This window comes from Specibacter sp. NPDC078692, assembly GCF_040686835.1.
Lineage (GTDB): Bacteria > Actinomycetota > Actinomycetes > Actinomycetales > Micrococcaceae > Specibacter.
Window position 1 is genome coordinate 57,672 of sequence record NZ_JBFBLV010000001.1, and the last position, 57,671, is coordinate 115,342.

The following is a 57,671-nucleotide window of genomic DNA, read 5'->3' on the forward strand; positions in this document are numbered from 1 at the left end:
ACAGAACCCGCAGTTCCAGCAGCATCAGCAGAACCAGCAGAGCAATCCCTTTGCACCTCCTGCCTCGGTGCCTGCCTCGGATTTTCCGGTGGCCACAGGTCCCATCACCAATGTCCCAGGAATCACCCGACCGCCGGTTGCCTCGCAGAACAACCAGCAGTTCCAGCAAGATCCGGGATCGCAGCAACAGAACTTTGTGCAGGCCCAGCAGGCCCCACACGCCCAGCAGGCCCCACACGCCCAGCAGGCGTCGGCCGATGACGAGGCGGGGGAGACCCGCGCCCGCCCGCAGGCTCTCAGGACCGCACTCCGTCTGAGCTTTGATGACGGACGCACAGAGGACCTGGCTACCACAGCACTCGTTGGCCGTAATCCTGCCGGTTACGATGGTGAGATGATTTCGCGTCTGATCTCCGTCCAGGACTCCACCCGATCAGTGTCCAAGACCCACCTCCACCTCCGTGTTGCGGCCGAAGGCCTCTGGGTCACCGACCGCAATTCCACCAATGGCAGCGCCATCGCTGCCCCCAACGGAGCCAAGATCCCGCTGCTGGGTGGCTCACCAGCCTTGGTCGAACCCGGATCACGGGTGCATTTCGGCGACAGGTCATTTTTGGTGGAGAAGGCATGAGTTCCTCGGATGGACACGACAACGAGGCTAAGTCCGGGGTCCGCTTGGGCTTCGGGTTTGGCACGGACCGCGGACTGCGCCGGGAACTCAATGAGGACTCCTTTCTAGCTGCCGATCCGCTTTTTACCGTCGCAGATGGCATGGGCGGGCATGAAGCTGGCGAGGTCGCCAGTCGTGAGTGCATCGAGGTGCTCAGCAACCAGCGGCTGCTGAGCGCAGGCTCCCGGGAGGCAACGGCGTCGGACTTGCAACAGGCGCTACGCCAAGCCGATGCCCGGATTCGCGAGCTGACCAACGCTCGGGCGGGCACCACTGTCAGTGGAGTGGTTCTGGTTGAGGAACGCACTGTGCCCTATTGGCTGGTGTTCAATGTGGGCGACTCGCGGACCTACCGCCTGAGCCAAGGCGTCTTTACACAGATCAGTGTGGATCATTCCGAAGTTCAGGAAATGGTCGATCGTGGCTTGATTACGGCCGAAGAGGCTCTGGTTCACCCGCGCCGGCATGTGGTGACCCGCGCCCTTGGCACCGGATCGGACACCGAAGCTGACTTCTGGCTGGTCCCGGTGGAAGAAGGCGACCGGATTTTGGTTTGCTCCGATGGTCTCTCAGGCGAGCTGGGCGATGAGCAGATTCACCGCGTGCTGAGCACTCTGCGTCATCCCCAGGATGCAGTGGACTCGCTCATTCAGGCGGCACTGCGGTCCGGCGGGCGGGATAACGTCACTGTCATCGTGGTGGATGCCAGCAATGTCATGGGCAGCACAGGCGAGGAAACCCTGAACAACCCCAAGACTGCAGACACCGTTCCCGAGGACACACTCCCGCGCATGCCGGTGGTGGAGGAAGTTCTCGAATCCATTCCGGTGTCAGTTCTCGATCCGGGGCAAGAATCCGCTCCTAAAACTGAGACCCGGGAACCGGATTCGCAAGCACCACGGGCTGAGTTTGTGGAAACACGGACCAGACAGCCTGAAAACCAGAGCACCCCAATCATCACGGCAGCCATAGGGCTGCAACCACCGTCGCACGCACCCGCAGTACCGGCTATGGCAGCACATGCCCATGCCGCAGCACTTTCAACCGAGGAGAATCATGGTTAGCAGCACGTACCGCACAGGCTCATGGCTTGGAATTGTGCGATCCGGCTCTGTCATCGTGCTGGAGAGCAACACCAACCCGGAGATCGTGACCCGGTTGTGGGAATTCCTCGGTGAGGATCCCACCATCCACGGTGTCTTGAATGAGGTCACCGAGTCCTTCGGCACCGGTCTCACCGGGTTGCCCAGCTTCGCGATCCTGGTCCAGCGCGATAAGTTGCACGCGATCCTGCGCGGGGACATCACGCTCCTCGCCCAGAAGAATGGCGCCGTCGAGCTCGTCTCCGGCCGTGATGTCACCACCTGGAGCGAGCGCTCCCTGACGCTTCCGGACGCGCTGGAACTGACCTTGGCCGAATCCGATTCCGGGGCCACCGAGTTGAAGCTTCCCATGGGTGAAGCTGTGGTGCGGTTGCAGTCACTGCGGTTGGTTCTTTCAGGTACGTTCACTGCTGCGGTGCCTTTGGCTGGTGCGTCCTCCACTGAAATGGACGACGTCGATTCCCCCGCCACTGCTTGGGCTGCTGACCACAACGCCACCATGACCAGTAACACCAGGGCAGCGTCCTTTGCCCCCGCTGCCCTGCCGGAGGTGGAGGATGCGGCACCCGAGGCCGTACCCGCCGTCGAGCCCGAGCTGGATAACGAGCCTGAGGATTCAGCTCCTACCGCTGCCCACGAGTCTGCAGATCTGGCTGAACAGCCAGTAGCGCAGGAACAGGCCATATCACTGGCCGAGGAAGATTCCTTTGTGTCCGCGGAACAGCCCGCCGAGCCGGAAGTGGATGCCTATGCCAGCTTCGCCATGGCAGCCGAGGCCGCCGACGCCGAGTGGAGCGCACAGCTAGAGCCTGTGCAGGCAAACGGCGAGGACGATATCAACGACCTCAATCTGACCATTCGCCCCGATCTGCATGAGGAAGAATCTGCTGCCGGTAGTAGCGAATCCTCGGCATCAGATGTCGCCAGGGAGCCAGGCCAGGAGTACTCGGTTGAGAGCGAGTCTGCGTTGCCCGATGCCGGCATGGAAGAGGCCAGCGAAGCCGAGGCTGGACAGGAACAGAGCGCTCAGGGCAACCCTGCCTCAGACGGGCAGGATGCGCCGGCCGGTTCTTCCGCCGATGACGCGGCCTTCACCACTTCCTACGACCACTTGTGGGGTCCCACCGTGGCCCGGAGCGTGGAAGATGCGGCCATTCGACTGGATGAAAATGGCCAGCCCATCGCAGCGGTGCATGCCGATCCAGTGGTTCCCCCGCTGCCTTCACTGCCGCCGATGACAGGCACTGACTCAGCGGGCGGTAACTCAGCGGACGGTGACGCAAGCGATCCTGCCGAGGAAACGCCAGCCGATGCGGGATCTGAAAACCTTTGGCAGGGTTCTGCCTCAGAGGGGGCTCAGGGCAACGCCCCTCACGCCTTCGGCGGCACGGAATCTCTCATGATTGACTCGGTGCCGTGGGGTGCTCCCGCAGCCCAGAGCCAGAGTGCCCCGGCAGCAGCAGAGGAGCCCTTTGACCCTGACCATGACGGCCAAACCGTCATGAGCGGCGATGTTCAGCGAGACCTGGCCCCAGCCGCCGCGGCTCCGTTGGAATCACGCCCGCCCACCGGCCCCATGGTTTTAGCGCGCCTGTGCTTACACGGTCACGCCAACCCGCCGAGCCGTTCACAGTGCTCGGCTTGCGGTGCCCTGCTCAACTCCGAACCCCGTGAAGTGGGCCGTCCGCGACTGGGCATTATGCACATTTCCAGCGGTGAGTCGGTGGAGCTGGACCATTCACTCATCATTGGCCGCCAGCCTTCGGTGTCCCGTGTCATGGGCGGCGCCATGCCCCGATTGGTGCAGGTCAAGAGTGGCAACGACGATATTTCACGCTCCCATGTGGAAGTGCGCCTTGACGGCTGGGATGTGCTCTTGGTGGATCTGAAAGCCACCAACGGAACTGTCTTGGTGCGCGAAGGCCAGGCTCCGCGTCGTCTGAGCCAGGGCGAGCAAGCCATCTTGCTCAATGGGGATATCGCCGAACTGGGAGACGGTATCTCCCTCCTCTTTGACGGCCTGCTGTGAGCAATAGGCGAGCAGCCGCGGCGCCCCCGCAGCTCCCGGGCTACACCTTTATCTCCGGTCTGGGCTCCGGCGGCTTTTCCGAGGTGTACCTGTACGAACAGGAACGTCCTCGGCGCAAGGTCGCCGTGAAGGTCCTCACCGCCGACCTGAAGACAGCTGGTGCCAGGACCCGCTTCGAGTCCGAGGCGAACCTCATGGCGGAGCTGTCCGCGCACCCGTACATCGTCACGATCTACGAGGCCCAGATCACTGATTCCGGTCACTCCTACCTGGCCATGGAGTACTGCTCACGCCCCAGCCTGGACATACAGTTCAAGCAGGGCCGATTCAGTGCTGACAAGGCCATGGAAATTGGCATCCAGGTGGCCTCCGCCGTGGAAACCGCCCACCGTGCGGGCATTGCGCACAGGGATATCAAGCCGGCCAACATTCTGGTCACCGACTACAATCGGCCGGCCCTGACCGACTTCGGCATCTCCGGAACTACCGATCCCCAGCAGGACGACGGCGGCGGCATGTCTGTGCCGTGGTCGCCACCTGAGTCATTTGGCTCGGCCGCAACGGACGGCGTGAAGGTCGATATCTGGGCTCTGGGCGCCACTATTTATACATTGTTGGCCGGACACTCTCCGTTTGTCATTCCGGGTGCGGAGAATTCCTACCGCATCATCGGCGACCGGATCGCCTCCATGCCATTGCCCAAATTGGGCCGGGCGGACATTCCCGAAGCCTTGGAAATGGTCTTGGCAACGGCCATGGCCAAGCACCCGAGTTCGCGCTACAGCAGTGCCAAGGATTTTGCCCGGGCACTCATGCGCGTGCAGGCCGATTTGAACTATTCCGTGACGCCCTTTGAGGTGCAGGAAGACGTGGTTGTCCATGACGGTCGGCCCAGCAATTCTGATGACTATTCAGAGGCCACCCGGGTGCGCTCCATCGTCTCCATCGATCCAGATGCGAGTACCAGCAACCCGACGTTTCCGTCCCGGAACACCTCCGGGGGTCAGCACTCCACAGGTCCCGGAACTCCGGCCGGAGGGAACTCATTCACGGCGCCGCCGCACATTAACACTGTCCCCGGCGTAACGGGGTCCAGCACTGGCCTGACCCGCAATGGCCAGACCGTCCCATCACAGGACACCACCGGTGGTCCCACCGTCCGCAAAAGCTACTCGAACATCGCCTCGGCTACGTCCTGGAATGATACGGCCGTGCGCAGCCCGGCCCAGAGCCAGAACCAGAATCAGAGCCAGAGCCAGGGGCAAAACCAAGCTGCCCAGAGCCAGCTCGCCCAGCGGCACATGCTGGAACAGACGGTGGGGCGCAGCGAAGTGCTGGCCCCTGCCGCAGACGCTCACGTTCCCACGCTGGAACCGGCGAAGAAAAAAGGCAAGTGGCTGGGGCTGATCTCCGGGCTGGTACTGGTGGCCGGCGTCGTCATTGGAATTTTGGTGTTCCTCAATGTCGGGGCACCGGAAAAGAACGGCACGGTGACGGAACCCTCCACCTCGCCGCCCACGGCGTTGGTGGTGGGATCTGACGTCCCGCAGGTGACAGACTTGAGCGCTAAACCCATCAATGGCGGGGCCGAATGGACGTGGCAGAATCCGGAACCGCAGGAGGGTGACCAGTACATGTGGGCCGCCGTCAGCGTGGTGGATGCAGGCGAATTCAAGAGAATTACTGACAATAAGGTTTTTGTGGTCAACGACGTCAACGGCGCATCATGCGTTGCCGTAAAGCTGCTGCGCAAGAACGGGCAGGTCTCAGAAGAGATCCGGAAATGCTTTAGCAGTGATCACTGAGAAATTTGAACCAACTAGGGGGCTGCCGTCATGGCTGAACTAACCATCGATTTTTGTGGCGAATGGTATGAACCGTCGCCCGAGGACGTCTTTAGCATTGGCCGTGAAGGCGATATTGAGGTTGACGACAACCCGTATCTGCACCGGAAGTTCTTAGAAGTCAGCAAGTATGACGGCATCTGGTGGCTCACCAATGCAGGCACCATGCTCAGCGCCACGATCGCCGATGCTGCCGGTGGCATGCAGGCGTGGATGGCCCCCGGGGCGCGCATCCCACTGGTGTTCGCGCAGACGAACGTGATTTTTACGGCCGGACCTACCACGTACGAGTTCTCGGTCCATTTGGCGTCTCCGTCGTTCATGACGCAGAGCAGGGAAGACGATTCCGCCGGGTCCACCACCATTGGTCCGGTGGTCTTCACACCCTCGCAGAAGGCCCTCATTGTGGCGTTGGCTGAGCCCATGCTGCGCCGCGGCGGAACCGGTTTTAGTTCCATCCCGTCATCGGCTCAGGCTGCCAAACGGTTGGGCTGGGCACTGACCCGCTTCAACCGCAAGTTGGATAACGTGTGCGACAAACTGGACCGCGTGGGAGTGGTGGGGCTGCGCGGTGGTGGCGGGAAGCTTGCCACCAACCGGCGCGCCCGGCTTGTCGAACACGCTGTTACCTCCCACCTGGTCACCCCCGATGATCTCCCCTTGCTGGAAAGCCAACGCGGAATGGATGATGAATGAGGCTGCGACTGACACTCCGGCGTGAACCGCAAGCCGACACCAACCTGGCCGTGACGGTGGATGGTTTGGCCTCAGTGGGGGACATTGCCACGGAGCTGTTCCTGTCGGATCCTTCACGCAAGGGGGCCCAGGCGCCGCCGAATCTCTCCCTCTTAGTGGAGGAGTCCATGGTGGGCGGGGTCCAAGGGCGCACCTTGCCACCGGAGAGCAACCTGCTGGAATCCGGGCTCCGTCCGGGTGCCACGGTCTCGCTCACCCAGGTCAGTGATTCCTTTGCCCTGCCGAACCAAGACAGGGGACCGGCAGCGGCCACACTGCGCGTCATGGCTGGCCCGGATGTGGGCAAGGAATTCGCGCTGCCACAAGGCACCAGCTATGTGGGGCGTGACTTCGACGCCGACGTACGCCTCAGCGACCCCATGACCTCCAAACGCCATGCCCGCATCACGGTCGGTGAAACGATCGAGATTGTGGACACCGGCTCAGCCAACGGGCTGATGATGGAAGGAATCCAGATCTCCCGGGCCATGCTGGGTTCCTCCGATGAGGTGACGCTGGGGGAGACCACCATCTCAGTGGTCAGCTTGGGTCGCGGCTCACAGGCTGGCCCCACCAGCCCGCTGGTGGAATTCAACCGCTCACCGCGGGTGGTGCCACAGTTCAAGGTGGAGAAACAAACCGTTCCTGCTGGCCCCAAACGGCCCCGCAAGGAACGCTTCCCCGTGGTCATGCTGATCGCCCCCGTACTCATGGGTGGTGTCATGTTCGCGGTCACCCAGAACCTGTTTAGCATCATCTTCATAGTGATGATGCCGATGATGATCGTTGGTAGCTACCTGGACCAGAAATTCAACGCCAAACGTGAACTCCGGGAATCCATTGAGCAGTTCCGTGGGGCCGTCCAAGAGTTCCGCCGCCAAATGACCGCGCGGCAACAAAGAGAACGCGCCATCCGCCTCGCCGAAAGCCCGTCGACGGCGGAAACCGTTGACGCGATTTACAAACTTGGCCCCATGATGTGGACGCACCGTCCCGAGCACAAAGCGTTTCTGTCCCTGCGTCTGGGCATTGGCCGGCAGCCTTCCCGCACGCCCATCGAGGTGGGCGACAGCAACGACACACTCCCTGAATACATGGAAGAAGTTCAGGAGCTCAAGACTGAATTCTCCGATATTGACGCAGTCCCCGTCGTGGCACAGCTGCGCAATAGCGGCGCTGTGGGCGTGGCAGGTCCGCGCGGTGTCGTGGACGATGTGGCCCGCGCCTTGGTGCTGCAGGCCGTGGGACTGCACTCTCCGGCTGAACTGGCCGTGGCCGCCATGACCTCAGGGGATTCCAAGCAACGCTGGGAATGGTTGCAGTGGCTGCCTCATGTGGACTCCGTCCATTCACCTCTTGGTTCAGATCATTTGGCCTCCGGCAGCGGGGCGGCAAGTGTATTGCTGGCCGCGCTGGAAGATCTCATGGTCAACCGCGGCATCAACCTTGCCGCGCACGCCGCCGCTCACCGCGGCATCATGGACCCGAGTAAGGCCGAAACCCCTCCGCCGGCCACCCCCGTCATGCTGGTCATCATTGAAGATGACGTCAAGGTGGACCGGGCTCGGCTGACCCGTCTGACCGAATACGGCGCCGATGCCGGCATTCACATTCTGTGGGTTGCCGGTTCTGTGGAAGCACTGCCGGCTCCATGCCGCGACTTTGTCCATGTGGCCGAAACTGCCACCACCGGCCAGGTCCGGCTGGGACAGCTGACCTACCCCGTGAGCTGCGAGAGCGTCAGCGTGGAGCTCGCCTCCCAGCTGGCTCGCATGATGGCCCCCGTGGTTGACTCCGGCAAACCGGTCGACGACGACTCCGATCTTCCCCGCAGCGTGTCCTATGTGGCACTCGCCGGCCACGACATCGTGGAGAGCACAGCCGGAATCGCCGATCGCTGGTTGGAAAACAACTCTGTTGCCTCCCGCGCCGTGAAGAACCGCAAGTACCAGGGCTCCTTGCGTGCCCTGGTCGGTTCCAAGGGTGTGGAACCGATGTACCTGGACTTGAAGACCGAAGGCCCGCACGCCTTGGTGGGTGGCACCACCGGTGCCGGAAAATCCGAGTTCTTGCAGGCCTGGGTGCTGGGCATGGCGGCCGCCTACAGCCCTGATCGGCTCTCCTTCCTCTTTGTTGATTACAAGGGTGGGGCGGCTTTTGCTGACTGTGTGCAACTGCCACACACCGTGGGTTTGGTGACAGACCTATCCCCGCACTTGGTGCGCCGGGCCCTGACCTCGCTGCGTGCCGAACTGCATTACCGCGAGCATCTGCTCAACCGCAAGAAAGCCAAGGACCTGCTCGCCATGGAGCGTGAAGCGGATCCCGAGGCGCCGCCGTCGTTGATCATTGTGGTGGATGAGTTCGCCGCACTGGCCAAGGAAGTGCCGGAGTTCGTTGACGGCGTGGTGGATGTGGCTGCCCGTGGCCGCTCCCTAGGCTTGCACCTGATCCTGGCCACGCAGCGCCCCTCCGGTGTCATCAAGGACAGCCTGCGCGCCAACACGAATATGCGCATCGCCTTGCGCATGGCCGATGTGGACGACTCTCAGGACATTTTGGGCGAGCCCACCGCCGCCTACTTCAGCCCATCCATTCCCGGGCGCGGCGCTGCCAAGACCGGCCCTGGCCGGATTCAGGGTTTCCAAACCGGTTATGCCGGGGGCTGGACCACACGTACGCCGCAACGTCCCCGGATCGACATTGTGGAGATGGACTTTGGTGCCGGTGCCGCGTGGGAGCAGGAGCTTGCCGCGGCTCCCGTGGAAGAGTCGGCCGGTCCCAACGACATCGCCAAAGTGGTGGCCAATATTTCCTTGGCCGCCGTGGAACTGGGTGTCAAACCGCCCCGTAAGCCGTGGCTGAGTGAACTGCCGGAAATTTACGACTTCTCCAAACTGCCCAACCCGCGTACGGATGAGCAACTGGTGTTGGGTGTCATGGATGATCCCGAGCATCAGGCGCAGCCCACGGTGTTCTTTGAGCCCGATCGTGACGGCAATATGGCCATCCTGGGGGCCAGTGGCTCCGGTAAATCGGCGGCACTGCGCACCATTGCCATTGCCGCGGCCATCACCCCGCGCGGTGGTCCCGTGCAGGTCTACGGCATCGATGCGGCCTCCAACGGGTTGGCGATGCTCGAATCGCTCCCGCACGTAGGTGGCATTATCAATGCCGAGGACGCTGAGCGTGTGGGCCGGTTGCTGCGTTATGTGCGCGGCCTCATCGAGGAGCGGGCCGAGACATTTGCCGCCGTGAAAGCTGGCAGCATCGCCGAATACCGCCGCCTGGCCAATAAGCCCAACGAGCCGCGCATCATTGTCATGGTGGACGGGCTGGCCACCTTCCGCGAACTGTACGAGTTCCGGGTCGGCATGAACCAGTTCGAAACCTTGCAGCAGATCGCCACCGACGGCCGTCCCATGGGCGTGCACATTGTCATTGCCGGTGACAGCCCGAAGTCGCTGCCGGCGTCGTTGGCGTCCTCGGTGCAGCGCCTGCTGGTGTTCCGCCTGGCCACGGTGGACGACTATTCCAACCTGGGCCTGCCGCGCGACGTCCTCGACCCCGCCTCGCCTCCTGGCCGTGGCATGATCGACGGCGGCGAAATTCAGATGGCGATCTTCGGCGGGACCCCCAACCTGGCCCTGCAGGCGCGTCAGGTGGCCAGCCTGGGCGAGACCATGCGCCGTCAGGGTGTGCCACAGGCGCCGCGGATCGAATCATTGCCGGAAAACCTGGACCTCAACGTCCTCCCGGCGGCCACCTCCGGGAACGTCATCATCGGTGTGGACGATTACAACCTGGAGCCGGCCGGGCTGCAAGCCAGTGGCGCGCTCATGCTGACCGGGCCGCCGTCATCCGGGCGCACCACCGCCCTCGTCACCTTGGCTGAGGCTCTCAAACGGTCGACGCCGGGGACGCGCCGCGTGTACTTCGGCTCACGTCGTTCGGCGATCGCCAACCTGCCGGTATGGGATGAGGCGATTGTGACAGCGGCAGGGTTGGAACCGGAGCTACAGCGTTTCATCGACCTAGTGGAAAGCGAAACCACACCGGTGGCGTTCTTCATTGAAGGCGTCACCGAGTTTTCCGATTCCGAGGCCGAAATGGATCTGGTCACTCTGATCAAGTCGGCCATCAAGGCGAACTACTTTGTGGTGGGCGAGGCCGAAACCTCCACATGGGCGGCCGCCTGGAATCTGGCCGGACTGTTCAAATCCGGCCGCCGTGGGCTACTGCTGAACCCCAGCGACATTGAGGGCGACACCTTGATGAACACGTCCCTGGGCCGGTTGTACAACAATAAGTTCATCCCGGGCCGCGGCTTCGTCGTGGGCCGGGGCAAGGCGTTCCAATTGCAGGTGGCCACCACCATGGACCACGAACGGTAACTTTTGGGCGGGCACCAGAGTGCTTTGGTGGGCTTGGGTAGTTGTCCCCATCGCACTCTAGAAATGTAGTTGTTAGATTATTCATAGTCGCCCAGTTGGACAAGCCAACACCGGGTCTCTTCTTTTCGTAAAGGATGAACATCATGGCAATGCTAGGTAGCGATCCCCAGGACATGGCAGAACTGGTTTCGAAGTTGGCTTCAGCCATCGACCAGATCACCTCTGCAATGAGCACCCTTGACGGCAAGGCACAGTCCGTCCGGTGGGAAGGCCCCGACGCCAACCGCTTCAAGGGCACCACGTGGCCCACGTCCAAGAAGCAGCTCAACAGCGTCATCAACGATCTGACCCAGGTCAAGACCTTGGTGAACAAGCAGAAGATGGAACAGATCGCAGCTTCACGCTAGTCCCCACTCGCCGGCCACAGAAATCGCTGACGCGATTTATGTGGAACCTGGCGAGCGTGGGCCCAGACCGGCTCCCAATTGCGGGGGTCGGTCTGGTATTTAAGGGCCGCTTGAGCTGATTGGTGCGCTGGGGCGGCTTCGTGGGGCAAGATAGAAGCGTGAGCAGCGAGAACGTAGAAAATCAGCCCATTCCCACCGACGCAGACCGTGAGCGCTACGGCGTCTTGGTGGATGAGATTCAGAAATATCGGGCGGCGTATTACAACGATGACGCACCGCTGGTTTCTGACGCGGAGTTCGATCTTTTGTATAGCGAGCTGGAAAAGCTTGAGGCGTTGCACCCGGAATTGGTGACCAACGATTCCCCAACCCAGCTGGTAGGTGGGGATGTCTCGGTGGCGTTTGCCGCCGTCGACCATTTAGCCAGGATGTACTCGCTGGAAGATGTCTTCTCCCTTGCGGAGCTCGAGGCGTGGCTGGTGCGTGCCGCCGCTTCGGTTCAGAAGCAGGGCGGGCAGGCGCCGAAGTGGCTGACCGAGCTGAAGATTGACGGGTTGGCCGTGAATTTGTTGTACCGCGACGGTGTACTGGTGCGGGCGGCAACGCGCGGCGATGGCACCACGGGTGAGGACATCACGCACAATGTGGCCACCATCAAGGACATTCCGCAGAAGTTGCATGGCAATAACTTTCCTTCTGAGGTGGAGATTCGCGGCGAGGTTTTCATTGCCTCGAAGGATTTCGCGATTCTGAACGAACAGATGGTCGCAGCTGGGAAGGCTCCGTTTGCGAATCCGCGGAACTCGGCTGCTGGATCGCTGCGCCAGAAGGACCCGGCGGAGACGGCCAAACGCCCGCTGAGCATGTTTGTGCACGGGATCGGTGCGCGTGAGGGGCTATCCACCGCTACCCAGTCCGACACCTATGAGCTGCTGAAATCGTGGGGCATGCCCATCAGCCCCTACTACAAGGTGCTCGATACGCTGGATGCGGTCATGGACTTCATCGCCTACTACGGCGAGCACCGGCACGATCTGATCCACGAAATTGACGGCATTGTGGTTAAAGTGGATGACCTGGCCACACAGCGCGAGCTAGGCCATACTTCGCGTGTGCCGCGGTGGTCGGTTGCTTACAAGTACCCGCCGGAGGAAGTTCACACGAAACTTCTCGACATCCGGGTCCAGGTGGGGCGGACCGGGCGTGTGACTCCGTTCGGCATCATGGAACCGGTGTTGGTTGCGGGATCCACGGTAGAGCGGGCCACTTTGCACAACCAGGATGTGGTCAAGGCCAAGGGCGTCATGATTGGCGATATCGTGGTGCTGCGCAAAGCCGGGGACGTGATTCCGGAGATCGTTGGGCCTGTGATGGCGCTGCGCGAGGCACAAGATCCGCCCGTGCGCGAGTTCGTGATGCCCACACACTGCCCGTCTTGCGGCACCGAACTTGCTCCGGCTAAGGACGGCGACATCGACATCCGCTGCCCTAACACGCAGTCCTGTCCTATCCAGTTGACCGAGCGCGTGGCGCACCTTTCCGGGCGCGGTGGCTTTGACATTGAGGCGCTGGGCTATGAGGCCGCCATGGCGCTGACTTCCGGCCCCGGGCCAGACCCGGCGGAGAACGGCGGGGTTATTGCACCGGCCGGTCCCGGCCCCTTGACGAGTGAAGCGTACGTCTTCGATATAGCGGAACTGGACCTGTCCGGCGTCGTAGTCTGGCGTGAAATTCGCTCCAAGGGGGAGGGGACCGGGCGTTTTGCCCAGGTGCCGTACTTCTACACGAAGGCCACCGCAAAGAAGCCCTCGGTGCCCACCAAGACCACCGAAAAGCTATTCGAGGAGCTGGAAAAAGCCAAAAAGGCGCCGTTGTGGCGTGTGCTGGTGGCGCTGTCGATCAGGCATGTTGGGCCTACGGCGTCGCGCGCGCTGGCTACCCGGTATGGCTCCATGGAAGCGATCCGGGAAGCGTTGGCGGCTCCGGATGCGCGCGAGCAGTTGGCCAATGTTGACGGTGTGGGTGCCATTATTGCCGAGGCGCTGATCGAGTGGTTCGCTGTGGATTGGCACCAGGAAATCGTTGACGCCTGGGCTGCCTCCGGTGTCCTGATGGCCGACGCCGTGGATGAGTCTGTGCCGCGCACATTGGAAGGCTTGACCATTGTTGTGACCGGAACGCTGCCAACGCTTAGCCGGGATGAGGCTAAGGAAGCCATCATCACTCGAGGCGGTAAGGCGGCCGGATCGGTCTCTAAAAACACCTCCTACGTGGTGGCTGGCGAGGCCGCCGGTACCAAGCTGGATAAGGCCGAGGCGCTGGGAGTCCCCGTGTTGGACGAGGAAGCGTTCCTGCTGTTGCTGGCATCGGGGCCGCTTCCGGCTGATGGTGCCGCTGAGGCTGCAGCCGATCCTGCCGGTGAGATGACCGCTGACCTCCCAACCGAGACCAACTAACAAAGGAACCTCATGACCCCCTCCGCCGTGACCGTTGACGAACTTCTCGAAGTGGCCCTGCGCGCGGCTGCCGCCGGTGCCGCTGTCCTTGCCGCGCGGGATCCGGCGGGCTTTGGAGCTCAGGAGAAATCCTCCGACGCCGACTGGGTAACGGCTTTTGACGTGGCAGCCGAAAACGCGGTCCGGGCCGTCATTCAGGAAGCCCGCCCGCACGACGTCATCACGGGTGAGGAGCTGGCACCGGAGCTCCCGGCCGAGCCGTCCGGGTACAGGTGGAGCATCGACCCGCTCGATGGCACCATGAACTTCATCCGGAACATTGCTTACTACGGCACCTCGGTTGCCGTCATGGGGCCCGACGGCGCATGGCTGGCCGGGGTGGTTAACGCTCCGGCGTTGCGTCGGATCTACTTCGCCTCACAGGGCGGTGGCGCGTGGCTGGATGAAACACGGGCAGACGGTGCACAGCTTCTGCGCGAACTTCACGGTCCCGTGGAGCCCCGCGGCGGCACCCTGCTGTCGACGTCATTGACTTACGACGCCGATGTGCGGCGTCGGCTAGTCTCAGAACTCGACGGGCGGATGGACCACTTTGGCGATTTCCGTCGGCTAGGATCAGCTGCTCTGGAGTTGTGCGCTGTGGCCGAAGGGTCGGTAGATGCGTACTTGGAGTACGGCCTGTTCGAGCACGACTTCGCTGCCGGTGGACTCATTGCCGAAGAAGCCGGAGCATGGGTGCACCGGGCCGAGCTCAGCCCTGCGGTGAACGGTTTGCCTTCCCGCGAAGAGGTCCTCTCAGTCTGGACCGGTGCCTGCGTCCCGGGACTGAAAAGCGGCTTCGCCCCGGTGGAGTAAGTCTTTGCGGTTTTGGTAATTCGAAACAGCAGCTGATGCGATTATTTTCGGCTCTCCGGGTTGAGACTGCAGATCAGGCGATGATCCGGGCATTTTTATCGCATCAGCTGCAATTTGGAATCGCTGGTGTCGGGGTTGACCGCATGAGCTGCTGTTTCGATGCCGCGGCCGGGTTTCTGTGTATGGACGGAAGGGTTTCATCATGAAGATCCCGGGGGCGGTTACGGGTACGGGGGCGCTTCGTGCGGCGTTTGATGTCACCGGCTTTGCCGTCGCCGCAATGGCCCAGGCTGGACAGGCCGTGGCTGATCTGGCCCAGCGTTATGGTGCTGCGCCTCCGGAAGTATCCGTGGACCAGGACCTGGCCTCGCTGTGGTTCGGCATGTCGTTCACGCCCGCTGGTTGGGAACTGCCACCCGTTTGGGACTCCATTGCTGGTGATTATCGCTGCGCTGACGGCTGGATTCGGCTCCACACCAACGCCCCACACCACAAAGCCGCCGCCCTCAACGTGCTGGGGCTGGGCCCTGGTGCTGACCGTGCAACGGTGAGTGCCGCCGTCGAACTTTGGCAAGGGGAGGCGCTGGAGAATGCAGTAGTTACGGCGAACGGTTGCGCGGCTGTCATGCGATCGCCCACGGCGTGGATGGCGCATCCGCAGGGCCAGGCTGTTGCTAGTGAACCGCTGATCGTGTGGGGAGAGGCACGTCAGGGGGAACGGGGCTCGGCGCGCGGAAACGTCCGAGCCGCGGATGCGCAGCGACCGTTGGCAGGCGTTCGGGTGCTGGATCTGACCCGGATCATTGCCGGACCTGTTGCCACGCGTTTTCTGGCGTCGTACGGTGCGCAGGTGTTGCGGATTGACCCGCCGGAGTGGGAGGAACCAGTACTTGAGCCGGAGCTGACCGTGGGAAAACGCTGCGCCAGGCTGGATCTGAAAACGCCGGGTGGGCTGGCTGCGCTTCATGAGTTGCTGGCTGGGGCCGATATTATCATTCACGGTTACCGGGGCGATGCGCTGGATAAATTGGGTTTGTCGGCGGATGAGCTGGCCAGACGATACCCGCATCTGATTGATGTGGGGCTGAACGCTTATGGGTGGAGTGGACCGTGGGTGCATCGGCGCGGTTTTGATTCGCTCGTGCAAATGAGCTGTGGCATTGCTGACGCCGGAATGGGGCACTTTGGCTCGCAGACGCCGCATCCTTTGCCAGTCCAGGCGCTGGATCATGCCACAGGATATTTGTGTGCGGCGGCCGCTATCAATGCTTGGCGGGATAGCCTCGACGGGACGGTGCGCAGTGCGCGTCTCTCGCTGGCTCGGACGGCGGTGGAACTGATGCGCACAGCACCCTCGGACCCGGACGCACCTGTACCGGAACTGGATGCTTCCGTGTTGATCCCGGAAGACACCGCCTGGGGGCCAGGGCTAAGGCTGCCTCCGGCGATCCGAATCTCAGGCGTGGAACCGGCCTTTGAGGTCCCGGCCCGGGGCTTGGGTTGGGCCGAACCGCGCTGGATTGACGCAGATGAGGCTTGATACTGCAGCTGATGCGACAGAATTGGAGAATTTGTCGCGTCAGCTGCAGTTTGGAATCAGGTGGGGTGGGAAGTTCGCAGTAGCTGCAGTTTGGAATCGCAGCTGGCTCGAGATCCCCGGTCCAGGTGCCGCTTTGCCGCGGCAACCACCGCCGAATTTCTCTCGAGGCACCTAGGTACGAAAGACTAAGGGAGGCAAGTTCCGGAGTCGGACTTGCGCCAAGTATCCACCGGAAAGCCCTACGCATGAGCACCACAGTTCGTCCCATCATCGAAGCAGACTACGACGCCGTCGCACGCATCACCGCTGACGCCTACCTCGGCGCCGGGTACTTCGACAGCGCCGAGTATCCGTACATGCAAAAGATCATGCGGGTGGGGGAACGGGCTGCCGCAGCTCCGATGATCGTGGCGGAGCGGGACGGTGTGGTGATTGGCTCAGCGACGTTGGCCGTTTATGGCGATGAGTGGGCGGACATTGCGCTGCCGGATGAGCTTGAATTCAGGCTCCTTGTGGTGGACCCCGCCGTGCAGCGAAGCGGTGCCGGACGGGCAATGGTGGAGCACATCCTGGACCGCGCCCGCCACACCGAGGGTATCCGCGCCGTGAGCCTGACCACGGGCGATGATTGGCATACTGCCCACGCGCTGTACCAAAAGTTGGGCTTTACTCGCGCTCCGGAGCGGGACTGGCCCATTCCCGAAAACGGCAAGATGCTCAGGGTGTATCGGATGGCACTTTAGAGCCAGCAGTATGATGACCATATGTGTCATGTTGTGTACAAAGCTGCCTTGACGGGGTTCCGGCAGTGACCGCCACCTCGAAGCCCAAAGAGGCCGGTACTTCATGGCGGTCCCGGCGTCGATCCCTGAACTCGATGGTGGACTACGCGGCGTTCATTTTTGGCGCATTCGCAGCACTCTGGCTGGCCTACTTGGTGTTATCCGAAGGCCTCTTCAGTGGCTGGTACATGATCCCGTTCTTGTTCCTGTTCTGGATGGTGCTGGCGTATTTGGTGTTGCCGCGGCTCCACCGTATTTTGACCAAAATATATGTGCCCGACTACTTCATTGGCCGGGCACGGACCAGCGATGGCCTCCTGGGTGATCCGATCAACCTGGCCGTCGTAGGCAGCGAGGCACAACTGCATGAGGCGATGACTCGGGCCGGCTGGATCAGGGCGGATCCGGTTACCCTGCGTTCGAGCTGGCGCATCATCACCTCCACTCTCCTGAAGCAAAGTTACGACGAGGCTCCCGTCAGCCCGTTATTGCTCTTCGGCCACCCGCAGGATTTGGCCTATCAGCAGGAAGTGGCTGGCAATCCCGCCAAACGTCACCATGTCCGGTTCTGGCGTTGCCCCGACGGTTGGATGCTCCCCGGCGGGCACCGTGCCGATTGGATGGCGGCCGGCACCTTTGACCGGGCCGTAGGTTTCTCTATCTTCACCTTGCAGATCACGCACAAAATTGCCCCTGATACCGACCGGGAACGTGACCACATTGTGCGCTCGATCCAAGAGGGCGGCCCCGATATCGAGGTGCGCGTCATCAAGGATTTCTCCAGCGGCTATCACTCTCGTAACGGGGGAGGGGACACCATTGTCACCGATGGGGACCTGCCCATGGTCGACGTCGGACACCTCACCGTCCCGCCCGACGGCAACCCGCTGGGGCCTGACACCGATGCCCGGCGTGCGGCACAGGCGAACAGGCGCCCCATTCCCACAACGCTTGGTGTGCTGCTGATGGCCCTTCGTTTGGTGGTGGGGATCGTGACTATTGGCTTGATGGTCAAGGACTGGAACACGGCTGTGGCCAGCACCGCCTCCAGCTTGAACACAGCGGATCAGCAAACCATCAGTGCAGTACTGATGGTGGTCATTGGAATCTCCGCCATTGCCTTCCTTATCTACGGACTGCTGGCAGTGTTGATTCTCCGTGGCAGCAATTGGGCGAGAATTGCCACTTTGGCTTTTAGCGTTGGTTTCGTTATTCAGGCTGGCTTCACGCTTTTGCACGGCGAAAATATCTCTCTGTCCGAAGATCCACTGGGTCTGCCGCTGGACATTCTGGTACTGCTGGCACTTTCCGCCCGCAGCTCCCGCCTCTGGGCCCGGCGCCCCAAGGATGGCAGCCCCAAGACCGAACCCTCCCAAAAGCGCCAACCCTGAACCCGTAGCAGAGACAGGCATCTCATAGCAGGCGGGATTTGCGCTGCGCCATGCGAGATAAGCTAGTCTGGACAACTTTTTCTTTTTTGTAGGGGAGATCCATGGCTGCGATCAACCGTGACGATGTAGCGCATTTGGCGCAACTGGCTCACATCGAGATGAGCGACGAAGAACTGGACCGCATGGCCACTGAGCTGGCAGTAATTGTGGATTCAGTCAAGAGCGTCAGCGAGGCTGCAGGGCCCGATGTGCCCGCCACCTCGCACCCGATTCCGCTGACCAACGTCATGCGCGAAGACGTTGTGGGCCACGTGCTCACCGTTGAAGAAGCACTCTCGGGTGCCCCGGACGCATCTGACGGCCGTTTCAAGGTTCCCGCAATCCTGGAGGAGAGCTAATCCATGAGTGCTTCTGCATTGATCCGTTCCAGCGCCGCCGTCATGGCCGCCAAGCTGGCCACCGGCGAAATTACCTCCGTTGAGCTGGTCCAGGCTCACCTTGACCGCATTGCCGAGATCGACGGCGGTGAGCGCGGCATCCACGCGTTCCTGCACGTCAACGGTGAAGAGGCGCTCGCCGTCGCTGCCGATGTTGATGCGCGCCGCGCCGCTGGCGAGGAGCTCCACGAGCTCGCCGGTGTGCCGATCGCCATCAAGGACTTGATCGTGACCAAGGGCCAGCCCACCACGGCCGCCTCCAAGATCCTCGAGGGCTGGATGAGCCCCTACGACGCCACGGTGATCAAGAAGATCCGGGCCGCTCGCATGCCGATGCTGGGTAAGACCAACCTCGATGAGTTCGCCATGGGTTCCTCCACGGAGCACTCCGCCTACGGCCTGACCCGCAACCCCTGGGACCTGGACCGGATCCCCGGCGGTTCCGGCGGCGGTTCGGCAGCTGCTGTGGCCTCCTTCGAAGCTCCTCTGGCTCTGGGTACCGACACCGGTGGCTCCATCCGCCAGCCCGGCTCGGTCACCGGAACCGTTGGCGTGAAGCCCACCTATGGTGCGGTTTCGCGTTACGGTGCCATCGCCATGGCCTCCTCGCTGGATCAGATTGGCCCGGTTTCCCGGACCGTTTTGGACTCGGCGCTGCTGCAGGAAGTCATTGGCGGCTACGACCCCCAGGACTCCACCTCCCTGACCGATCCCTCCACCGGCCTCGCCGACGCCGCCCGCTTGGGCAACGTTGCGGGCATGAAGATTGGTGTCATCAAGGAACTGCACGGCGAAGGCTTCCAGGCCGGCGTCGAGAACCGTTTCAACGAATCCTTGGAGCTGCTGCGCGAAGCCGGTGCTGAAATCGTTGAGGTTTCCTGCCCCAACTTCGGCTACGCATTGGGTGCCTACTACCTGATCATGCCCAGTGAGGCATCTTCCAACCTCGCCAAGTTCGACGGCGTCCGCTTCGGCACGCGCACTTTGCCCACCGAAGGTCCGCTCACCATTGAGCGCGTCATGGGTGCCACTCGCGCCGCCGGTTTCGGTGCCGAGGTCAAGCGCCGCATCATCTTGGGTACCTACGCTTTGAGCGCCGGTTACTACGATGCTTACTACGGCTCGGCCCAGCGTGTGCGCACCTTGGTGCAGCGCGACTTCGAGGCAGCCTTCGAGCAGGTTGACGTGTTGATCTCCCCGACCACGCCCACCACGGCGTTCAAGTTGGGCGAGAAGCTTGATGACCCGCTGTCCATGTACCTGCAGGACGTTGCCACCATCCCGGCAAACCTGGCCGGTATCCCCGGGTTGACCTTGCCCGGTGGCTTGGCCGACGAAGACGGTCTGCCCGTAGGTATCCAGCTGCTGGCTCCGGCCCGCGAGGACGCCCGCGTCTACCGTGTTGGTGCTGTTCTGGAATCCCTGCTCGAGGCCAAGTGGGGCGGCCCCATGCTGAACCAGGCCCCGGACCTCGCATCTACAGCTGTTGCAGCCGAGGAGGCTAACTAATGAACACTGAAACCATTTTGAGCTTCGAAGAAGCCATGGAAAAGTACGAACCCGTTCTCGGGTTCGAGGTGCACGTTGAGCTGAACACCAAGACCAAGATGTTCTCCTCCGCCCCCAACGTGTTTGGCGACGAGCCCAACACCAACGTCAACGAAGTCTGCCTGGGCCTGCCCGGCGTACTGCCGGTGGTGAACAAGAGGGCTGTCGAGTCCTCGATTCTGATCGGCTTGGCCTTGAACTGCAAGATTGCCCCGCACAGCACCTTCGCGCGCAAGCAGTACTTCTACCCGGACACTCCGAAGAACTTCCAGACCTCGCAGTACGATGACCCCATCTGCTACGACGGCTGGATCGACATCGAGCTCGAGGACGGCACAGTCTTCCATGTCGAGATCGAACGCGCCCACATGGAAGAAGACGCCGGCAAGCTGACCCACATGGGTGGTTCCACGGGCCGCATCCAGGGTGCCGACTTCTCCTTGGTGGACTACAACCGTTCAGGTGTACCGCTAGTTGAAATCGTCACCAAGACCATTGAAGGCGCCGGTTCGCGTGCCCCCGAGCTGGCCAAGGCGTACGTTGCGGCCATCCGTGAAATCGTGAAAAACCTGGGCGTTTCCGAGGCCAAGATGGAGCACGGCAACGTCCGTTGCGACGCCAACGTCTCCCTGCGCCCGCACGGCCAGGAAAAGCTCGGCACCCGTACCGAGACGAAGAACGTGAACTCCCTGCGCGCCGTCGAAAATGCCGTGAAGTTCGAGATCCAGCGTCACGCTGCCGTCTTGGATTCCGGTGTGCCGATCACGCAGGAAACCCGTCACTGGCACGAAGACACCAAGTCCACCACCTCGGGCCGTCCCAAGTCCGACGCTGATGACTACCGCTACTTCCCGGAACCGGATCTGGTGCCCATCGTCACCAGCGCCGAATGGGTTGAAGAACTCCGCGCCACTTTGCCCGAGCCGCCGGCCGAGCGCCGCAAGCGCCTGCAGGCTGACTGGGGTTACAGCGATCTGGAGTTCCGCGACGTGGTCAACGCCGGCCTCATGGACGAAATCGAAGAAACCATTGCCGCCGGTGCCACCGCCGCAGCAGCGCGCAAGTGGTGGATGGGCGAGATCGCACGCCGTGCCAAGCTGGCCGACGTCGACCCCGCAGCGCTGGGTGTCACACCCGCCGTCGTGGTTGAGATCGAGAAGCTCATCGCCTCAGGCGCCATCAATGACAAGTTGGCCCGCAAGGTGCTCGACGGCGTCCTTGAGGGTGAGGGTACGCCCACCGAGGTTGTGGCCAAGCGTGGACTGGCTGTGGTTTCTGACGATGGCGCTCTGCAGACCGCGATCGATGAAGCACTGGCAGCCCAGCCTGACGTTGCGGATAAGATCCGTGGCGGCAAGGTCCAGGCCGTTGGTGCCATTGTTGGTGGCGTTATGAAGGTGACTCGCGGGCAGGCCGATGCCGGCCGCGTTCGCGAGCTGATCCTTAAGACTCTCGGCGTAGAGGGCTAAACACCCCACCCGAAACAGCGTTACCCCGAAACAGCATTACCAAGAGCCGTGACTTCTCTCAGGAAGTTGCGGCTCTTGGCGTCTGGGCTGCAGAAGCCTCGTGCACGCCAACTAGGGCTGGAGTTAGCCGCGAGATCGGTGGTTACACTGCGGTTCTGGTGGCTAACCCCAGCTCAAGTTGATATTCCAGTCCTCACGGAGCCCCCCTATGCAGCGGAGGCTACGAGCTCCGCCATGACTTCTTGCATCGCGTGGGCAGCCAGCTGGACCGAGGCCCGCCGCAGATTCTCCGGCCGAGCCAGCAGGTCAATTCGGCGCCGCGTATTGATGCCCGTCAACGGCCGCAGCACCACAGTAGGGTTGGTCCCGCCGCCAGGATTTAGCACCGGACCGGAGGTGTACCGCGGCAGCAATCCGATGACCTCACCCGTGGATACCAGCGCAGCGGCTGCCGAGTAGTCGTTGATCCGATGCAGCACCTCAACGGGATGGCTGGCCATGGCGCCCACGGCCACCAGCACGTCCGCGGGGGAGTAGCCGCTGCGGCTGCTCACCCATGGATAGCGCACGACGTCGGCCGCGGACACCGCCGCTTTGGCGGCCAGTGGGTGGTCAATCGCCACGGCAACGTCGAGTGGTTCGCGGGCCAGCGGGATGACGCGGAGTCCCGGCTGTGGCCACGGCGGGCTGTGATCCATACGGTGTGCCAACACCAGATCGTAACGGGCCGTCAAGGCCGCAAAGTCCTGCTGCGCCACGTCCTCATCAGAAAAGCGCAGCTGCGGCACAGTGGCAGTACCGCCCACCCCACCCGCGGCGCGGCGTGCCGCCAGCTTCCGGACCAGCGGCGCGAAGAGAGCCTGCCCGGCGCTGTGAAAACCACTGATGGTGACGGTTCCACTGGTGTCGTCCTGATAGGCGCCGATGGCGGCCTGCGCCGCGGCCATGGCGTCCATGACCTGCGCCCCGGCACTGGCGAGCACCTTGCCCGCCTCGGTCAGCACCAGATTCCGGCCATCGCGGCGAGTCAACGGAGTGTCTATATGGCGCTGTAGCAACGCAATTTGCTGAGACACAGCCGACGGCGTCACGGACAGGGTATCGGCCACGGCCTTGACGCTACCCAGCTCGCCCAGCTCACGCAGCATATGCAGTTGATGGAGTTCCATGCCACCAGCCTACAGTTTAGGTTTTACTTAATCGACGATGGAGAAATTATCGATTGTCCTAAACGGTTTTGCGGGTTCTAATGGACACTAAGCCTCCTGAAAATGACGCAATGAAGCACGTAATCCACCCAGCATCGGACATTGACGTCCGCACCACCGCACCACGAAAGAGCTGCCCATGAAAGCACTGTACAAATCCGGTCCACACGCTGGGTTCGAACTCGTTGAACGCCCAGAGCCGGAAGCCGGCGAGGGCGAAGTGAAGATCCGAGTGCACACCACGGGCCTGTGCGGCACCGACCTGCACATTCAGGCGTGGGACGCCTGGGCCGCAGAAACCATCAATGCCCCACTCATTGCCGGCCACGAATTCTACGGCGAAGTGGTAGCCGTGGGCGGCGGCGTGCACAGCACCAAAGTGGGGGACAAGGTCTCCGGCGAAGGTCACGTGGTGTGCGGTTTGTGCCGCAACTGCCGCGCCGGCCGCCGCCACATGTGCATCAATACGGTCTCCGTAGGCGTGCAGCGTGATGGCGCCTTCGCCGAATATGTGGTCATCCCCGAATCCAATGTTTGGGTGCACAAAGACCCCTCCATCACCCCTGAACTCGGCGCCATCTTCGATCCGCTGGGCAACGCCGTCCACACCGCCCTGAGCTTCGGCCTGGTCGGCGAAGACGTCCTCGTCACCGGCGCTGGACCGATTGGACTGATGGCTGTGGCCGTGGCTCGCCACGCCGGCGCCCGCAAGATTGCCATCACCGATGTCTCCGAACCGCGCCTGGCCATGGCCGCCGCGATGGGTGCCGACCTCGCCATCAACGTCGCCACCACCCGCGTGAAAGATGCGCAGCTGCAGTTAGACATGTGCGAGGGCTTTGACATCGGCCTGGAAATGTCCGGCCACCCCACGGCCCTGCAGGAAATGATCGACAACATGAACCACGGCGGCCGCATCGCCATGCTGGGCCTGCCCAGCTCAGCGATCGACATTAACTGGGGCAAAGTGGTCACCCACATGCTCACCCTCAAGGGCATCTACGGGCGCGAAATGTTTGAAACCTGGTACGCCATGTCCGCTATGCTCTCCTCCAACCCCGTGCTGCGCGCGGCCGTGGCTAGTGTTGTTACCGATGTCCTGCCCGCCACCGAATGGGAGCAAGCCTTCGAGATCGCCCGCTCCGGCCGCGGCGGCAAAGTGGTCCTCGACTGGACCGTTTTCGCCTAAAGTAGCTCCGTTTTCTTAAGCACGACGGCGTCAGGCGCCTCCCGCCGTCGTCCATCCCGCCACTGTACTCGCCACCACAGACCACTCGCACCAGACTAAGGAATCCCATGTACACCTCCATGAAAGATGAGCTCACCGCCGAACTGGCGCAGATCCGCACCGCCGGACTGTTCAAGACCGAGCGCAAGATCAGCTCCGCGCAGTCCAGCCACATCACAGCCGGAGCGCTGGACGGCGAGGGTGCGCCCGTGCTGAACTTCTGCGCCAACAACTACCTTGGCCTGGCCGATCATCCGGAGATCATCGGCGCCGCTAAGAACGCCATGGACAGCCACGGCTTCGGCATGGCCAGTGTCCGCTTCATCTGCGGCACTCAGGATCTGCACCTGGAGCTGGAAGCGGCCGTCTCGACGTTCTTGGGCACCGAGGACACCATCCTCTTCTCGTCCTGCTTTGACGCCAACGGTGGCGTTTTTGAATCGCTGTTCGGCGCAGAGGACGCCATCATCTCCGACTCCCTGAACCACGCTTCCATCATTGACGGCATCCGCCTGTCCAAGGCTGCGCGTTTCCGTTACGCCAACCAGGACATGGCAGATCTGGAAACCCAGCTGCAGGCCGCCGCAGCACTCCGTGATGGTGCAGGGGCCCGGCGCACCATCATCGTCACCGACGGCGTATTCTCCATGGACGGTTTCCTGGCCCCACTTGAAGCCATCTGCGACCTCGCCGAGCAGTACGGCGCCCTGGTCATGGTGGATGATTCCCACGCCGTGGGCTTCATGGGCGCCACCGGTGCCGGCACACCCGAGCACGCCGGCGTCTCCGACCGCGTGGACATTTACACGGGCACCTTCGGCAAGGCCCTGGGCGGCGCGTCGGGCGGCTACGTCGCCGGCCGCGGCGAAATTGTCGCGATGTTGCGTCAAAAGGCGCGCCCTTACCTGTTCTCCAACTCCTTGGCCCCCGCCATTGTGGCTGCCACGCTCAAGGCGCTGGAACTCGTGGCCGGCTCGGCCGAGCTGCGCACGAAGCTGTTTGAGAACGCCGCCCTGTTCCGACGCCGCATGAGCGAGGAGGGCTTTGAACTGCTCCCCGGCGAGCACGCCATTGTCCCGGTCATGTTCGGCGACGCCGTGGAAGCCGCTCGCGTGGCCGATGCCATGTTGGCGCACGGCGTGTTCGTCACGGCCTTCAGTTTCCCCGTGGTCCCGCGCGGTGCCGCCCGCATCCGGGTGCAGCTTTCGGCCGCGCATAGTGCGGACGACGTCGAAACGTGCGTACGCGCCTTTGTCGCCGCCCGCGGGGTGGTGGCTTAACCTGTATACGCACCATTCATTGTTACTGGTGCGTATGAGTGTTCATACGCACCAGTAACAATGAATGGTGCGTATGAGTGAGCCATTTTTGCGCACCAGGTCAGGCCCTGGCCGTCTGCGCCCCGGTGGCGTGGCAGGATGAAACCATGACCTTTATTTGGGATATCCGGGCCCGCGTCCAGTTTGAGGGCGATGCCCATGTCCTGGAAGACAGTTGCGGCTTCAACGGTCCCAATGCCTGGATCATTGACGGCGCCACGAGCCTGCTGGATCCCTTGAACCTGCCCGCAGCCTCCGATCCTCAGTGGTTGGCCCAGCAATTGTCCATGATTCTGGCGCAGGTTTCCAGCGATCCCAGCGTTTCCAGCGATCCCCGCAGTGCAACAACAAGTAGACACGGCGTGCGGGCTCTGCTGGCGGACTCTCTGGCCGCGATCGACTCCGCCGGAACAGTCTTAGTCGGCCCGGAAATGGTCCGCTTCCCCAGCGCCGCCATCTCCGTCGCCCAGCTCACGAGCCGTGGCGTCGAGATTGCTAGCTTGGCAGATTGCTCCGTGGTGGTGCGCACACAGGACGGCGCCACTCACCTCGTCCGCGCCGAGCTCGCCGACGCTCGCATTCCGGAGGGCACCCCGGAACAGCGGCTGGCCAAGCTGCGGCAGGACCGCGAACTCCGCAACACCCCCGACCGGCTGTGGGTGGCGCGGCGGGAACCCGAAGCGGCAGACCACGCCCACGTGGTGCAACTAAGCCGGCCCGAGATCATGGTGATGGCCAGCGACGGAGCCTGGCGCGCCGTCGACCTCGGCTTGGTCAGCGGCCCCGAAGAATTCCTGGCCCGCACCTCCACCACCGTGGACGCACTCGGCCTCATGCACGAGCTCCGCGTCCACCAGGGCCGGATCGGCGAAGTAGCCGACGACGCCACCGTGCTCACGCTCGCCCCGCACCCATGAATCAGCGCATCACGTGGTCCCAGCTGCCACAGACGGTTCGCGACGGTGTGGAGAACATCTTGGGTGAAGCGGTCACCGAAGCCGAGTCCCAGCCGGGTGGATTCTCGCCCGGCTCGGCGGACAGGGTGCAGCTGGCCTCGGGCCGGCGGGCGTTTGTGAAGGCCGCCAGTGCGCTGCACAACGCCACCACACCGGGGCTGCACCGCCGCGAGGCCGCCGTCACCGCGGCGCTCCCGCCTGGTGTGCTGGTGCCGGATTTCCTCGGGATGTACGACGACGGCACCTGGGTTGCGCTGGTCCTCGCCGATGTTGCGGGCCGGCACCCGCAGGAACCATGGGTGGCACACGAGGTGGTGCAGGTACTGGATGCTTTGGTCAGCGTGGGGCAGCTTGATCTGCCCGCTGAGCTGGAATTGCCACGGTACCAAGAATCCCTGCAAGGCGCTTTTCTGGGATGGGAAAGACTACGGTCGCGGCCTTTGGAAACAATGGGTTCGTGGGCTGCCAGTCATCTGGATCAGCTGGTGGAAGTGGCGCAACGGGGCACCTTGGAGCTGGCCGGGGATACGCTGGTTCATGGGGATCTGCGCGCGGACAATATCCTCTTGACCGGTCAGGATCCTGGCGCCGGTTCGTGGCACAGCCGGGGGCAGGATGCTGGCCGTTTTGGTAATGGTACTGGCCGTGGCGTGGTGTTTTTGGACTGGCCGTGGGCTGCCCGAGGAGCCGCCTGGGTGGATGGGCTCAGCGTGCTGATCAACGTGAAGACGCTCAATCCTTCAGCGCAGGTGGATCAGTTCTTTGAAACCCATCCTGTCTTTGCCGGAACCAACGCTCACGCCATCACCGCCGTCATGGCCGGATGGGCCGGCTATTTCCTGGACATGTCCCGGCGCCCGGCGCCCGCGGGCATTCCCACCCTGCGGCCGTTTCAGCGTCAGCAGGCCGATGCCTTGATCGACTGGATTCAAAGCCGCGGACTGTGAAGCCGGAGACTGTGAAGCAGCTGACAGTGAACTAGTGAACTGGTTTAGAGTGCGACGGTCCTGAAGCCAAGATTTCCACTCGCGGACTCGGGGGAGTTGGAGCTGCGTGCTGCCAAGCGGTAGCGGTTGCAGTAGGAGTCGTGGCAGAGGTAGGAGCCGCCGCGCATGACACGGCCGCGGCCAATCGTGGGGCCGGGAGGATTTTCCACGGTGCCTTTAGCTAGACAGCTCTTGTAGTACTTGGGCAGAAACCAGTCCGCGCACCATTCCCAGACATTGCCGCTGGTTTGGAACAGACCGTAGGCATTGGGCTTGAAACTGTCCACGGGGGCGGTGGTGAGGTATCCGTCGTCGCACGTGTTTTCGGTGGGGAAGGTGCCCTGCCAGATATTGCAGTGGTGCACGGCAACACCATCGGAATCCGCGCCGTGAAGTTCATTCCCCCACGGGTAACGCGAGGCAGCCAGCCCGCCGCGGGCAGCGTACTCCCACTGGGCCTCGGTGGGGAGGGTGCGGCCAGCCCAGGCACAATAGGCCAGTGCATCGGTGTGTGAAACCTGGGTGACAGGATGATTGGCGATCTCCTCCCAGTGGGAGCGCGGACCGGCCGGGTGTGCCCAATCGGCGCCGCGGACATTGAGCCACCAAGGAGTCCCGGCGGCTGTGCCCAGGATGTCGGCTTTGTCTGCCTGGACGGCCAGATGAAAAACGGCGGAGGTGCCGTAGGTCTCGGACTCGGTGCGGTATCCGGTGGCGTCGACAAAGGCGGCGAACTCGGTGTTGCTCACGGCCGTGGTGGAAACGCTGAAGGCGGAGATGGCAACCTCGTGGACGGGGGTTTCGCCGTCGGCCGGGTAGCCCTCGTCAAAGGGATCGCCCATGGAAAAGGTGCCGGCCGGAATGTGGGCGTCGCCGTGTAGGGGCTGTGCAAGCTGGGGCGGTGCATGCTCAGACAGTTCGCGAGCAGGAATTTGCGCAGACGGGACGCTCAGGGAAAAGATTTGAGGGGCGGCTGCGATGCCAGGGGTGTGGTTATCTCGGCCTCGAGGACTGCAACAGCTGGACATGGGCTCACCTTGACGCGGGAAATTGCGGACACTTCCACCATTCTATGCAGAGGTGAGCTATCGGCTTGCAGGGGTGGGTTGCTCCTGGCGCGGATTAGGATTGAGCCTTGGCTTTGGAATGAATAGGTGAATCATGAGCAGTTCAACGATCTATCCCTCCGGACCCCGACTGGGCTTGCGCGACTTTGATGTGAACGACATTGCCGACGTTCATGAGTACACCGCCGATCCGTTGGTGTCCCAGTTCTCTACGTGGGAGCCTAATGCTCTGAAGCAGACAACGGCCTTTGTTGAAGCCGCCGCGCAGGAGCACCTAGACCCGGACCGAACTGCTTTTTCCCTGGCGGCTGTTTTGGATGGCAAGGCCATTGGATCGGTAGCTATCTGGATCACCGATCCGCATGATCGCAACGGCGAGCTTGGCTACACGTTCCACCGAGACTACTGGGGCAAGGGGTACTCGAGTGAGGCCGTGTCCATGCTCCTGAGTTTCGGCTTCAACAGCCTTGAACTTGAACGCATCACAGCCACCTGCCATCCGGAAAACCAGGGGTCAGTTCGAGTCCTGGAAAAGAGTGGATTCGCCTTGGAGGGGCGGCTGCGTTCGCATCGACGGATCCGGGGGCAGCGGCGGGATTCCATGCTCTATTCCATCCTGCGAGGAGAATGGTCACTAGCGTAGGATGTGGATCCCTACGCTTTTACTCTAGTCTCAGGAGTTGGCAGCCATGCAGGAAACTCGAAACATACCCCGCTGGGCAATGATTTTTTCCTCGTGCGTGGCAGTCATAGCCGTGACGTTTGCGGTCATCGGAATCGTTGATCTACTGACAAGTGCCAGTGCAGACAAGCTCGCCCTCGAGATCCTAGCCGTGGCTGCATTCGCGTTTGCTGCGTGGGCCATCGCCGTCAAGGGGAACCCCGCCCTTTCGCGACGTCGAGATGAAGCGCCCAACCGTCGTAGTCCTCTGGAGTGGTGAATGCAGCACCGCCAGCCGACAGCCGGTACCCATGAGTGATGTTGCCAAGGCTGAACTGTGCCGATATTTGCAAGAGGGCCGCGATGCCATGGTGTGGAAGCTTGCCGGCCTCTCTGACTATGATCTGCGACGTCCGCTAACATCCACTGCTACAAACCTGCTCGGTCTGGTGAAGCATCTGGCAGGGATCGAAGCGGCGTATTTTGGTGCGGTCTTCGAGAGGCCCTTCCCAGAGAATCATTCATGGATGGCAACAGATGCTTCGGCGAATGCGGACATGTGGGCCACTCCCGAAGAGTCGAGTGTGGAGATCGTGGCACTCTACAAGCGCGTGTGGGCGCATGCAGACGCGACGATTTCCGAGCTCCCTATGGGTGCCGCCGGTCAGGTGCCTTGGTGGCGCGAGGCGAGTAATCCGGTGAGTCTGACCCGCATCTTGGTGCATGTCACAGCCGAAACAATGCGGCATGTTGGCCACGCGGACATCGTGCGTGAGTTAATTGACGGCAGCGTGGGACATCGGGACGACAACGACAACATGGCTGAGGGGAACCCGGCCTGGTGGCGCAGCTATCGCGAGACCTTGGAGACGGTTGCCCGCAGCTTCCGGGACTAAGTTAGCGTCGAATCCCAGCTGAGTTTCGGCAGCTGGGCCACTCGGTGGGGAGCTCTGCCTAGAGGAATAGTTTGAAGCCCACATGAGAGGCTGTGAAACCCAGCCGCTCGTAGAAGCGATGCGCATCCTCACGGGCCTTGTCACTGGTCAATTGGACCAAGGCGGCGCCACGCCGTCGTCCTTCTTTGACAGCCCACCCCATCATGGCCGATCCCAGCCCATTGCCACGCAATTTCTCATCAACTCGCACAGCTTCCACAAGCAACCGTGTGGCGCCCAGGCGGGCAAGGCCCGGAATAACTGTCAACTGCATCGTGGCAACCACCTTTTCCGCGTCATCAGCAACCACAATCAGCAACTGCGCCGGGTCGCGGTCAATCGCGCTGAACGCCGCCATATAGGGCGCGCGGTCTTGGGAAGCAGCAGAGTTCTCCGCTGCTCGAAGTGGATCGTTGTTCATGAGCTCAATGATGGGCACGACGTCGGACTCGACTGCCCTGCGTAGGCTGAAGTTTTTACCGGACAGGGTGAAGTGTTCCAGGACCATGGTTTTATCCTTTCATGGCCGGCAGCGAGACCAGGCCTACCAGGCCTACCAGGGCGAGAGAGATGTTGCCGCATCGAGCGGCCCTCGGCCTGCAAGCCAGGCCATGAAAGAACGGCGATCAGCCAGCGACCCCAGCCGTTGCGGGACAGTAGCGAGCAACTCTGAAAGGTCCCATGCCACGTAGTCTTCTGGCCAATCCGAGGGTGTGTAGCCCAGCCCGAGATCCACGTGGTGTATTTCCACTTCACGTAGCCTGTGCGCCGGGCATGCGGACGCACCATACTGCCCACCGCCCAGCAATTGGCCGTTGGGCCATCCGGCCGCCGAGCACAGACTGAAAATCTCTTCCAGATGAATCATGCTGGCATTGAGGTCCGCGAGGATTTCTGCGGCCGGACGCGTGGCACCAGCCTCGATTTCTTGCCGACGCTGCTCCTCACCACCGGCATATTTTGGAACGTCTACACCTTCCAAGGCGCCTGACAGACGGCGTGCATGGCCGTCGGCATTGCGTGCCAAATGGGTCAAGACGTGGCCAACACTCCAGCCGGGAAGGAGGCTGGGTGAGGCGATGTCTTGCTCGCTTAGCTGCGCAACGCGGCCAGCTAATCGCAGCTGCGCTTCGCGGCACAGTTGGGATGCGTGATCGGGATCTTTCTCAAGGTTCACAGGAGCATCAGCCTTTCTTGCCTAGTTCTATCGTGGGGAAGCGCTCATTGCTTAGCGTTCCATGATCTGCGTACGGACGGCAATTTCATGATTCGAGGAGGACCGGTGGGGGAGAAGCTCCAGAGAGGGGAATGCACTTACGTTCCGTGCAGGGATTTGTGAGGGGCTCTGGGTACAGCTCTATGCAAGACTCTGTTGATGACTGAGATTTCTATGGGCACGTTGCACCATATTGAACTGTGGGTTCCTGATTTCGCTCGGGCCACTGAGGAATGGGGATGGCTGCTGGCCAACCTTGGCTACGAGGCCTTTCAAAGCTGGCCCAAGGGAAGTAGCTGGAAGCAGGGCGCCACTTACATTGTTCTCGAATAGGCCCCGGCCCTGAGCGCTCGCAGCCCTCAGCGCACGGCACCGGGATTAAACCATCTGGCTTTCCATGCCGGCTCACCCGAGCATGTCGACGCGCTCTCCGCTGCCGGGGTGGGCCATGGCTGGAAAACACTGTTTGCGGACAAATATCCCTATGCTGGTGGCTCCGGGCACTACGCCGCGTACCTGGAAAATTCTGATGGGTTCGAAGTGGAACTCATTGCCAGCACGTGAAGCATTGCGGCCATGGCGCCAGCCGCCCGCCCTGGTTGGCGCAGGCGCCCCAGGGTGTGTAACCATAACGCCATGGATACGCATGTACTGATCATTGGCGGGGGAATTGCCGGGTTGTCTCTGGCTTGGCGTTTGGCCGCGGCCGTCCCCGTTGTCCTGGTGGAGGCCGAGCAATCACTGGCCTATCACACCTCCTCGCGCTCGGCGCGGCAGATGCAGCCCAGCTACGGGCCTGCTCCTATCCAGGAATTGACCCACCGGAGCATTGCCCGCGTGGAACAGATTTCTGCCAGCCTGCCCTCGCCCATTCTCATGCCCCGCCCCATGATGACCCTTGGCACGGTGGCGCAAGTTCAAGCTCTTGTGGACACTCACACGTCCTTGACCGCGCTCGATCATGCCCAGACGATGCGCCGCAGTCCTGATCTACGCCCGGCGGGTTTTGAGGCCGCAGCGCTCGATGAGACAGCCCGCGAAGTGGACGTCCCCGCCCTTCTGGACTTTTACCGCCGCGAGGCTGTGGCGGCAGGTGCTGTGGTCCTGACCGGGCACCCCGTCAGTGCGGCAGAAGCCACGGGTGCTGGCTTCAGCGTGACGGCCGGCGGCCAGATGATTACGGCCCGCATCGTGGTCAACGCGGCCGGCGCTTGGGCCGATGACGTGGCGGAGATAGTGGGTGCCCGGCGACGTGGCCTGACCCCGTACCGGCGCAGCGTGGCCATCGTTGCCACAGCGGCACCGGTGGATCCGGCCGGTCCCATGGTGGAGCCGGCGGACGAATCCTTCTATTACAGGCCCGACGCCGGACACCTCCTGATCTCCCCGTGCGAGAGTGTCCGTGCCGAGCCAGGCGACGCACAAGTAGTGGAGGCAGAGATCGCCGAGCTGATCCACCGCATTGAGGCCGTGACCGCTTTGGGGATCACCGGCGTCGTACGTGCGTGGACGGGGCTGCGCACCCAGCCGGCCGACGGTCTGCCCGTGGTGGGGTTCGATGCCGAGGTGCCGAACTTTTTCTGGCTGGCAGGGCAGGGCGGCTACGGTATTCAAACATCGGCGGCACTGGCAACTCTGGCCGCACAGCTGGTCACCGGGAATCTGCCTGAGCAGGACGAACCATTGGCCGCTGCGCTGAGTCCGCAGCGTGCGGGACTGAACTAGCGGGAGGCTCTAGCTGGCGGCGCCAGCTGCAAGAACTAGCTGGCGGCGCCGGAGGCCACGACGCCCACGCCCAACACGGCCAAGACGCCGCTGCTGATGCGTTCAATGAGGGTGTTGACCTTGGGCTTGCGCAGCCACTTCATGGCCCGGTAGGCGAGTACGGCAATCGTGGCCAAGTACAGAAAACCGATCACGGCAAGAGTAAGTCCCAAGATCATGGCCACGGCCAGAGTGTTGGCGCCGTGGGGGATGAACTGGGGTACTACAGCCAGGTAGAACAGGCCCACTTTGGGGTTGAGCAGGGTGGATACGACGCCGGCGGCATAGCCCGCGCGTTTGCTGTAGACCAACGGTTGATGACCGTCGCCACCGGCGGCAATCCCGGCCTTGGCAGCTTTGCGTGCCTTCAAAAATGAGGAGATGCCCAGGTAGAGCAGGTACAAACCACCGGCAATCTTGATCCAGCGGAAGACCTCTGCGGACTGTTCCAAAATGGCGGCCAAGCCAAAGCCCACCAAGGCAGCCCAGACCAAGGCGCCCGTGCCGGAGCCGGCTGCCGCGGAAATGCCCGCGCCTACCCGGCTCAGGGAAATGCGCAGCACCATGAAGGTGTCGGGCCCGGGGATGAGGGCCAGCATGAGGCACAGGCCAGCGAAGGCCAAGAGGGAAACAAAGGTCATGAAGTCCATTGTCCGGCCAACATTCCCACCCCCGCAAGCTGAGGAGGATCTCGGTGTCCGCTATCCCAGACTCAAGCTGCCGGTGAGGCGCCCAAACCAGCCCAACGACGTCGTACGCTAAGGGCATGAGCGAACTGATCAGCAACATTGGCGAACTGATGACTCAAGACGGCGAGCTAGGCACCATGAGCGATGCGGCCATGGTCCTTGAGGGCGAGCGGATTGCTTGGATTGGCCGCAGTAGTGACGCGCCGGCCGCCGATAAGCACACGGACGCGCAGGGTCGGGCGATCCTGCCGGGATGGGTGGATTCGCATTCGCACCTGATTTTTGCCGGGGACCGCACGGCCGAATTTGAGGCGCGCATGGCCGGGGAAAGCTATAGCGCGGGCGGAATTGCCGTCACTATGGAAGCCACGCGCGCCGCCACCGACTATGATCTCACCCGCTTAGGCTTGGGCCGCGTGGCAGAGGCGGTGGCGCAGGGAACCACTTATCTCGAGACAAAAACCGGCTACGGCCTAGACGTCGAGCACGAAGCCCGCAGTGCCAGAATCGCCTCCACCGTGGCCGATCAAGTCACCTATTTGGGCGCACATCTGGTCCCCAACGGCATGGACGCCGACGCCTACACCGAGCTGGTCTGTACCGACATGCTCGACGCCGTCCGCCCCTACGCTGACTGGGCCGACGTCTTTTGTGAGCGCGGCGCCTTCACCCCGGAACAGTCGCGCGCCGTGCTCACCGCCTGCCGCGACGCCGGGTTGGGACTGCGCGTGCACGGCAACCAGCTGGGCCACGGCGCCGGCGTTGAGCTCGCCGTGGAGTTCGGTGCGGCTAGCGTTGACCACGTCAATTTCCTGACCGAGCACGACGTTGCGCTCCTTGCGCAGTCCTGGTCCGGCTGGGATGGGGGAGCCCATGCGGCTCGCGGGGACGGGGTCCGAGGCACGGTCGCCACGGTGCTTCCCGCTTGCGATTTATCGACCCGAGCGCCCTTGGCTCCGGCCAGGACTCTGCTGGATGCTGGCGTGCAACTGGCCATTGCCTCCAACTGCAATCCCGGGACGTCGTATACCTCCTCGATGGCATTTTGCGTGGCCACTGCCGTGCTGCAAATGGGACTCAGTGTGCACGAGGCTGTTCGAGCTGCAACCTATGGGGGAGCGTTGGCGCTGGGGCGTGAATCCGGTCGCGACGCTGATGGGGAGCGGGCCGTCGGTTCGCTCGCTGTGGGACACCGGGCTGATTTGCACATGCTGCGGGCACCCTCGGCAACGCATTTGGCGTACCGTCCGGGTATGCCGCTGACTGCCGGTGTGTGGCGGGCAGGGGTTCGGAAGGCGTAGCCGCGGCGGCGGCCTTGCCGTTCTTGTCGGTGCCGGTGTCGGTGCCGGTGCCGGTGACAACCCGGGCAGCAGCGGTAGCCGAGGTTGTCGGCCTCGTACTCCAGCCTGCAGGTAGCTTCAACGTGACAGCCGCGTTGGAGATGGAAGTCGGCTCATTGGAGACCAGCGTAGTGGTGAACTCGTTATCAGCACCCTGCCCAATGATGGGTCCGGTCTGGCCACTCGAGAGCTGTGCACAAGCCCGGTGCGCAGCAGGCCCACGTCACGGATCAGTAGGCCCACGTAGCTGTCGCCGCAGGCGGAAGCCGTGAAGTTCTGCACCCAGCGGGTGCTTTCATGCTTGGCCGGGAACGGGGTGGACTGCGTTTGCACAGCACCTGCGGCACCGTCATAACCGCCAACCCACGCGTACTCATTCGCCTTGGTCGACTGGTAGTCGAAGGAGATCGCGTAGTCGTGACCCGGCTCAACTGCCATGGTCGCCGGAGTGGCCATTTCTGCGAACGAAATCTCAGCCAAATGATTGTTTATGATGTTTTCATCGTGGTTACAATCAGATTGTGTTAGGATTGGGCTAGAAAAATAACTTCTCCGGATGCCTTATTGCGCCCAGGGAAGCTCTTAGTCAAGGAGAATGCGCAGTATGAGCGAGAACACCCAGCTTGGTCCCTTCATGGATGCCGAACTCACCAGCCAGCCCGAGGTTTGGGCTCAGGCGATTGCCCAGGCTAAGAGTGAGAACCTGCTGCCCACCGATGGTCAGCGTGTTGCTGTCATTGGCTGTGGCACCTCGTGGTTCATGGCGCAGAGCTACGCCACTGCCCGCGAAGCTGCCGGCAAGGGAGTCACCGACGCCTTCGCAGCCTCGGAAGCTTTCCTCGGTGCCGAGCGCGGCTACGACGCCATCGTTGCCATCACCCGCTCAGGGACCACCACCGAAGTGCTAGAAATCTTGACAGCTATTAAGGGCACCGTGCACACCGTTGCATTGGTGGGCGATGTGAACTCGCCGATCATGACCTTGGCTGATGCCGTCGTCGAACTTCCCTACGCCGATGAGCAGTCAGTGGTCCAGACCCGCTTCGCCACCACCGCGCTGACGTACCTGCTGACCAGCGTTGGCATGGATTTGAGTGCGGCTGTTGAGGACGCCAAGACTGCCGTAGTTGCCCCCGTTGAGCAGGAGCTCATTGACGCCGAGCAGTTCACGTTCCTGGGCACCGGCTGGACAGTGGGCCTGGCGCACGAGGCCGGCCTGAAGATGCGTGAAGCCGTGCAGGGGTGGACCGAGTCTTACCCGGCTAAGGAATACCGCCACGGCCCGATCTCCATCGCCGCCCCGAACCGCGTCACCTGGATGTTCGGCGAGCAGCCCGAAGGCCTGGATCGCGATGTTGCCAAGACCGGTGCGCTGTACGTGAACACCACCACTCATCCGCTGGCAGAACTGGCCCGCATCCACCGCGTCACGCTGGAGCGCGCCCGCGCCCGCGGCATGAACCCGGACCTGCCGCGCAACCTCACCCGCTCGGTCATTCTGGAAGACTAGTCCGCACAACAGCCCGCTAAGGGCCTCGCTGCTGGCTAAAATGTTAGGCACCCCACTTTCTTGCCGGCTTTCTTGAGAAGTTACTTGAAAACGTGAGGTGCCTGCCGTTTGCTTCCGACCAGGCCCGCACAGCACAGATGCCCGCGGGTGCTGCACGCCGAAAGAGACTTTCATGAACACCTTGACCAACCGCGTTGGCGATACCGGCGCCCAGCCCACCCCCGAGCTGGAGGATGCCGTCCTGGCCTTCGACATTGGCGGCACTGACATGAAATCCGGGATCATTCTCGGCGACATCACCAGCGGTGACGTGGAGGTCTTGGATGTCCAACGCAACCCCACCCCGCTGGACGGTGCCGGCTCCGGTGAGAGCATCTGCGCCCGGATCGTGGAGCTGACGGCAGCGTACCGCGCGGCTCATCCCGAGCTGAATATTTCCGCCGTGGGCGTGACGGTGCCGGGCATTGTGGATGAGGCCGCCGGCGTGGGCGTCTTCTCCGCCAACCTGGGGTGGAAGGATTTCCCGTTCACGGCGACGTTGACGCAAGCGCTCGGTCTGCCTGTGGGATTCGGGCACGACGTCGGCATGGCCGGGGAAGCCGAATTCCGTATCGGCGCCGCTGTGGGCAAGAAGGATGTGCTCATCTTGGTCATTGGCACCGGCATTGCCGGAGCTGTTTTGTGCGACGGCGCCCGCGTAGTTGGCGGCGGATATGCAGGCGAGATTGGCCATGCTCTGGTTCCGGCGCCCGATGGCTCCTTGGTCATCATGGAATCGCTAGGCTCCGCCGGTGCCGTAGCCAGACGCTACACCGAGGCCACCGGCATAACGGTGGCGGGCGCCCGGAATGTGGTGGCTCTCGCCGCCGAAGGTGATGCCGCAGCCAGCGCAGTGTGGCGCGATGCCATCAACGCCCTGGCGTTCAGCATCGCCCAATGCGTCTCCATCCTGGGCACCGAAACCGTGGTTCTGGGAGGTGGACTCTCCATGGCCGGAGCGGCCCTGTTCGAGCCGCTGGCCGCCCGCGTGGATGAACTGCTCACCTTCCACCGCCGCCCCGAATACCTGCATGCGGCGCTGGGCGAAAACGCTGGACTCATCGGGTCGGCGCTCAAGGCACGGAGTCTGGTGGCGCAGGCATGAACGCGAACAACTCAGCCAACAACGTAGTCCTGACCGTCACGCCGAACCCGGCCGTCGACGTCACCTACACAGTTGCCGGTGTGCATCTTGGCTCCTCGCACCGGGTTTCCACACCGTTGAGCCGCGCTGGTGGCAAGGGCCTGAATGTCTCACGTGTGGCGCACCAGCTGGGTCACCCCACCCTCGCTATTGCCACCGCCGGGGGGCCCACGGGGGAGCAGTTGCGCGCGGATTTGGAAGCTGCCGGGATCTGGCACCGGCTGGTTCCCGTGTTGGCCCCCACCCGCCGCACCATCGCCTTGGTCGATACCGCTGCGAACAACACCACCAGCATTTTCAATGAGCTCGGCCCGGCCTTGGCCGCCGCTGAATGGGAAGCGCTGGCGGCCGCCGTGGTGGATAACCTTGCCGGTGTCCAGACGCGCGACGGCGTGCGCCGGCCAGGCGTCCTAGTGGGCTCAGGTTCCCTCCCGGACCAGGCGCCGGCTGATTTCTACCCTGCGTTGGTGGCTCTGGCCCACGCGGCAGGCGTGCCCGCCATCATTGACACATCCGGTGACGGTATTCTGGCCGCCGCCAAGGCTGGCGCGGACCTCCTCAAGCCCAATAATCACGAGCTGATGGAAGCTGTGGGGGAGAGCGATCTCGTTACCGCTGCCCGAACCCTCATACGCCTCGGCGCCAAACGCGTGCTGGTGAGCGTGGGCGAAGACGGCATGCTGGCCTTCAGCGCCGACGCCCCCGGCCGCTACCTCCAAGCAAGGCTCCCCGCACCGTTGAGCGGAAACCCCACCGGCGCGGGAGACGCGGCGGTGAGTGCGGCCGCCGTCGCTCTTGCCAACGGAGAAGAAGACCTGCGGGAAATCCTGCGCCACGCCACAGCCTGGAGTGCTGCGGCAGTCCTCATGCCTGGCGCCGGTGAAATTTCGCCCACGTACGCCGAGTTGGCCAGCCAGCTCATTTTCACTGACCACTAAGGAACACATTTCATGGCTTTGACCAACACGCGCGACATCATGTTTCTAGCGGCGAAGGCCGGCACGGGGCAGGGCGCGTTCAACGTGATCCACCTGGAGACCATCGAAGGTCTCATTGGCGGGGCGGAAGCCGCCGGTCGGCCTCTCATCTTGCAGATCTCCGAGAACTGCGCCAAATTCCACGGCGGCTTGGAGCCGGTTGCTTTGGCCACCTTGGCTGCTGCCCGCAAGGCCTCCGTGCCGGTGGCCGTGCATCTGGACCATGCCGAGGACGAGACGCTGGCATACCAAGCCGTTGACCTGGGCTTTGGCTCCATCATGTTCGACGGCGCGCACTTTGAGTATGCGCAAAATGTTGAGGTCACGGCCCGCGTTGCCGCTTATGCTCACGAGCGTGGTGTGTACGTTGAAGCTGAGCTGGGCAAGGTGGGAGGCAAGGACGGTGCGCATGCTCCCGGTGTGCTGACCGATCCGGTCGAGGCCGTTGCGTTTGTGGCTGCCACCGGTGTTGATGCCCTGGCCGTGGCGGTTGGTTCCTCGCACGCGATGACTGAGCGGTCCGCCGCACTTAACTTGGACCGCATTGCCGAGTTGAAGACTGCCCTGGAGGTGCCGTTGGTGCTGCACGGTTCATCCGGCGTGTCCGATGAAAACATCGTTGCAGCCATTTCCGCCGGCATGACGAAAATAAACGTCTCCACACACTTGAACGGGTTCTTCACGCGCGCTGTGCGCAGCTACCTAGATGAGAATCCGGCTGTGGTGGACTCCCGCAAGTACCTGGGTGCAGGCCGGGCAGCCCTGATTCCAGAAGTTGCACGTCTGCTGGAGCTTTTTGCCGGCGCGACCCACACCCACAACTGAACGCGGTGGCCGGTTCGCCGCCTAGGATTGAACAATGAACAGAAATGAACGGCTTACCGCCATCTTGGACATCCTGGCGGCGGACGGTCAAGTGGAAGTGGACGAGATCGTTGAGAAGCTGGGTGTCTCCCCGGCAACGGCTCGCCGCGACCTGGATTCACTGGCTAACGAGCGCCTGCTGACACGTACACGCGGTGGAGCCAGGAGCGGTTCTGTTTCTTACGATCTTCCCGGGCGGTACAACCGTGATGACCATGCCGAGGAAAAGCAGCAGATCGCCCACGCCGCGAGTGCGTTGATCCCCAAAGGCGCCGTGATTGGTTTGTGCGGTGGTACGACCAGTACCGCGTTGGCTCAGGTGTTATCCACCCGTGAGGACTTGATGGTCCAATCGAACCGGCCCACCTTGACCGTGGTTACCAACGCCATCAACATTGCCGCTCAGCTAGCCATCCGCCCCAACTTCAAGATTATGGTCACCGGTGGCATCGTGAACCCACGCTCCTACGAGCTGGTGGGACCGTATGCGGACACTATTTTGCAACGGGTGGCACTGGACTTCGCCTTCATTGGTGTCAATGGGATTGAACCCGGCGCAGGCCCCACCACCAATGATGAGGGAGAGGCCTCGGTGAATTCCAAGATGGCACGCCGCGCCTCGGAAGCCTATATTTTGGCCGACGCCTCCAAGATTGGCAAGCGCGCCTTCGCCACCATGCAAGAGCACGAATTCCGCAACCTCATCACGGATTCACGCATCACCGACGCTCAGATGGAGGCGTTTCGCGAGGCCGGTACCCACGTTATTGTGGCGCCTAAACTGGAGCACTGACCCCGAGCACTGACCTGGAGCACTGACCCCGAGCACTGACCCGGAGCACTGAACGGTGCTCTGCCTAGCGGGGGAGTGGCCAGTGGTATTCCAGTTCTGGCCGGCCGGGCGAACCATGCCGTGGGGCCTTTAGCGCTGAGCCGGTTTCCACCAAATAGTCCAGATAACGCCGCGCTGTCACACGGGACATGGCCAGTTCGGCAGCGGCCTCGGTGGCAGACGCCGGTTGCCCGTGAGCGCGTAGCCAATCGGCGACGGTGCGGAGGGTCTCCGGCAGCATGCCTTTAGGCAGCACCAATTTTCCGGTGGGCCGCAGTTGTGACAACGCCCGGTCAATGGCGTCCTGGGAGGTTTGCGCTCGGTCCGTCAACACTGCGTGGTAGTTGAGGTAGTTCTCCATCTTTTCCCGGAACGCAGCAAAGGTGAACGGCTTAATAAGATAGGCCGTAATGCCCAATGCAATGGCCGAACGCACCACCTGGACATCGCGCACCGCCGTGATCGCCACGACGTCCGGGACCAGCCCCAGCCCGTGAACGCGTCGGAGCAGATCCAGGCCGTGCCCGTCAGTGAGGTTCATGTCCAGCAGAATCAGCTGCACGGCAGGAGTGGCGGGATCGTTCAGTGCCGCCAACGCCGCCTGCATCCCGTGCGCTTCGGCCACCACCTCAAAACCGTTCAACCGGCGCACATAGTCCGCGTGCGCGGCCAAGGCGATGGGTTCATCGTCCACCACGAGCACCCGGATGGGAGAAGAATTGCTCATGATGCGCCTCCTGTTGATGGCGGTGGTGTTGATGGCGGTGGTGTTGATGGTACGTGGGCGGCTAGTGCGTCAACGGGGATCACCGCGGTCATGACGGCGCCGCCGTCGTTCTCGCCAGTGATGGTGCCACCGAGGGCGGCGGTTGCGCGGCGGATCAAAGCCATGCCGTAACCGCGTCCGCCGGGTGCCACGGAGGCTTTGTCCGTGGTGCCTATTCTGCCAAGGACATCCAGATCGGTGGTGGGCAGGCCGGGGCCGTTATCCGCGACGGTGAGGGTCAGGTCGCCGTCGGCCACTAAAAGATCCACCCACACGGTGGGTTGTTCCGCGCAGCTGGCCGAGGCTTCTATGGCGTTGTCCACGAGGTTGCCCAGCAGGGTTATGAGTTCGCGCGGATCCAAGGTGTTGGGCGGCAAGGTTCCGGCCGCTGTCAGCTCCAGGCTCACGCCGCGCTCATCGGCTTGGGCACGTTTGCCTAGCAGGAGTGCGGCGAGGAACGGTTCATCGAGGACTTCGACAAATTCGCCTCCCAACCGAATGCTCTCAGTATGTTCGGCTGTGGCGAAGTTCAAAGCATCGCGGGGTCGGTCCAGTTCAATGAGGGAAATGATGGCGTGCAGTCGATTTGCATGCTCGTGGGTCTGGGAACGCAGCGCTTCCACCAGGGTTTGGGTGCTGCTGAGACTGCTGGCCAAAGCCGTCAGCTCGGTGTGGTCTCGTAGGGTGGCTACCGTGCCGGCCGGAGTGTTGCTTCCGGGTGCCAGGGCGGGACGCTGGCTCACGACCAGCAGCCGGTCGCCGGCCAAGTGGACCTCGTCGGTCGCCGTGCGCCCGCTTTGCAACAGCTCCCGAAGCGAATCGGGCAGGCCCATCGCCTCCAGCCGCGGCGGCGCAGCAGTGGAAGCAGTGGAAGCCGCATCGCCGGAGCCGACGCCCAGCAGCAGGGCGGCGTGGTCGTTGTACAGGACCATGGAACCGCGGGTGTCGACCAGCACCAGGCCTTCACGCACCGAATGCAGCACGGATTCATAGTACGCAAACAGCTGTCCCAGTTCTTCAGGTCCCCAGCCCAACGTGACGCGTTTGAGGTAGCGGCCCACCAGCCAGGAAGCCAGCGAGCCGGCCAGCATGAGTGCCGCGGCCAACCCCAGCACCGCCGGGAGCCTGGCGGCAACCAGCACCTCAACGTTTTTCACAGTCACCCCGGTGGACACCATGCCGATGACGTTTCCGGCCGCATCCTTGATGGGCACAATGGCACGCACGGACGGGCCCAGCGTGCCGACCGTCGTCTCAAAATAGGGGTGCCCCGCCCTCGCTTCCGAGATGGAGCCGGTGTACTGGCCCCCAATTCGGGCCGGGTCGGGATGGGTCCAGCGCAAGCCGCTGGGGTTCATCATGGTGACAAAATCGACGCCCGCGTTGTCCATCACGGCCTTTGCATAGGGTTGGAGCGCAGCCGGCGGATCGGCGGCGGAGGCGCCCGCCACCACCAAGGGCGAAACTGCCATGGCCGTGCCGACGGAAAGCATGCGATGGCGGGTCTGCTCATAAGTGCGGGAGCCGGCGTCGGACACCATGGCTGCGGCAAACCCGGCCGTCAAAAGGACCGCCACAAGCAGGTTGGCAACGAAGAGCCTGCGGGCAATACTCCAACCGCGCCAAAACATACTGCACCTTTCGTGCGACCAATATGAACACAACGGTGAGATGAATCACTTTTGAGAGCAATCTTATGTGAGGCGAATCGCACGCCCACCTACCAATGCTAACCACCGAAACCACCAGCGAAAACCACAAGGAGTGACCATGACATCTCAACGGGGAGTGAAAGCCGTCAAGGCCAAGAACGCGCGCCGCAAAATGGACAAGACCCACTGGCTCTACGTGGCGGTGATTGTGGCCGTCATTGGCGGTGCGGCGATTGGCCTGATGGCCCCCGAGGTTGGCAAGTCACTGAAGCCGTTGGGCACCATGTTCATCGCGCTGATCAAGATGGTCATTGCCCCCATCATCTTCTGCACCCTGGTGGTCGGTGTCGGCTCGATCGCGAAGGCGGCCACTGTGGGCAAGGTGGGCGGTCTGGCCCTGTTGTACTTCATGACCATGTCCACCGTGGCCTTGGGTATCGGCCTGTTGGTGGGCAACATCATCCACCCCGGCGCCGGCCTGCAGCTGAAGCCGTACGAGGCATCCGGCGGCGCCGAGGAAAACTCCACGGTGAAGTTCTTGATGGACATGATCCCCGGTGACATCCCCGTACTGCCCACCTTGGTGCTGGCGCTGATGGTTGGCTTCGCCCTGCAGTCCCTGGGCAAGGCGGGCGAGCCGGTGCTCAACGGTGTCAAGGAGGTTCAAAAAGTTGTCTTCAAGCTGATGATGATGATCATGTGGCTGGCTCCGGTCGGTGCGTTTGGTGCCATTGCCGCCGTTGTTGGTGCCACGGGTTGGGCTGCGATTGGTTCCATGGCGATTCTCATGGGCGCCTTCTACCTCACATGTGCACTGTTCATCGTTGTCATCCTCGGCTCGATCCTGCGCCTAGTGACTGGTCTGAACATCTTCACCCTGATGCGTTACCTCGGCCGCGAATACCTGCTGATCTTCGCAACCTCCTCTTCCGAGTCTGCCCTGCCGCGACTGATGGCCAAGATGGAACACGCCGGTGTCTCCAAGCCTGTTGTTGGCATCACCGTCCCCACCGGCTACTCCTTCAACCTTGACGGCACGGCCATTTACCTGACCATGAGCGCCCTGTTCATCTCCACCGCCATGGGCATGCCCATGAACCTGGGGGAGCAGATCGGCCTGCTGGTGTTCATGGTCATCGCCTCCAAGGGTGCAGCCGGTGTCACAGGCGCCGGGCTGGCAACGCTGGCCGCCGGCCTGGCCGCGCACAAGCCGGTGCTGCTCGATGGCATGGGCGTGATCGTGGGCATCGACAAGTTCATGTCCGAGTGCCGCGCCCTCACCAACTTCACCGGAAATGCCGTGGCCACGCTGCTGGTGGGCAAATGGACGCACGAACTGGATATTGATAAGGCACGGGAAGTTCTGGCCGGGCGTGACCCCTTCGATGAACTCAACATGGAAGAGGACGGCCACGGCTACGGTGCTTCCGCTGCTGCTGAGGGTACCGCTGAGGATGCTGCCGCCGGTACTGCTACCGGTGCTGAGGGTTCCGCCGTCCCCGCTCAGGACGACCGCGTCCCCGTAACCGTCTAGTTCCTGGTTGCACCACCCGTTCTGACACATCGACCCGTTAGATAATGCCGCTTAGAAGCTTCTAAGCGGCATTATCTAACGGGTCGATGTGGGAATAGCTGAGTCGGAGCGTCTTAGGCGAAGAACTCCTTGCCGTAGTAGCTGCCAGCGGCGGGCAGGCCGGCGGGAACGGCGAATACGCCAGAGCCCACGTGGCGGATGTACTCGTTGAGGCGATCCGATTTCCCCAGCTTTCGCTGCAGGGCAATAAATTGCTCCGGGCTGCGTTGGAAGCTCAGGAACATGAGGCCGGCATCGAGGCGTCCCACCGAATCCAGCCCATCCGTGAAGTTATAACCCCGGCGCAGGATCTTGGTGCCGTTGTTGTTTTCGTGAGCGGTCAAGGCCACGTGCGAGTTCGTTGCAATGACCGTCTGATCAGCCGTGCCACCTGCCACTGTCGCATGGAAGTCCGGGACGTCATGCTCCTTGGTGCCAGTGAGGGGAGCCCCCTCCTTCTTACTCCGGCCAAAAATGGTTTGCTGATCGCCAATGGGGTCTTCGTCCCACGTCTCGATCAGCATGTGGATCTTGCGGGCCACGAGGTAGCTGCCACCTACCATCCACGGCTGGCCGGCCTCCTCGCCAACCCATACCTGATCGGAAAAATCGGCCGGATCTTGGATATTGCGCGTGCCGTCCTTGAAACCCATGAGGTTTCGCGGCGTGGCCTGATGAGCTCCGGCCGAGGCGCGGCCAAAGCCCAGCACAGTCCACTTGGTCCGCACCGAGGTCCGGGCCATGCGGGCCAGGTTTCGCACAGCGTGATACGCCACCTGGGGATCGTTGGCACAAGCCTGAAGACAGAGATCGCCGCCGGTGAAGTCCGGATCCAACGACTCCCCAGCCATGGCAGGGAGGTCCGCAAAATCGGCTGGTTTGAACTTCTCGAGCCCAAATCTGCCGTCAAACAGCGACGGTCCAAAGCCCAGTGTCAGCGTCAAACCCTGAGGCCCCATGTCCGTGGCTTCACCAGTATCAACAGGAATGCCCTGCTCACGTTCGGGCTGCACCTTGCCTACCGGGGAACCGGACGTCAGCTCCGACATGGCTGCCGACCACTTGGCCAACACCAGCTGCAATTCCACGGCCGTCAGCGCAGTGACGTCAAAAGCGGTGAACACCAGATGGTCCTGCGGACGAGTGTCAATTCCGGCCTGATGCTCCCCATAAAAGGGGTACTTCAGTGAAGCCCGCTCAGCCAAACGGTCAGCTTCAGAGACTGACTCAGGCGCGGTCGCGGCGGCAACAGCCGCACCGCCGGCGGCGCCCAGAACCAACCCGCCGGCACCGGCCACGACAGCCGATCCGCTAAAGAAGGTGCGCCGGGAAAGCTTGTCCGCAGCGGGAGTGCTCTGCGTCATTTAGACCGTGGCTACTTTCTCAGCGATCTTTGCCAGCGGTGCCTGCAACGACTGAATCAGGGCGGTGAGCTTGGCGGCGTCGGACTTCTTCAACTCATCGGTGTACGCCTTGAATCCACCTAGCGCGTTAGCATCCTTGTAACCATTAAGTGCCGTGTTGACAGTCTCGAACTGGCCGGAAATCTGCTTGGTCAGGACGGGATCAATCTCGGTCAGAGCCGGCTTGAGGTACTCAAACGCCTGCTGTGAACCTTCGATATTGGCAGCAAAATCCACCAAATCCAGCTTGGAGTAGGCCTCTTCTTCACCGGTGATCTTGGAGGACTGAACCTCTTCAAGCAGACCGCTAGCACCGTTGGCCAGCTCCTCCGGCTTGTAGGAGGCGTTGGTCTCCAGCTCGGCCGTCAGCGTCTTCAGCGTGGCAACATTCTTCACAATGCCAGCGGCCAGAGCCTTGGCGGAAGCCGTGATGGCCTTGGCCTCGAACAGCTCCTTTTCCAACGGGTGGAAGCCGGTCCACTCTGTGTCAGGTTCGACGTCGGCCACGCGCAAGTCGAGCGCGGGGTCCAGATCGGGGAAGCTCTCCGCGACCGGTTCGATCCTCTCGAAGAACGGGCGAGCCTCGGCGTACGCCTTCTGGCTGGCCGCGACATCGCCGGAATCAACGGCACTCTGCAGTGCGGCCGCTGCCAGAACCAGGCTGTCCACCTGGCCGGAGACATACTTGGCGTAGCCTTCGGTGCCCTGTTTGAGTAGATCGCTCACACCGTTGGCGGCGGCCGATGCCGCTGCACCTGTCACAGTGAACGGCTGGTATTCCTTGCTAGCGCCGGGGCAGTACAGCTGGTACTCGCCACCGGTGAGCGTGACGGTGAAGCTCACCGACTTCAAGCCGGGGATCACGTTTTCACGCTCACCCAGGATGCGCTTATCGCTGAGCAGCTCGACTTCGCTGACACCGGAAGCGTCCTTGTTAGCGATGGTGAACGTGAGCGGACCTGCCGGGGCCGAGGCGAAATCGGGGACGCAAGAATCCTCGCCGTCGACCTTTTCAACGCTGAGCGCGATCTGGGCTGCGCCATTGCTCACTGATGCTGTGCCACCCTTGGCGGCGTCGGCGGCGTTCTCAGTGGGTGCTGCGCTGCCGCACGCTGACAAGGAAAGGGTGAGAACTGCCATGCCGGCCAGTACTGCCGGTGCCGCTGAGCGGAAGGAACGGGGGGCGAAGGTAATCATGAAAGTCCTTGAGGTAGGGATGAAAAGTAGGGATGAAAAGGAGGAGCAGAATAAATTTTGGGGAGCCCAAAGAGGCGTTTGGCGTAGGCCAAACGCGTCAATGATGCTTACGGGGAGGGTGCGGTAACCAGCAGCTGGCGCCGGTTGCGGCGGGCCGAGACGAGAAGAACCAAGGCAGCAATAATGAACGCGCAGGGAAGGTAACGGGACCACAGCACGTTTTCGGTGCTGGCCGATTCAAAGCTGTTGAGCTCGGTGACGGCGGCCGTGACGTCCTCTTCGGGCACCAGCCAACCGTCCTGTCCGGACATGGCGATGGTGCGCGGGGTATTCAAACCGCCGCCGCTCAGAGTCAGCGTGGCGCTTTGTGTGTTGGCGGCATCGATGATGGCGTCGTTGACGAGCCAGACGGAGATTTTGCCCTTGTGGGTCCATGCCGCTGTGAACGGCCCGGGGTTGCTGGAGCTGCTGATACCTACTGGCATCCGACCGCCGTTGAGCTCTGTCAGGGCATCCACACTCAGGCTGGCAGGTTCGCCCGCTCCAGCAGTGGTCGCGACGGCTGTGTAAGCCGAGACGGTGCGTCCGGCGTGGGATTCGGTGCCATGAGCGGTGAGTGGGTAGCTGCTCTGGGTGCCGTCGGCAGCTGTGACAATGAGTGTCTTCTCGGCGGTTGAGGCGGCAGCGCCGTGGTCAGCAGCGCCGGCAGCAAGGGCCGCGCTGGCGGCGTCGCCCGAGGTGAGTTGGAGCGTAACGCCCGCCTGACCGGAGGAGGTGATGGCCGGCGTCGTACTTGTGGGTGATAGGGGATTGGCGGGGATGGCAAGGGGTGCGGCGACGATCAACACAATCGCGGCTGCCCCGAGGGTGCCGGCCGCGATGATTTGCACGCGCGGCAGGGCTGCGGCGGACGGGCGCCAGGTGCGTGGCCACAGGATGAACGCCAGCATGGGGACAAGATAGAGCGCCCAGCCCAGGACTTCCACCACGCGCGGATCGCTGGGGATGCCCAGAACGCCGGTCAGGATTGCTGCCCGGGCGCTGCCGTTGGGGGCCAGCCACGCCAGGCTGACGGTGGGATCTTGGCCCACGTTGACCCAGCCGGCCTCGTGCGCTGTGCGCAGTGATTTCATGACCAGGCCAGCGGCGACGAACACCAAAAAGACGCCCGTGGCCTTGAAGAACTTGGCCAGGTTGAGTTTGATGGCGCCGCGAAACAGGAGGAAACCCACGCCCGCGGCGATGGCCAGGCCCACTACGGCGCCGGTTCCGGCAGCGATTGGGCTCAGTGAGGATTGGAACGCGGCCACCATGAAGACGGCGGTTTCCACGCCTTCGCGCAGGACCGCCAGGAAGGCCATGGTGGCCATGGCGACCACGGAGCCGCCCTTGATGGCCGATCCGGCGTGGGCTTCGAGCGTGGATTTCATGGAGCGGGCGTTCTTGCTCATCCACAGAATCATGAACGTCACGATCACCACAGCCACTACACCAATAATGGTTTCCATGGCTTCTTGCTGCTGCTGGGGGAGTGCGGCGGAGACGATCTCCAAGATGATGCCCACCACTGCGCTAAGCACTACGGCTGCGCCAATGCCGAACCACATGGGCTTGAGCGAGACGGAATTGCGGCGCAGGAAAGCGGCGATCATGCCGACGATCAATGCGGCTTCGAGCCCTTCTCGCAGGCCGATAACAAGTGTTGCAAGCACCCAAGTACTCCGGGATTCCATTGACGCTAAAAACTGGGGTGTGCCTCAGCTCTCAGGCAAGGCTACCCTTAGATTCCCCAAAATTTATAATTAGGCCAGCCAAGTGTTGCCTATTGAGAACTGTCGGTGCGTGGCTGGAAAGTGCGCGGCTGGGACGTCCACGGCGTGGTTCACCAGATGCGGGTGGGGGCATCCAGCACGGTGGTCCCGGGGTCCGCCTGGGTCCACTGTGCGAACGGGGTGTCCAAAACGTACCGATCCCCGGTCTTGATCAAGGTCCGTGTCGCGGCGTTCTCCGGGTTATTCAGCGATTCGAAGTACTCCACCGACCAGTGGAACCAGCGCATACAAAACAGTCGCATCGTCAGGCCATGTGTCACGAACAAGGCGTTGGGAGCGGCGTCGGGCTTGGCCCATTGACGGAACAGAGTCTCCATGAAAGAGGACACCCTGTCATACACATCGGAGCCCGATTCGCCCTCGCGGAACCGGTAGAAAAAATGTCCGTAGGCGTTGCGCAACTCCTTCTGATCGGCGATCTCCGCCGGATTCTGGAAGTTCGCCCAGTCTTGCTCGCGCAACCGCGGTTCCTCCATGGTGGAGTCAATTAGATCGCCCAGGTCCATGGCTTCCAAGGTCTGGTAGGCGCGCAAATAAGGGGAAACATAGACGCGCACCTTTTTGCCGTTGAGCTGGCGCCGAACCTTTTCGCCGGCCGCCTTCGCCTGCAGCACGCCGAGCTCCGTGAGCGGGATCCGATAATCCGGAATTCGGTTATAAATGGTCTGGTCAACGTTGGCGGCCGACTGCCCATGCCGCACCATGATGATCTGTTCAGGGGCTCCCATTCCCCGAGTTTACCGATCCCGCATGCACAATCGCGTCAAGGGCGGCATGATTGCGTGTATGACTGAACCTGTGCCTGCTATTTCCAAGCACTCCAAGCACTCCAAACATTCCAAGCACGACGGCGTTGCTCCCGGCCGCGCGGGCGTCGCCGCAGCTGCGAAAGGTGCCGGATCCGGCGTCGAGCATCAAGGATGGGGGACTAAGTCCCGGAAGCGGCTGATCAGTGAAGTGCTGCTGGTGCTGGGGCTTTCGATCGGTCAGTCGGCCGTGTATTCGGTGGTGTCGCTGCTGGACAAGCTGAGCCGAGCGCCCATTTCCCAGGGGACTTCCACGCTCAACGCTGTGCGAAACAACCGTGAATTCTTTGATTTCACGTACCAAATTCTGGACATCTTCTTTGCGCTGGTGCCGGTCATGTTGGTGTTTTATCTGCTGGCTGAGCCCGGGAAATCCGTGTTCCGCAGCATCGGGCTGGACTGGCGGCATCCGTTGCGCGACTCTCTAGCTGCGCTGGGGCTGTTGGTGGTTATTGGGGTGCCGTCGCTGGGGCTTTATGCGGCTGGACGGGCTATGGGGATCACGACCGAGATCATTCCCAGCGCGCTGAACCAGTATTGGTGGACGGTGCCGGTGTTGGTGCTTTCGGCCATTCGGGCGGGCGTGCTGGAGGAAGTGATCCTCAACGGTTACCTGCTGGGGCGGCTGGCGAAGATTGGGCTGGGCCCGTGGGCGGCGATTGTTCTGGTGGCACTGCTGCGTGGCAGTTACCACCTCTATCAGGGGTTCGGGCCGTTCATTGGAAACTTCGTCATGGGGTTGTTGTTCGGCTGGGTGTACAAGAAGTGGGGGCGGGTGGCCCCGCTAGTGGTGGCGCACGCGCTGGTGGATATTGCGGCGTTCACGCTGGGTCCGGCGCTGGGCTTCGGCGGCTGAGCCCGCACATCACCGTCCGTTCGGCACTTCCTCCGTTCGGCGCATTCTCGGTCAGCCCGCCGTTAACGCAAGCGAGGGGGTAGCTGTTCTCTTTCGCCCCCGGCATGCCACGGGCGAAAGAGAACAGCTACCCCCTCAACTCAAAACTAGATCGTCACCTGGCCGTTAGCCGTTTCAAAAGTGACGCTCATGATCCCGGGGGTACCGCGCGGTGCGATCCACTCCACGGCGACATCGTTCAGCGGCGCCTCGACGGGCTCGCCTAACCATTCAGTGACGCGCTCAGCGCTGCCGGCGATGGTCAGCGAGGAGAGGCGCACCGTGGACGGGCGGGCTTGTGAGGGATGCAGCGTGGGATCGCCCTCCCACTTGAGCATGTAGGGGACCTGCGGATCCGCGATCAGGCCCTTGATGCCGATCTGCTGCCAGATCAGCTCCTGGCCATCGGGAAACTTGCGGTTTCCGGGGACCGCACTGCGGCCGAGGCGTTCCTCGAAGGGGGCCAGGTCGTCAACCGCAACGCACCAACCCATCCAGCCGCCACCGGCAGCGGAGCGGGCCTGGACGGCCTGACCGAACGGTGCTTTGTCGGAGGCCGGGTGGTTGAGGCACTCCACAATTTCCACATAGTGGTGGTCCGTGAGGGGGATGATCATATTGCGGGTACCGAAGCGCGGATGCACTCCGCCCTTGACCGCCTTGACCCCAAGGGCTGTTGCGATTCGCTCCGAAGTGGCAGCCAATCCGTCTGATTCACTGGCGTAAGAAACATGATCCATTCGCATAGCTTCATCTTGGCACTTTGTGATCAGGCTCTCGACTTAGTGTTACCTAAGGCACATGGGACGTGTGATGTGAGCGGGTCCGCGGGAGGCCGTGCAGTGGGGCAGAATTGAAGGGTGAATGAGAGAGCCGTGCCCCTGAATCTGCCCACCGTTGCCGCCCAGAACGAGCGCATCATCAACACCATCGCTGCCGAGTTGGGTGTGCGCCCGGCTCAGGTCCGTGCCGCGATTGGACTGATGGACGACGGCGCCAGTGTCCCCTTTATTGCCCGGTACAGAAAAGAAGCCACCGGTACCCTCGACGACACCCAGTTGCGTGAGCTCGAAGAGCGCCTGCGGTACCTGCGCGAATTGGAAGCCCGCCGGGTGGTGGTGTTGGAAACCATCCACGGCCTAGGGAAACTCAGCGATACCCTCCGCCGCTCAGTGGAAGCCGCCACCACGAAGTCCGAGCTGGAAGATCTGTACCTGCCGTATAAGTCCACGCGAAAGACCAAAGCCGACGCTGCACGCGAAGCCGGACTGGAGCCGTTGCTGGACGCGTTGCTAGCGGATCCTTCGAAATTCCCCGGCGTTGCAGCCGACGCCTTCCTCAGCTCGGAGCGCGATGTTGCTACTGCGGATGATGCCTTGGCCGGGGCCCGGGCCATCTTGATTGAACGTGCGGGCCAAGACGCGGCATTGGTCGGCGAGTTGCGTGAGCGGTTGTGGAAGACCGGCCGTCTCCGTTCCGCTGTTAAAACCGGCAAGGACAATGAAGGGGAGAAGTTTAAGGACTACTTTGACTTCGCTCAGCCGCCACATACCCTGCCCAGTCACCGGGTCCTGGCCTTGTTGCGCGGTGAAAAGGAAGGTGTGCTGTCGCTGGATCTGGCCGAGGCTGACCCCCGTGACAAGGAAGCGGCGGTCCAGGCCCGGACGGTGTACGAAAATGCTGTGGCTCGCTCCTTGGGCATCTCCGATTCCGGCCGTGCCGCCGATACTTGGCTCATGACCGGAGCCCGTTTGGCGTGGCGGACACGTATTCTGACCCGGTTGTCAGTGGATCTGCGCGTCCGGTTGTTCCAGAGTGCCGAAGAGGAGTCCGTGCGCGTATTTGCCGCCAATCTGCGCGATGTTCTGCTGGCCGCTCCGGCCGGAAACCGCTCCACCCTAGGTCTGGATCCGGGGTTGCGCACGGGCACCAAGGTAGCGGTGGTGGACGGCACCGGAAAGGTTGCAGCCACTGAGACCATCTATCCGCATGCACCGGCAAAACGCTGGAATGAAGCCCTCGCCACCTTGGTCTCGCTGTGCCAGCGGCATGACGTTGAGCTGATCGCCATTGGCAACGGGACTGCCAGTCGCGAAACAGACAAGCTGGCTGCTGAACTGGTGGCCGAACTCAAGCGGTTGAACCCTGACCGTTTGGTCACCAAGCTGGTGGTCTCCGAGGCGGGCGCATCCGTATATTCCGCCTCGGCCTTGGCGAGTGCCGAACTTCCCGGCATGGACGTATCCCTGCGCGGTGCCGTATCGATTGCGCGCCGCCTCCAGGACCCGCTGGCCGAGTTGGTCAAGATTGAGCCCAAGTCCATTGGCGTGGGCCAATATCAGCACGATCTCACCCCCGCCAAACTGGACCGTTCTCTTGACGCTGTCGTGGAAGACTGCGTCAACGCGGTGGGTGTGGATCTGAACACGGCCTCGCCCGCGCTCTTGGCGAGGGTGGCCGGCGTCGGGCCTCTATTGAGTGAGAACATTGTGGCTCACCGCAACGAGAATGGCCCCTTCAACAAGCGCCGGGAACTGCTCAAGGTGGCGCGGCTGGGCCCGAAGGCGTTCGAGCAGTGTGCCGGATTCCTGCGGATCACCGGGGGATCGGAACCGCTGGATGCCTCCAGTGTGCACCCTGAGGCGTATGGTGTGGCCCGCAAGATCCTCGTCGCGGCCGGTGCGGGCACTCATGAGCTTGCCGGTGGTCTCGGCGCGGTGGCATCCGTGAACCCGGCCGATTTCATCGAGGGTGAGTTTGGTTTACCCACTGTCAAAGACATCATTGCCGAGCTGCAAAAGCCTGGGCGTGACCCCCGTCCGCGCTTTGAAACCGCCACGTTTACCGACGGCATCGAGAAAATCACCGATCTGCGCCCCGGCATGATTTTGGAAGGGACCGTCTCCAATGTGGCCGCGTTTGGCGCCTTCGTGGATATTGGCGTGCACCAAGACGGGCTGGTCCACGTCTCGGCCATGAGCAACAGCTTCGTGTCCGATCCGCACGCTGTAGTTAAGTCCGGCCAAGTGGTGCGCGTGAAGGTTCTGGAAGTAGAGCCCGAACGCAAACGTATTTCGCTCACCCTGCGCCTGGACGATGAGGTGGGTGCCGGTGCCGGTGCTGGTGCGCGTGCCGGTGCGGGCGCCGGCGCTAACTCGCGTGCCCGCAGCAAAGGCGCCAACCCCGGCCAGGGTTCTACCCAAGGTTCCGGCCAAGGCTCAAGTCAGGGCCGCCGGCCGGGTGGGCAGGGTCCCAGGGCTGCAGACGTGCAGAGCCCACGGGGTGCCGGCGCGCAGAGCCCCCGGGGTGCCGGCGCGCAGGGTCGTCCCAATACCGCGGCACCGTCGGCCAATACAGCCTTGGCCGAGGCGCTGCGCCGGGCAGGGCTGGGCAAGTAGCGCCACAAAGCAGTCCGGCGACGTTGCAGCTGCGCTTGGTTGCGACGTAACCACGCGCCCGTCCAAAGGACTGGCGGCCACTGCGTGAACTCATACGCACGACTGAACGTTACTGGCGCGTATAGACACTCATGCGCACCACTTGCGGCCAGTGGTGCGTATGAGTTTGCTACTCCTACGCAACCCAGGCGGCCCAACCCAATCAGCCCAATGGAAGGGGGAGTGTCCGGCGTCGTTCATCAGTCAGAAATTTGGACAAGGGCACCTTTGTCGCGAAAATTCAAGGACATCTTCGGCCAAAGTCATAAACTCGTCACAATCTTGCAAGCGCGCGGAGATTCTTTCACACTGGATGCAGGTCATGAGTGTCAGCGCACAGCCCCGGCTTGCTGACCGGCAACCCTCCTTCCGCGGTGGGGTGCCCCGGGTGAGGACCTGGCATCGAGCCATCCGGCTCCGGTGCAAGCGCGGGCCATCAGCAACGCAACCCTCCACGCATTGTGCGCAGGAGGCTTCGCAGGTGCAGGCCTCTAGTGTTAAAGGAAACAGCCATGAGCAACGGTTGGTCATTTGAAACCCGTCAGATCCACGTAGGCCAGGAGCCCGACGCCACCACCGGCGCCCGTGCATTGCCGATCTACCAGACAACTTCGTTTGTGTTCCCGTCGGCAGAAAGTGCCGCGGCACGGTTCGCCTTGGCCGAACTGGAACCCATCTACACCCGCATCGGCAACCCCACCACGGATGCCGTGGAGCAGCGCGTCGCCAACCTCGAAGGCGGCGTCGGCGCACTCCTGCTGGCATCGGGGCAGGCGGCAACCACCTTCGCCATTTTGAACATTGCAGAAGCCGGCGACCACATTGTCTCCAGCCCCAGCGTGTACGGCGGCACGTTCAACCTGCTGGCCCACTCGCTGAAGAAGCTCGGCATCGAGACCACCTTTGTTTCGGACCCCGACAACCTGGACGAATGGCGTGCGGCCGTCAAGCCGAACACCAAGGCGTTCTTCGGCGAGACGGTCTCCAACCCGCGCCAGGACGTGCTGGACCTGGAAAACATCAGCGCCATCGCCCACGAAGCCGGCGTGCCGCTGATCGTGGACAACACCCTCGCAACGCCGTACCTGCTCCGCCCGATTGAGTGGGGTGCCGATATCGTCATCCATTCGGCCACCAAGTACCTGGGCGGTCACGGCACAGCCATCGGCGGCGTGATTGTTGACAGTGGAAACTTCGACTTCGCGGCAAACCCGGAGAAGTTCCCCGGCTTCAACACCCCCGACGAGACGTACAACGGCCTGGTCTATGCCCGTGACCTCGGCGTGGGCAGCGCACTCGGTGCCAACCTGGCCTACATCCTCAAGGCCCGCGTCCAGCTGCTGCGCGACCTCGGATCCGCCATCTCCCCGTTCAACGCCTTCCTGATTGCCCAGGGCATCGAGACGCTGAGCCTGCGCGTGGAACGCCACGTCAGCAACGCCGTCACGGTCGCCGAATGGCTCGAAGCCAACGAGAACGTTGAAGCCGTTGCCTACGCCGGCATCCCTTCAAGCCCCTGGTTTGAGCGTGGCCGCAAGTACGGTCCCAACGGTGTTGGCGCCATCATCTCCTTCGACATCAAGGGCGGCATCGAGGCTGGCAAGCGCTTTGTGGACGGCCTCGAGCTGCACTCGCACGTGGCCAACCTGGGCGACGTCCGATCCCTCGTGATCCACCCGGCCTCCACCACCCATGCCCAGCTCTCACCCGAGCAGCAGCTTGCCGCGGGTGTGCGGCCCGGAGCCGTTCGGCTGTCCGTCGGCCTGGAAAACGTCGCCGACATCATCGCAGACCTGGAAGCCGGATTCCGCGCCGCAAAATCGGCGTGATCCCAGTGGGACACACGGTGGACAAGGGCTTGTTTTCCTCCGGGTTCGCACCAGCTGCAGCTGAACCCGTTGGTGCGGACTTCTGCGCGGCTGTAGGACGGGGCGGTGGTGTGTTGCGCTCCATCCAGATTGGCGCACTCCCGCTGGAAGCCGGGGGCGAGCTGCCGTCGGTGACCATGGCCTTTGAATGCTGGGGCACCCTGAACGCAGCCGGCGACAACGCTGTACTCATCCAGCACGCACTGACCGGCAGCACGCACGTTAGCCGCGGCGATTCCGAAGAAGATGGCTGGTGGGAAGGCTTGGTGGGTCCCGGCGAAGTCATCGACACCAACAAGTACTTTGTGGTGTGCGCCAACATGATTGGTGGTTGCTATGGCACCACCGGGCCCTCCAGTATTGCCGCGGATGGCAAGCCCTACGGTTCTCGCTTCCCGTTCATCACCATCCGCGATTCTGTCGAGGCCGAGGCGCTCTTGGCCGAGAAACTGGGCATCGCCTCCTGGTTCGCTGTCATTGGCGGATCCATGGGCGGCGCGCGGGCCTTGGAATGGGCGCTCATGTACCCGGACCGTGTGCGGCGCTGCGCCGTGGTGGCCTCCTGCGCCGCCAGTACCGCTGAGCAAATTGCCTTTGCCCAGGCGCAGGTGCTCGCCATCCGGCAGGATCCCCACTTCGCTGGCGGGGATTATTACGACGGCGCCGCTCCCACCACCGGGCTGGGGCTGGCCCGGCGCATCGCCCACATCACCTACCGCTCTGAGGCTGACATGGGTCAGCGTTTTGGTCGCAAGGCCCAGGACGACGGCGGCACCATCAGCCATGCGCGTCTCGGCCCCGACTCCGGGGGTAGGTTCGCGATCGAAAGCTATCTGGACCACCAAGCACACAAATTGGTGGGCCGTTTCGACGCCAACAGTTACATTGTCATCACCGAGGCGCTCATGAGCCATGACGTCACGCGTGGCCGTGGCACGTTGGAAGAGGCGCTGGCGGTGACAGAAAAGGTCCAGTTCCTGGTGGCTGCCGTCAACAGTGACCGCTTGTATTTCCCTGTTCAGTCGCAGGAGTTGGCAGCGGCGCTTCCGGCTGATGTTGTCGTGGGAACCATTGATTCCGACATCGGCCATGACGGCTTCTTGACCGAGGTTGCCGCAGTGGGCGCACTCTTGAAGGATGCCTTCTTCTCGGAATAGGTATTCACAGATTAAATAGTTGATGGTCCCGTTCTTGCGGGATCATCAACTATTTAAGGAGCTGCTGAGCTATGGATTCTAGAAGTTCCTGAAGGATTTTAGAAGTTCTTGAAGATTGCCTCGCGGTGCACAGCGTACTGCTCGGCGGTCACCTGGCCATTGCGGCGGGCAACGTCCAGTGCGTCGAGCTGACGCTTGAGCTCGGCCTCGGCGCGCATCCGCTCGTTGGCGAAACCAGTGGTCTGGTGACCGTGAGAGGTGTCGTAGTTAGCCAGCGGAACACCATTGAGCAGCGTTCCTACGTAGGGGACATTTGTGGGCTGGTGGGCAACGCCTGTCCGGCCTGATGGTTTCGCCTGTGTGTAGGGGTTGGCGCGTTGTTCACGCTTCTTGCGTGTTGCTGCCTTAATGAAGGAAGTGAAGAGCACCACGCCAATGATGATCAGCACCAAAAATGGTTGGATGCTAAAGCTGCTGCTGGACGATGCGGCAACAGTGCCAGTAGCTAGTGGCTCGAATATGAGCGTCACAATGCACCTCTTCTTGATAGGGCGCAATTGCACACCGCGCCATACTTCATCCTAGTCGTGAAAGCTACGAACTAGTCGTGAAAGCTACGAAGGTACCGAAGGTGCCCAAGGCGCCGACGGGATCGCAGCTAGATCGTCGCTAGTCTGACTCCAGTGGTTG

49 protein-coding genes, 2 pseudogenes and 1 riboswitch (2 of these 52 cut by a window edge) are annotated in these 57,671 nt (G+C 62.4%); of the genes and pseudogenes, 35 read left to right on the forward strand and 16 right to left on the reverse strand.

What is annotated here, in order from left to right:
• The 15 genes from AB0O97_RS00215 to gatB form a co-directional block, all read left to right on the forward strand.
• Nucleotides 1-631, forward strand: the end of a protein-coding gene (locus AB0O97_RS00215) for an RDD family protein (protein WP_363878625.1). Its footprint begins 1,067 nt before the window's first position; 631 of the gene's 1,698 nt are visible here — the last part of the coding sequence; the start codon falls outside the window, past its left edge; the stop codon is at nt 629-631.
• On the forward strand, nt 628-1,734 hold the full coding sequence (locus AB0O97_RS00220; RefSeq protein WP_363878628.1) for a PP2C family serine/threonine-protein phosphatase: 1,107 nt from the start codon (nt 628-630) through the stop codon (nt 1,732-1,734). Before AB0O97_RS00215 ends, AB0O97_RS00220 begins: the two co-directional genes overlap by 4 nt.
• Nucleotides 1,727-3,802, forward strand: coding sequence for an FHA domain-containing protein (locus tag AB0O97_RS00225; protein WP_363878631.1), 2,076 nt, complete (start codon nt 1,727-1,729; stop codon nt 3,800-3,802). The genes AB0O97_RS00220 and AB0O97_RS00225 overlap by 8 nt, the downstream gene beginning before the upstream one ends.
• Nucleotides 3,799-5,607 (forward strand): serine/threonine-protein kinase, encoded by a 1,809-nt coding sequence (locus AB0O97_RS00230; RefSeq protein WP_363878634.1) that lies wholly within the window; start codon nt 3,799-3,801, stop codon nt 5,605-5,607. The genes AB0O97_RS00225 and AB0O97_RS00230 overlap by 4 nt, the downstream gene beginning before the upstream one ends.
• A gap of 30 nt (nt 5,608-5,637) precedes the next feature.
• Complete coding sequence (locus AB0O97_RS00235; protein ID WP_363878637.1) at nt 5,638-6,342, forward strand: hypothetical protein; 705 nt, start codon at nt 5,638-5,640, stop codon at nt 6,340-6,342.
• Entirely contained in the window at nt 6,339-10,775 is a 4,437-nt protein-coding gene (locus AB0O97_RS00240; protein ID WP_363878640.1) for an FtsK/SpoIIIE domain-containing protein, read from the forward strand. The genes AB0O97_RS00235 and AB0O97_RS00240 overlap by 4 nt, the downstream gene beginning before the upstream one ends.
• A gap of 143 nt (nt 10,776-10,918) precedes the next feature.
• On the forward strand, nt 10,919-11,182 hold the full coding sequence (locus tag AB0O97_RS00245) for a hypothetical protein (protein ID WP_363878643.1): 264 nt from the start codon (nt 10,919-10,921) through the stop codon (nt 11,180-11,182).
• A 158-nt stretch (nt 11,183-11,340) separates the two neighbouring features.
• The gene (ligA, locus tag AB0O97_RS00250; protein WP_363878646.1) at nt 11,341-13,638 is read left to right on the forward strand and encodes an NAD-dependent DNA ligase LigA; all 2,298 of its coding nucleotides are present in this window, start codon (nt 11,341-11,343) and stop codon (nt 13,636-13,638) included.
• A 12-nt stretch (nt 13,639-13,650) separates the two neighbouring features.
• On the forward strand, nt 13,651-14,493 hold the full coding sequence (locus AB0O97_RS00255) for an inositol monophosphatase family protein (protein ID WP_363878649.1): 843 nt from the start codon (nt 13,651-13,653) through the stop codon (nt 14,491-14,493).
• 202 nt (nt 14,494-14,695) lie between these two features.
• Complete coding sequence (locus tag AB0O97_RS00260; protein WP_363878652.1) at nt 14,696-16,033, forward strand: CoA transferase; 1,338 nt, start codon at nt 14,696-14,698, stop codon at nt 16,031-16,033.
• Nucleotides 16,034-16,278: 245 nt separating this feature from the next.
• On the forward strand, nt 16,279-16,776 hold the full coding sequence (locus AB0O97_RS00265) for a GNAT family N-acetyltransferase (RefSeq protein ID WP_363878655.1): 498 nt from the start codon (nt 16,279-16,281) through the stop codon (nt 16,774-16,776).
• Between the two features lie 65 nt (nt 16,777-16,841).
• A complete protein-coding gene (locus AB0O97_RS00270; protein ID WP_363878658.1) occupies nt 16,842-18,206 on the forward strand; it encodes an LssY C-terminal domain-containing protein in 1,365 nt (454 codons plus the stop codon).
• A 101-nt stretch (nt 18,207-18,307) separates the two neighbouring features.
• Nucleotides 18,308-18,604 (forward strand): Asp-tRNA(Asn)/Glu-tRNA(Gln) amidotransferase subunit GatC, encoded by a 297-nt coding sequence (gene gatC, locus AB0O97_RS00275; RefSeq protein WP_363878661.1) that lies wholly within the window; start codon nt 18,308-18,310, stop codon nt 18,602-18,604.
• A 3-nt stretch (nt 18,605-18,607) separates the two neighbouring features.
• Entirely contained in the window at nt 18,608-20,152 is a 1,545-nt protein-coding gene (gatA, locus tag AB0O97_RS00280; protein ID WP_363878664.1) for an Asp-tRNA(Asn)/Glu-tRNA(Gln) amidotransferase subunit GatA, read from the forward strand.
• Nucleotides 20,152-21,660, forward strand: coding sequence for an Asp-tRNA(Asn)/Glu-tRNA(Gln) amidotransferase subunit GatB (gene gatB / locus AB0O97_RS00285; RefSeq protein WP_363878667.1), 1,509 nt, complete (start codon nt 20,152-20,154; stop codon nt 21,658-21,660). The genes gatA and gatB overlap by 1 nt, the downstream gene beginning before the upstream one ends.
• Before the next feature lie 206 nt (nt 21,661-21,866).
• Here the strand turns inward: gatB and AB0O97_RS00290 are convergent, their stop codons facing one another.
• The gene (locus AB0O97_RS00290) at nt 21,867-22,829 is read right to left on the reverse strand and encodes a LysR family transcriptional regulator (protein ID WP_363836663.1); all 963 of its coding nucleotides are present in this window, start codon (nt 22,827-22,829) and stop codon (nt 21,867-21,869) included.
• Between the two features lie 178 nt (nt 22,830-23,007).
• On the opposite strand from AB0O97_RS00290, the gene tdh reads away from it, so the two are divergent.
• The 4 genes from tdh to AB0O97_RS00310 all read left to right on the forward strand — a co-directional run bounded on the left by tdh (nt 23,008) and on the right by AB0O97_RS00310 (nt 27,318).
• Entirely contained in the window at nt 23,008-24,057 is a 1,050-nt protein-coding gene (tdh, locus tag AB0O97_RS00295) for an L-threonine 3-dehydrogenase (RefSeq protein WP_363878670.1), read from the forward strand.
• A 107-nt stretch (nt 24,058-24,164) separates the two neighbouring features.
• Nucleotides 24,165-25,376: a glycine C-acetyltransferase gene (locus AB0O97_RS00300; RefSeq protein WP_363878673.1), complete on the forward strand. Its 1,212-nt coding sequence runs from the start codon at nt 24,165-24,167 to the stop codon at nt 25,374-25,376.
• 77 nt (nt 25,377-25,453) lie between these two features.
• Nucleotides 25,454-26,332, forward strand: a complete 879-nt coding sequence (locus tag AB0O97_RS00305) for a hypothetical protein (protein WP_363878676.1) — start codon at nt 25,454-25,456, stop codon at nt 26,330-26,332.
• Nucleotides 26,329-27,318: a hypothetical protein gene (locus tag AB0O97_RS00310; RefSeq protein WP_363878678.1), complete on the forward strand. Its 990-nt coding sequence runs from the start codon at nt 26,329-26,331 to the stop codon at nt 27,316-27,318. The genes AB0O97_RS00305 and AB0O97_RS00310 overlap by 4 nt, the downstream gene beginning before the upstream one ends.
• Nucleotides 27,319-27,362: 44 nt before the next feature.
• Here AB0O97_RS00310 and AB0O97_RS00315 read toward each other — a convergent pair whose 3' ends face one another.
• The gene (locus AB0O97_RS00315; RefSeq protein ID WP_363878681.1) at nt 27,363-28,385 is read right to left on the reverse strand and encodes a formylglycine-generating enzyme family protein; all 1,023 of its coding nucleotides are present in this window, start codon (nt 28,383-28,385) and stop codon (nt 27,363-27,365) included.
• Nucleotides 28,386-28,518: 133 nt separating this feature from the next.
• Here AB0O97_RS00315 and AB0O97_RS00320 point away from each other — a divergent pair, with 133 nt between their 5' ends.
• The 3 genes from AB0O97_RS00320 to AB0O97_RS00330 are packed head-to-tail and all read left to right on the forward strand — an operon-like array spanning nt 28,519 to nt 29,981.
• Nucleotides 28,519-29,067 (forward strand): GNAT family protein, encoded by a 549-nt coding sequence (locus tag AB0O97_RS00320; RefSeq protein ID WP_363878684.1) that lies wholly within the window; start codon nt 28,519-28,521, stop codon nt 29,065-29,067.
• 46 nt (nt 29,068-29,113) lie between these two features.
• Nucleotides 29,114-29,365, forward strand: coding sequence for a hypothetical protein (locus AB0O97_RS00325; RefSeq protein WP_363878687.1), 252 nt, complete (start codon nt 29,114-29,116; stop codon nt 29,363-29,365).
• A 31-nt stretch (nt 29,366-29,396) separates the two neighbouring features.
• On the forward strand, nt 29,397-29,981 hold the full coding sequence (locus AB0O97_RS00330; RefSeq protein ID WP_363878690.1) for a DinB family protein: 585 nt from the start codon (nt 29,397-29,399) through the stop codon (nt 29,979-29,981).
• A 58-nt stretch (nt 29,982-30,039) separates the two neighbouring features.
• On the opposite strand, the gene AB0O97_RS00335 is transcribed toward AB0O97_RS00330, so the two are convergent.
• Nucleotides 30,040-30,528, reverse strand: coding sequence for a GNAT family N-acetyltransferase (locus AB0O97_RS00335; protein WP_363836650.1), 489 nt, complete (start codon nt 30,526-30,528; stop codon nt 30,040-30,042).
• A 45-nt stretch (nt 30,529-30,573) separates the two neighbouring features.
• Complete coding sequence (locus AB0O97_RS00340) at nt 30,574-31,197, reverse strand: maleylpyruvate isomerase family mycothiol-dependent enzyme (RefSeq protein ID WP_363836649.1); 624 nt, start codon at nt 31,195-31,197, stop codon at nt 30,574-30,576.
• A 198-nt stretch (nt 31,198-31,395) separates the two neighbouring features.
• Here AB0O97_RS00340 and AB0O97_RS00345 point away from each other — a divergent pair, with 198 nt between their 5' ends.
• Complete coding sequence (locus tag AB0O97_RS00345; protein ID WP_363836648.1) at nt 31,396-31,569, forward strand: hypothetical protein; 174 nt, start codon at nt 31,396-31,398, stop codon at nt 31,567-31,569.
• 303 nt (nt 31,570-31,872) lie between these two features.
• Nucleotides 31,873-32,961 carry an FAD-dependent oxidoreductase gene (locus AB0O97_RS00350; protein ID WP_363878693.1) on the forward strand — a complete coding sequence of 363 codons (1,089 nt, stop codon included), beginning with the start codon at nt 31,873-31,875 and terminating at the stop codon, nt 32,959-32,961.
• A gap of 35 nt (nt 32,962-32,996) precedes the next feature.
• Here AB0O97_RS00350 and AB0O97_RS00355 read toward each other — a convergent pair whose 3' ends face one another.
• Entirely contained in the window at nt 32,997-33,641 is a 645-nt protein-coding gene (locus tag AB0O97_RS00355) for a LysE family translocator (RefSeq protein ID WP_363836646.1), read from the reverse strand.
• 125 nt (nt 33,642-33,766) lie between these two features.
• Between AB0O97_RS00355 and AB0O97_RS00360 the strand changes: the two genes are divergently transcribed.
• On the forward strand, nt 33,767-34,990 hold the full coding sequence (locus AB0O97_RS00360; RefSeq protein WP_363878696.1) for an amidohydrolase family protein: 1,224 nt from the start codon (nt 33,767-33,769) through the stop codon (nt 34,988-34,990).
• A 109-nt stretch (nt 34,991-35,099) separates the two neighbouring features.
• On the opposite strand, the pseudogene AB0O97_RS00365 reads toward AB0O97_RS00360, so the two are convergent.
• A pseudogene (locus tag AB0O97_RS00365) lies at nt 35,100-35,195 on the reverse strand (hypothetical protein); the annotation flags it as partial.
• 77 nt (nt 35,196-35,272) lie between these two features.
• Nucleotides 35,273-35,485: pseudogene (locus AB0O97_RS00370) on the reverse strand (hypothetical protein); the annotation flags it as partial.
• Between the two features lie 148 nt (nt 35,486-35,633).
• Here AB0O97_RS00370 and AB0O97_RS00375 point away from each other — a divergent pair.
• The 5 genes from AB0O97_RS00375 to AB0O97_RS00395 all read left to right on the forward strand — a co-directional run bounded on the left by AB0O97_RS00375 (nt 35,634) and on the right by AB0O97_RS00395 (nt 40,356).
• Nucleotides 35,634-36,539 carry an SIS domain-containing protein gene (locus tag AB0O97_RS00375; RefSeq protein WP_363836644.1) on the forward strand — a complete coding sequence of 302 codons (906 nt, stop codon included), beginning with the start codon at nt 35,634-35,636 and terminating at the stop codon, nt 36,537-36,539.
• Between the two features lie 172 nt (nt 36,540-36,711).
• Nucleotides 36,712-37,683 carry an ROK family protein gene (locus tag AB0O97_RS00380; protein ID WP_363878699.1) on the forward strand — a complete coding sequence of 324 codons (972 nt, stop codon included), beginning with the start codon at nt 36,712-36,714 and terminating at the stop codon, nt 37,681-37,683.
• The gene (locus AB0O97_RS00385) at nt 37,680-38,660 is read left to right on the forward strand and encodes a hexose kinase (RefSeq protein ID WP_363836642.1); all 981 of its coding nucleotides are present in this window, start codon (nt 37,680-37,682) and stop codon (nt 38,658-38,660) included. Before AB0O97_RS00380 ends, AB0O97_RS00385 begins: the two co-directional genes overlap by 4 nt.
• A gap of 12 nt (nt 38,661-38,672) precedes the next feature.
• Entirely contained in the window at nt 38,673-39,524 is an 852-nt protein-coding gene (locus AB0O97_RS00390) for a class II fructose-bisphosphate aldolase (RefSeq protein WP_363878702.1), read from the forward strand.
• A gap of 34 nt (nt 39,525-39,558) precedes the next feature.
• Nucleotides 39,559-40,356 carry a DeoR/GlpR family DNA-binding transcription regulator gene (locus AB0O97_RS00395; RefSeq protein ID WP_363878704.1) on the forward strand — a complete coding sequence of 266 codons (798 nt, stop codon included), beginning with the start codon at nt 39,559-39,561 and terminating at the stop codon, nt 40,354-40,356.
• A 64-nt stretch (nt 40,357-40,420) separates the two neighbouring features.
• On the opposite strand, the gene AB0O97_RS00400 is transcribed toward AB0O97_RS00395, so the two are convergent.
• Together AB0O97_RS00400 and AB0O97_RS00405 are read right to left on the reverse strand one after the other, a co-directional pair.
• Nucleotides 40,421-41,122, reverse strand: coding sequence for a response regulator (locus AB0O97_RS00400; protein WP_363878707.1), 702 nt, complete (start codon nt 41,120-41,122; stop codon nt 40,421-40,423).
• The gene (locus AB0O97_RS00405; RefSeq protein WP_363878710.1) at nt 41,119-42,792 is read right to left on the reverse strand and encodes an ATP-binding protein; all 1,674 of its coding nucleotides are present in this window, start codon (nt 42,790-42,792) and stop codon (nt 41,119-41,121) included. The genes AB0O97_RS00400 and AB0O97_RS00405 overlap by 4 nt, the downstream gene beginning before the upstream one ends.
• A 139-nt stretch (nt 42,793-42,931) precedes the next feature.
• Between AB0O97_RS00405 and AB0O97_RS00410 the strand changes: the two genes are divergently transcribed.
• Nucleotides 42,932-44,347, forward strand: a complete 1,416-nt coding sequence (locus tag AB0O97_RS00410) for a cation:dicarboxylase symporter family transporter (RefSeq protein WP_363878713.1) — start codon at nt 42,932-42,934, stop codon at nt 44,345-44,347.
• Nucleotides 44,348-44,460: 113 nt separating this feature from the next.
• On the opposite strand, the gene efeB is transcribed toward AB0O97_RS00410, so the two are convergent.
• The 4 genes from efeB to AB0O97_RS00430 form a co-directional block, all read right to left on the reverse strand.
• The gene (efeB, locus tag AB0O97_RS00415) at nt 44,461-45,750 is read right to left on the reverse strand and encodes an iron uptake transporter deferrochelatase/peroxidase subunit (RefSeq protein WP_363878716.1); all 1,290 of its coding nucleotides are present in this window, start codon (nt 45,748-45,750) and stop codon (nt 44,461-44,463) included.
• Entirely contained in the window at nt 45,751-46,986 is a 1,236-nt protein-coding gene (gene efeO / locus AB0O97_RS00420) for an iron uptake system protein EfeO (protein ID WP_363878719.1), read from the reverse strand.
• 107 nt (nt 46,987-47,093) lie between these two features.
• Nucleotides 47,094-48,698: an iron uptake transporter permease EfeU gene (gene efeU, locus AB0O97_RS00425; protein ID WP_363878722.1), complete on the reverse strand. Its 1,605-nt coding sequence runs from the start codon at nt 48,696-48,698 to the stop codon at nt 47,094-47,096.
• Between the two features lie 170 nt (nt 48,699-48,868).
• Nucleotides 48,869-49,546 (reverse strand): phosphoglycerate mutase family protein, encoded by a 678-nt coding sequence (locus tag AB0O97_RS00430; RefSeq protein WP_363878725.1) that lies wholly within the window; start codon nt 49,544-49,546, stop codon nt 48,869-48,871.
• 58 nt (nt 49,547-49,604) lie between these two features.
• Here AB0O97_RS00430 and AB0O97_RS00435 point away from each other — a divergent pair, with 58 nt between their 5' ends.
• Complete coding sequence (locus AB0O97_RS00435; protein ID WP_363878728.1) at nt 49,605-50,480, forward strand: type II CAAX endopeptidase family protein; 876 nt, start codon at nt 49,605-49,607, stop codon at nt 50,478-50,480.
• 146 nt (nt 50,481-50,626) lie between these two features.
• Here AB0O97_RS00435 and AB0O97_RS00440 read toward each other — a convergent pair whose 3' ends face one another.
• Nucleotides 50,627-51,265, reverse strand: a complete 639-nt coding sequence (locus AB0O97_RS00440) for a VOC family protein (RefSeq protein WP_363836630.1) — start codon at nt 51,263-51,265, stop codon at nt 50,627-50,629.
• A 129-nt stretch (nt 51,266-51,394) separates the two neighbouring features.
• Between AB0O97_RS00440 and AB0O97_RS00445 the strand changes: the two genes are divergently transcribed.
• The 3 genes from AB0O97_RS00445 to AB0O97_RS00455 all read left to right on the forward strand — a co-directional run bounded on the left by AB0O97_RS00445 (nt 51,395) and on the right by AB0O97_RS00455 (nt 56,981).
• Nucleotides 51,395-53,917 (forward strand): Tex family protein, encoded by a 2,523-nt coding sequence (locus AB0O97_RS00445; RefSeq protein ID WP_363879095.1) that lies wholly within the window; start codon nt 51,395-51,397, stop codon nt 53,915-53,917.
• A gap of 357 nt (nt 53,918-54,274) precedes the next feature.
• Nucleotides 54,275-54,391, forward strand: a riboswitch (SAM riboswitch).
• A gap of 77 nt (nt 54,392-54,468) precedes the next feature.
• Nucleotides 54,469-55,785 carry a bifunctional o-acetylhomoserine/o-acetylserine sulfhydrylase gene (locus AB0O97_RS00450; protein ID WP_363836628.1) on the forward strand — a complete coding sequence of 439 codons (1,317 nt, stop codon included), beginning with the start codon at nt 54,469-54,471 and terminating at the stop codon, nt 55,783-55,785.
• A 110-nt stretch (nt 55,786-55,895) separates the two neighbouring features.
• Entirely contained in the window at nt 55,896-56,981 is a 1,086-nt protein-coding gene (locus AB0O97_RS00455; protein WP_363879098.1) for a homoserine O-acetyltransferase, read from the forward strand.
• A gap of 98 nt (nt 56,982-57,079) precedes the next feature.
• On the opposite strand, the gene AB0O97_RS00460 is transcribed toward AB0O97_RS00455, so the two are convergent.
• Together AB0O97_RS00460 and AB0O97_RS00465 are read right to left on the reverse strand one after the other, a co-directional pair.
• On the reverse strand, nt 57,080-57,511 hold the full coding sequence (locus AB0O97_RS00460; protein ID WP_363836627.1) for a hypothetical protein: 432 nt from the start codon (nt 57,509-57,511) through the stop codon (nt 57,080-57,082).
• Between the two features lie 139 nt (nt 57,512-57,650).
• Nucleotides 57,651-57,671 carry the 3' end of an SGNH/GDSL hydrolase family protein gene (locus AB0O97_RS00465; RefSeq protein ID WP_363878731.1) on the reverse strand. 828 nt of this gene lie beyond the right edge of the window, so the window shows 21 of its 849 coding nt (coding positions 829-849); the start codon falls outside the window, past its right edge — the gene reads right to left on this strand; its stop codon occupies nt 57,651-57,653.

Bases quoted from the DNA above. Each gene is read 5' to 3' on its own strand.
- AB0O97_RS00220 (WP_363878628.1), top strand. From the start codon at position 628: ATGAGTTCCTCGGATGGACACGACAACGAGGCTAAGTCCGGGGTCCGC.
- AB0O97_RS00225 (WP_363878631.1), top strand. From the start codon at position 1,727: ATGGTTAGCAGCACGTACCGCACAGGCTCATGGCTTGGAATTGTGCGA.
- AB0O97_RS00235 (WP_363878637.1), top strand. From the start codon at position 5,638: ATGGCTGAACTAACCATCGATTTTTGTGGCGAATGGTATGAACCGTCG.
- AB0O97_RS00240 (WP_363878640.1), top strand. From the start codon at position 6,339: ATGAGGCTGCGACTGACACTCCGGCGTGAACCGCAAGCCGACACCAAC.
- AB0O97_RS00245 (WP_363878643.1), top strand. From the start codon at position 10,919: ATGGCAATGCTAGGTAGCGATCCCCAGGACATGGCAGAACTGGTTTCG.
- AB0O97_RS00255 (WP_363878649.1), top strand. From the start codon at position 13,651: ATGACCCCCTCCGCCGTGACCGTTGACGAACTTCTCGAAGTGGCCCTG.
- AB0O97_RS00260 (WP_363878652.1), top strand. From the start codon at position 14,696: ATGAAGATCCCGGGGGCGGTTACGGGTACGGGGGCGCTTCGTGCGGCG.
- AB0O97_RS00265 (WP_363878655.1), top strand. From the start codon at position 16,279: ATGAGCACCACAGTTCGTCCCATCATCGAAGCAGACTACGACGCCGTC.
- gatC (WP_363878661.1), top strand. From the start codon at position 18,308: ATGGCTGCGATCAACCGTGACGATGTAGCGCATTTGGCGCAACTGGCT.
- gatA (WP_363878664.1), top strand. From the start codon at position 18,608: ATGAGTGCTTCTGCATTGATCCGTTCCAGCGCCGCCGTCATGGCCGCC.
- gatB (WP_363878667.1), top strand. From the start codon at position 20,152: ATGAACACTGAAACCATTTTGAGCTTCGAAGAAGCCATGGAAAAGTAC.
- AB0O97_RS00290 (WP_363836663.1), bottom strand. From the start codon at position 22,829: ATGGAACTCCATCAACTGCATATGCTGCGTGAGCTGGGCGAGCTGGGT.
- tdh (WP_363878670.1), top strand. From the start codon at position 23,008: ATGAAAGCACTGTACAAATCCGGTCCACACGCTGGGTTCGAACTCGTT.
- AB0O97_RS00300 (WP_363878673.1), top strand. From the start codon at position 24,165: ATGTACACCTCCATGAAAGATGAGCTCACCGCCGAACTGGCGCAGATC.
- AB0O97_RS00310 (WP_363878678.1), top strand. From the start codon at position 26,329: ATGAATCAGCGCATCACGTGGTCCCAGCTGCCACAGACGGTTCGCGAC.
- AB0O97_RS00315 (WP_363878681.1), bottom strand. From the start codon at position 28,385: ATGTCCAGCTGTTGCAGTCCTCGAGGCCGAGATAACCACACCCCTGGC.
- AB0O97_RS00320 (WP_363878684.1), top strand. From the start codon at position 28,519: ATGAGCAGTTCAACGATCTATCCCTCCGGACCCCGACTGGGCTTGCGC.
- AB0O97_RS00325 (WP_363878687.1), top strand. From the start codon at position 29,114: ATGCAGGAAACTCGAAACATACCCCGCTGGGCAATGATTTTTTCCTCG.
- AB0O97_RS00330 (WP_363878690.1), top strand. From the start codon at position 29,397: ATGAGTGATGTTGCCAAGGCTGAACTGTGCCGATATTTGCAAGAGGGC.
- AB0O97_RS00335 (WP_363836650.1), bottom strand. From the start codon at position 30,528: ATGGTCCTGGAACACTTCACCCTGTCCGGTAAAAACTTCAGCCTACGC.
- AB0O97_RS00345 (WP_363836648.1), top strand. From the start codon at position 31,396: ATGACTGAGATTTCTATGGGCACGTTGCACCATATTGAACTGTGGGTT.
- AB0O97_RS00350 (WP_363878693.1), top strand. From the start codon at position 31,873: ATGGATACGCATGTACTGATCATTGGCGGGGGAATTGCCGGGTTGTCT.
- AB0O97_RS00355 (WP_363836646.1), bottom strand. From the start codon at position 33,641: ATGACCTTTGTTTCCCTCTTGGCCTTCGCTGGCCTGTGCCTCATGCTG.
- AB0O97_RS00360 (WP_363878696.1), top strand. From the start codon at position 33,767: ATGAGCGAACTGATCAGCAACATTGGCGAACTGATGACTCAAGACGGC.
- AB0O97_RS00375 (WP_363836644.1), top strand. From the start codon at position 35,634: ATGAGCGAGAACACCCAGCTTGGTCCCTTCATGGATGCCGAACTCACC.
- AB0O97_RS00380 (WP_363878699.1), top strand. From the start codon at position 36,712: ATGAACACCTTGACCAACCGCGTTGGCGATACCGGCGCCCAGCCCACC.
- AB0O97_RS00385 (WP_363836642.1), top strand. From the start codon at position 37,680: ATGAACGCGAACAACTCAGCCAACAACGTAGTCCTGACCGTCACGCCG.
- AB0O97_RS00390 (WP_363878702.1), top strand. From the start codon at position 38,673: ATGGCTTTGACCAACACGCGCGACATCATGTTTCTAGCGGCGAAGGCC.
- AB0O97_RS00395 (WP_363878704.1), top strand. From the start codon at position 39,559: ATGAACAGAAATGAACGGCTTACCGCCATCTTGGACATCCTGGCGGCG.
- AB0O97_RS00400 (WP_363878707.1), bottom strand. From the start codon at position 41,122: ATGAGCAATTCTTCTCCCATCCGGGTGCTCGTGGTGGACGATGAACCC.
- AB0O97_RS00405 (WP_363878710.1), bottom strand. From the start codon at position 42,792: ATGTTTTGGCGCGGTTGGAGTATTGCCCGCAGGCTCTTCGTTGCCAAC.
- AB0O97_RS00410 (WP_363878713.1), top strand. From the start codon at position 42,932: ATGACATCTCAACGGGGAGTGAAAGCCGTCAAGGCCAAGAACGCGCGC.
- efeB (WP_363878716.1), bottom strand. From the start codon at position 45,750: ATGACGCAGAGCACTCCCGCTGCGGACAAGCTTTCCCGGCGCACCTTC.
- efeO (WP_363878719.1), bottom strand. From the start codon at position 46,986: ATGATTACCTTCGCCCCCCGTTCCTTCCGCTCAGCGGCACCGGCAGTA.
- AB0O97_RS00430 (WP_363878725.1), bottom strand. From the start codon at position 49,546: ATGGGAGCCCCTGAACAGATCATCATGGTGCGGCATGGGCAGTCGGCC.
- AB0O97_RS00435 (WP_363878728.1), top strand. From the start codon at position 49,605: ATGACTGAACCTGTGCCTGCTATTTCCAAGCACTCCAAGCACTCCAAA.
- AB0O97_RS00440 (WP_363836630.1), bottom strand. From the start codon at position 51,265: ATGCGAATGGATCATGTTTCTTACGCCAGTGAATCAGACGGATTGGCT.
- AB0O97_RS00450 (WP_363836628.1), top strand. From the start codon at position 54,469: ATGAGCAACGGTTGGTCATTTGAAACCCGTCAGATCCACGTAGGCCAG.